Here is a 55776-nt window from a genome sequence, read left to right as displayed (position 1 = left end):
CTCTTGGCCGAAAGCATCACTGACACCTCTCTGCAGGGTTGCGCAGAAAACGAGTCAAATGGGATGTCAGGAGCGCGGCAACCGATGTGTCGGACAAATCCGCCAAACGACGGATGACGAGGGAGGCCCGGGCGCGTAACCGAGGAGGCCCCGACCGCGTAACCAAGGGGGCTCCGACGCGTTGTTCCCCGTGACGGCCGTGGCGGGGAAGACCCCCCGAGCCCCCACCACGGCCGCAGAACTCTCCCCCGCCCCGTTACGCCGCGCGTTACGCGAGCCCGGCCCGCTCCAGCGCCTCGAAGCCGGCCCGGAGCGAGGCGATCCGGTCGTCCAGCGTGAAGCCGGCGGGGGCCAGCGTGAGCGTGGTGACCCCGGCCGCGGCGTACGCCTTCATGCGGTCGGCGATGCGGTCGACGGAGCCCAGCAGGGTGGTCTGGTCGATCAGGGCGTGCGGGATGGCGGCGGCCGCGCCCTCCTTGTCGCCGGACAGGTACTTGTCCTGGATCTCGGCGGCTTCCTTCTCATAGCCCATGCGCTGGGCGAGCTGGTTGTAGAAGTTCTGCTTGCGGCTGCCCATACCGCCGACGTACAGCGCGGTGTACGGACGGAACATGTCGGCCAGCGCGGCCACGTCCTTGTCCTCGCCGACGGCGAGCGGCAGCGTCGGGCAGACGTCGAAGCCCTCCATCGTCTTCCCGGCCTTCTCACGGCCCGCGCGCAGGTGCTTGATCGCGGTGTCCTCGAGGTGGTCCGCGGAGGGGAAGATCAGCAGCGCGCCGTCGGCGATCTCGCCGGTCTGCTCCAGGTTCTTGGGGCCGATCGCGGCGATGTACAGCGGGATGTGCTCACGCTCGGGGTGCACGGTCAGCTTGAGCGGCTTGCCCGGGCCACCGGGCAGCGGCAGCGTCCAGTGGTCGCCCTCGTACGAGAGGCGCTCGCGCGTCATCGCCTTCCGTACGATCTCCACGTACTCGCGCGTGCGCGCCAGCGGCTTGTCGAACTTGACGCCGTACCAGCCCTCGGAGACCTGCGGGCCGGAGACGCCGAGGCCGAGGCGGAAGCGGCCGCCCGACAGCGAGTCGAGCGTGGCGGCCGTCATCGCGGTCATCGCTGGCTGGCGGGCCGGGATCTGGAAGATGGCCGAGCCGACGTCGATGCGCTCGGTCTGGGCGGCGACCCAGGTGAGCACGGTGGCCGCGTCGGACCCGTAGGCCTCGGCGGCCCAGCAGACGGCGTATCCGAGCCGGTCGGCCTCCTGGGCGACGGCGAGATTGTCCGCGTCCATTCCGGCACCCCAGTAGCCGAGGTTGATCCCGAGCTGCATGGCCGATTCCCCTTACCGATCAGTAACGTCCCTTGTGCCGGAGACCCTAGCGCGCTGGTGGGCGCGGCGGCAGGGACGGGTTGGGCCCTGGCGTCGGATTCCCGTCGTCCGCCCGAACCTCGTTGTCCACAGGGCCCCCACGCGGTGAGTTCTGGCCAGTAATCTCGGCGTCCATGGAGCAGAGGCATCTCGGCCGTACCGGCCTGCGTGTGTCCCGGATCGGACTCGGCACCCTCACCTGGGGGCGGGACACCGACGAGCATGACGCCGCGGACCTCTTGAAGGTGTTCTGGGAAGCGGGCGGAACCCTCGTCGACACCGCGGACGTGTACGGGGACGGGGAGGCCGAGTATCTGCTCGGACGCCTCATAGAAGGGCTCGTGCCGCGCCGGGACCTGGTCATTTCGACGAAGGCGGGGAGCGTGCCCGACCCGGAGCGCCGCTTCGACGGCTCGCGCGGCCATCTGCTGTCCGCCCTCGACGCCTCCCTCGCGCGCCTCGGCACGGACTACGTGGACCTGTGGCACGTCCACGCGTACGACCCCGGCACGCCCCTGGACGAGACCCTCCAGGCGCTCGACCTGGCTGTCAGCAGCGGACGCGCGCGCTACGCGGGCGTGTCCAACTTCTGCGGCTGGCAGCTCGCCAAGGCCGCGACCTGGCAGCTCGCCGCACCCGGGACACGGACGCGGCTGGCCAGTACGCAGATGGAGTACTCCCTCCTCCAGCGCGGCGTCGAACGGGAGGTACTGCCGGCCGCCCTCGACCTGGGCGTCGGCCTGCTGCCCTCCTCACCGCTCGGCCGGGGCGTGCTCACGGGCAAGTACCGCGGTGGGACACCGGTCGACTCCCGGGGCGGCTCGGAGCACCTCGCGCCCTTCGTCGCGCCGTACCTGGACGACACGGCGAGCGGCATCGTGGACGCGGTGACGACCGCGGCGGACGGTCTCGCCGTGACACCGCTCCAGGTGGCTCTCGCCTGGGTCCGGGACCGGCCCGGCGTCGCCGCCCCCATCGTCGGCGCGCGCAACGCGCAGCAGCTCACGGCCGCGTTGTCAGTGGAGACCCTTAGTCTTCCTGACGAGATCTGCCGGGCGCTCGACGATGTGTCGGCACCGGTGCACCACTATCCCGATCACGACTGGAGCACGCTGTGACCACGGAGCCCGAGACCACGGACGACGCGGAGCCGGGGACGCCGGGCGCGGACACGGCCGACGGCGCCCCAAAGACCGCGGGCGAGGGCGCTTCCGAGGGCGCCGCGGCCGAGGGCACTGAAGCGCAAGCCTCCGAAGGGGCCGCCCAGTTGTCCGAGGCCGAGGCCGAGCTGGCGGCCCAGGCTCTGGAGCGGGAGCGCATCGAGCGGCGGAAGGCCGAGAAGCAGGGGCCGATCGAGGCCGGGGCCAAGCTGAGCGGGAAGGCCGCCGATCTGCTCGCCGCGGTGCGGGCTGTGGAGAGCGGCGAGAAGCCCGTGGCTTCCGCCTTCCGCGAGCCCGAGCCCGCGCCGCGCAGGGCCGCGCAGGAGCCCGTGCGGCGGCCGCAGCCCGTGGCCGCCCCGGCCGCCGCCCCCTCGGCGCCGGCCGTCACGGCGGAGACCGTCGACGGCGTACGGGCCGTACTGACCGAGGGCGGCGCGCCCGACACGCTCGCGCCACAGGTCGTCGCCGCCCTGGGCGAGGGCGCCGACGAGCAACTGCGCGAGGATCCCTGGCAGTTGCTGCGCGTCCCCGGGGTGCGGCCGGAGCAGGCCGACGGGTTCGCCCGCGCGCTGCTGGGTGCGGAGTGCGGCCCCGACGACGAGCGACGCGGGCGCGCCGTCACCGTCTGGCTCCTCGAGCAGGCGGCCCTCGCCGGACACACCGCCCTCGACGCCCCGGCGCTCACCGCCGCGCTCTCCCAGCGCTCGGTGCCGGACCCGGACGCGGCCGTCCAGGGCACCCTCGCGGAGGGCGAGGCCCTGGTCTTCCAGGACGCGCTCGACACGGCGGCCCCCGCCCAGGAGGAGGGGGCCGAAGAGGGCGAGGAGCGCCCGGTCCGCGTCCTGGTGGGCCTGGAGCGGTATGCCCTGGCCGAGGAGAGCCTCGCCGACGGACTGGCCCGGGTGATGAACTCCGTGCCGAAGGAGGACGGTTCGGCCGCCGACTGGGAGCAGGCCGCGGCGTCGGCCACCCGCTCCGCCGCGGAGCTGATCCGCGCAGTCGCGAGCCATGGCCTGGTCCTGCACACCGGCGGGGACGCGTCCCAGGCCGAAGCGGCGGCGCTGCTGTACGCCGCGCGCGGTCTCGGCCTGCGCGGCTGGGCCGCCACACACACGCCGGGCGGCCGCGACCGCTTCACGGCCCAGCTCGCCCACCACGACCTGCCGGGCGGCCCCGAGGACGGCGTCGGCACCGGTGTCACCACCGTCGCGGGGCTCCTGTCCGGCGCCGAGGGCCCGGGCCGGGACGCGGACGGCGCCTTCGAGCTCGACCTCCTCGTCGTCCTCGACGCGCCACAGCTCGACGTCGAGACGGCGGCGATGCTCGCCGAGTCACTGCCGGACGGCGCGCGACTGGTGCTGAGCGGGGACCCAGGGGTGCTGTGGTCGGCGGGTCCGGGGAGGGTCTTCGCGGACCTGATCGCCGCCCGCGTGTGCCCGCAGGTGGCCTCGCGGACGCCGGACCCCGGGCCCATCGGCGAGCTGGTCTCCGGGGTCGGGATCGGTGAGCTGAACCAGGTCGAGGCGCCCGGCAAGGAGGTCGTGATCGTCCCGGTGCGCGACGCCGGCGAAGCGGTGCACCGGACCGTGCAGCTCGTCGCGGACTCGGTGCCGCGCGCGATCGGCATCCCGGCCGAGCAGACGCAGGTGATCACGCCGGGGCACGGCGGGGCGGTCGGCACGCGCGCGCTGAACACCGCGCTCAAGGAGCGGCTGAACCCCGGGCCCGGGCGCTTCGGCGGCTTCGACCCGGGCGACCGGATCGCGTACTCCCCCGCGCCGGGACGGTCGGTGCCGGGGCGCGTGGTGAAGGCCGACGCCGACGGGCTGCACCTGGAGTGCGCGGGGCTACCCGTCGTCGTGCCCAAGGAGCGGGTGGAGCAGGCCGTGCGGCACGGTTGGGCGCTCACGGCGCACCAGGCGGTGGGGATGCGCTGGCCCGCCGCGGTCGTGGTGCTCCCTGGCGATGCCGCGCAGTCGCTGACCAGGCCGTGGGTGTACACGGCCTTCGGCCGCGCCGAGCGGCACCTGTCCGTCGTCCATGGGGTGGAGCAGGCCCTGCCGCGGGCGGTGGCGGAGGTCCCGCAGAAGCCGCGCACGACGCGCCTGCCGGCCCTGCTCAAGGCCCAGGCACCGGCGGCCGGCTGACCCGGCTGACCTCCCGGAGCCGGAGTGCACCACCGCATGGGTGGGCACCCGGCACCGTGGGCAACCGGGGGGTGCGCAGTTCGGCGCTTACGAGGTGCCTCCCCCAAGCTCTTCGAGCAAGGGGGTACCCCCAGTGCCCACCCGTATCCGCCTGGGGGTCCCCCACGCCGTTAAGGCAGTGGGGGAGGCACGATTGCCCACAGCCACGACAGCGGGTGGGCCGCCGCCCCCAGCAGCACGCAGCTGAGACAGCGGCTGGGCTGTCGCCGGTGGTGGCGGACCGCAGGTGTGGCGGCTGAGATCAGCGGTCGGCGTCCGAGGGTTCCAGGTCGCCGTCGGGGTCGAGGTCGTCCTCCAGGTCGTCGTCCGACTCCTCGTCGAAGACCGCGCTGACGTCGAAGCGGCAGACCACCCGTTGCGGATCGATCGAATCGAACGGGGCCTCCAGCCATTCGCCGGGTTCGGCGGGTTCGTCCGCGGCGGTCACCCAGAGCGTGGAGTCGCCCTCCTCCAGGCCGAACTCCTTGTGCCGGGAGGCGATCTCGTCCGGTTCGAACTCGCCGAACAGGACACCGAGCGCCCCGTGGACCGTGCCGGAAGCCGCGTCGAAGCCCGCGCCGGCGGTGGCGCCGTCCTCCTCCACGGCCTCCACCCGCTGGGCCTGCGCCAGCAGCCGCTGCGGCTCCACCACCGCGTAGTCCCGGCGGATCAGCACGCTCAGCGCGTGCGGCTCCTCGGGGCCCGTGTACGGCAGCATGTCCTCCGTGCCGGGGATGTCGAAGGGGGTGACCTCGTCGTAGCGGTCGAAGAGCAGTTCGTCGTACTCCTCGGCCGCCGCGGCCAGCTCGTTGAACGCCTCGTAGACGGCCGGATCGTCCTCGCCCGACCTGCGCTCGACCGCGGCCAGGTGGCGGTCGAGCGCGGTCTTGATCGCCTCGGCGGCGGCGCGTACCTCGGCAGCGGTGGGCTGCACAGCATCAGACATAGTGCAGACGCTATCCGTACAGGGCCTCTGCCCGCACAATAGATGCGATGCCGGAATACGAATTTGTCGACGTGTACGTACCGCGCGGGGTCTCCCGCAAGGAAACGACACGCCTGCTGACGGACCATGCCGAGTACGGACACTGGGAGTTGGACCGCCTGAGCCTGCTGCGCGACGGCAGCCGCAAGGTGCGGTTGCGCCGGCGGATCATCCGCCAGGTGCGTGCCACGTGGTGAGACAGGGCGCATGAACGGAGCGGGCCCCGCGTCGACGGGGCCCGCTCCGTTTTCTCAGGTTCGTGCGTTACGCCGAGGCGCGCGCCTTGCGGTACAGCACCGCACCGGCCAGCAGCGCACCCGCGCCCACCGGCAGCACGCTGCCGATCGGCAGGTCGCTGCCGGTGTGGGCGAGCTGCGCGGCGGCTCGGGGCTGGGCGACGGAGCTGTCGCCCTGCCGGCTGACGCGCAGGGAGCCATCCGGCGTCCGCCCGCGCGCGGCGGGCGGAGTGTCCGGCGTGACGGAGTGGACCGGCGTGGCCGGCTGGTGCGGGATCCTGGGCTGACCCGTCTGCCCGGGCGGCGTCGTCACACGCCCGTCACCAGGAGGAACCGTCACGCGCCCGTCGCCGGGAGGTGTCGTCACGGTCCCGCCACCGGGAGGCGTCGTCACCGTCCCGCCACCGGGAGGAACCGTCACGGTCCCGCCACCGGGAGGTGTCGTGACGGTCCCGCCACCGGGCGGAACCGTCACGGTCCCGCCACCGGGAGGCGTCGTCACGGTCCCGCCACCGGGCGGAACCGTCACGCGCCCGTCGCCGGGCGGCTGGGTTTGGCGGCCGCTCGCCGAACCGCCACCGTTGGCGCAGTCGTTGCCCATCGCGGGGTTGCCGATGCCGATGACGTTGACGCTGTTGCCGCACGCGTTGACCGGCACGTCGATCGGCACCTGCACCGTGTTGCCGGAGCCGACGCCGGGCGAGCCGCTGGTGCGTCCGTCAGCCCGCGCGCCGCCGGAGCCGCCCGAGGAGCTGCTACCTCCCTGGTTGGCGCACTTGTTGCCCATAGCCGGGTTGAGGGCCCCGACGACGTTCACCGTGTTGCCGCAGACGTTCACCGGAACGTGCAACGGCACCTGCACCGTGTTGCCGGACAGTACGCCGGGTGAGTTCGAAGCGGAGCCGCTCGCCCCCGAGTCGGCGTGGGCGTAGCCGCCCGCGGCGGCGATCACGCCGGTCGCCGCCGCCACGGTCATCAGACCCTTGCGGGTACCTTGTCGCATTGCTGATTGTCCCTGCCTTCGATCCAGCACTGAAATTCGTGCTCTGAATTCGTTGCGAAAAGACCGGTCGGCCCCGGAACGCATGGCGCGCGCTCCGGAGCCGATGAGTTAACGCCCCTCAGGGGGTAGACGTCACTGGTTAACGCAAGTGTTGCCGAAGGCGGGGTTCAGCAGCCCGATCACGGAGACCGTGTTGCCGCAGACGTTCACCGGGATGTGCACGGGAACCTGGATGACGTTGCCGGAAGCGACGCCCGGGGAGTGCACGGCAGCACCCTGGGCACCCGAGTCGGCGACGGCCAGGCCCGCACCCGCGAGAACCAGACCACCAGTGGCAGCCGCAGCAGCGACGACCTTCTTGATCATTATTCCTCCTTGTTGGCAAATGCGATCCCAAGTAGCGGATCGCATCACCTGTAACGAGGAGGGAGTAATGGAGCTACGAGCTTATGGTCGGATTCACTCTTCTCAGTGCACTCCGCACGCGCGGTCGATTACTGGAGTTTCGTTTCACTGGACCAATTCAGGACGCGTCGATGAAACGGTCGAGCACCCGTACGCCGAACTGCAGCGCATCCACCGGAACCCGCTCGTCGACACCGTGGAACATGCCCGCGAAGTCCAGCTCCGGCGGCAGCTTCAGCGGGGCGAAGCCGAAGCAGCGGATGCCGAGGTCGGCGAAGGACTTGGCGTCGGTGCCGGCCGAGAGCATGTACGGAACGGCGCGCGCGATCGGGTCCTCGGCGGACAGCGCGGTCTGCATGGCGTCGACGAGGGCGCCGTCGAAGCTGGTCTCCAGTGCCTTGTCCGCGTGCACGTCCTCACGCTTCACGCGCGGGCCGAGAATCCGGTCCAGGTCGGCGAGGAACTCCTCCTCGTAGCCCGGCAGATAACGGCCGTCGACGTGCGCGGTGGCCTGCCCGGGAATCACGTTGACCTTGTAGCCGGCGCCCAGCTGGGTCGGGTTGGCGGTGTTCTGCAGCGAGGCGCCGATGAGCTTGGCGATACCGCCGAGCTTGGCGAGCGTCTCATCCATGTTCTCCGGGTCGAGCTCGGTGCCGAGCGCGTCGCCGAGTTCGTCGAGGAAGTGCCGCAGCGTCTTGGTCACGCGCACCGGGAACGTGTGCCGGCCGAGCCGCCCGACGGCCTCGGACAGCTCGGTGATCGCGTTGTCCTTGTGGATCATCGAACCGTGACCGGCGGTGCCGTCCACGGTCAGCTTCATCCAGTGCATGCCCTTCTGGGCGGTCTCGACGAGATACAGCCGCAGCTTCTCGTTGACCGTGAAGGAGAACCCGCCGACCTCGCCGATCGCCTCGGTGACGCCCTCGAAGAGGTCCGGGTGGTTGTCGACCAGGTGCCGCGCCCCCCACGTACCACCCGCCTCCTCGTCCGCGAGGAAGGCGAGCACGATGTCGCGGGGCGGCTTGCGCCCGCTGCGCAGCCGGTCGCGGACGACCGCCAGGGTCATGGCGTCCATGTCCTTCATGTCGACCGCGCCGCGGCCCCACACCATCCCGTCCGCGATCTCTCCGGAGAAGGGGTGGTGGGTCCAGTCCGCCGCGTTGGCCGGTACGACGTCGGTGTGGCCGTGGATGAGCAGCGCGGGCCGCGAGGGGTCCTCGCCCTCGATACGGGCCACCGTGGAGGCGCGCCCCTTGTGCGACTCGAAGATCCGCGGTTCGAGCCCCACCTCGGCGAGCTTCTCGGCCACGTACTCCGCGGCCTTGCGTTCGCCCGGTCCGGAGTGGTCCCCGTAGTTGCTGGTGTCGATCTGGATCAGCTCGCGACAGAGGTCCACGACCTCGTCCTCGCCAGAGACGCTCCTGGCCGTGTTCGACTCGCTCACGCTGATTCCTCCCACTGTCGCTGCTGGTGGTCCCCCTCATCCTCCCTCCGACCCCTGCTCCGCCCCAAGGCCGGACCCGGCCCGTCACACGCCGTTCACGCGGGAACAGGGCGTGATCAGGAGCCCTGGAAAGCCTGGTAATGTTTCCTCTGTCGCCGCGGGGGAAACCCCGCACGACAGACACCTTGTCCGGGTGGCGGAATGGCAGACGCGCTAGCTTGAGGTGCTAGTGCCCTTTATCGGGCGTGGGGGTTCAAGTCCCCCCTCGGACACGTGAGATGAGCGAGGGCCGCGACCAACAGGTCGCGGCCCTCGCTCGTTGTGTTCGCCGTGTTACGGACAGATGTGGGGCAGATCTCGTCAGGATGACGGACCCCCACGTCAGAGCTCCGGAACGAGAGGTTCCGGTGACCCCATAGGGCGTCTCCACATGGCTGACGACCAGGTCCGCGGCTAGCGTCGTACTAAAATTTCACGCTTGTTCGGAGCTGGACCGGAAGATCCCCAGGCATACCTGCGGGCCCGCCAGCGCCCCGGAGACTCCGGGAACAACACGTGAGGACCCGATGGCAGCCCTCGAGCAAGGCCCCGCACTCGCGCTGTTCGACGAGGAGGTGCGCGCGGAGTTCGGCGACCCGGCGCGCTTCTCCGCCGCCTCTGCCGCCTCGCCCCGCACGCTCGTCGACATCCTCGACGCCTCCGTCCGGGCCCACCCCGACGAGCCCGCACTGGACGACGGGCACCGCTGCCTCACCTACCGTGCGCTGGCCGTCGAGGTCGAGGCGCTGCGGCGACGGCTCGCGGACGCCGGGGTCGGACTCGGCGACCGGGTCGGCGTCCGGGTCCCCTCCGGCACCAACGACCTGTACGTCGCGATCCTCGCCGTACTGGCCGCCGGTGCCGCCTATGTGCCGGTGGACGCCGAGGACCCGGACGAGCGGGCCGAGCTGGTGTTCGGGGAGGCGGAGGTACGCGCGGTCATCGGGGCCGGGCACGAGCTGTCCGTCAACGGCAGGTCCGAGGCTCCCGCCGCGCGGCCCGGCGTCGAGCACGACGCCTGGATCATCTTCACCTCCGGCTCCACGGGCAAGCCCAAGGGCGTGGCCGTCAGTCACCGCAGTGCCGCCGCGTTCGTGGACGCCGAGGCCGGGCTGTTCCTGAACGAGGACCCGATCGCCCCGGGTGACCGGGTCATGGCGGGCCTCTCCGTCGCCTTCGACGCCTCCTGCGAGGAGATGTGGCTGGCCTGGCGGTACGGCGCCTGTCTGGTGCCCGTGCCGCGCTCCCAGGTCCGCAGCGGTGCGGACCTCGGGCCCTGGCTGGTCGAGCAGGAGATCACCGTCGTCTCCACCGTGCCCACGCTGGCCGCCCTGTGGGAGCCCGAGACGCTCAACGAGGTCCGGCTGCTGATCTTCGGCGGCGAGGCCTGCCCGCCCGAGCTGGCGCAGCGGCTCGTCACGGAGGGGCGCGAGGTCTGGAACACCTACGGGCCGACCGAGGCGACCGTCGTCGCCTGCGCCTCGCTCATGACCGGCGAGGAGCCGATCCGGATCGGGCTGCCGCTGAACGGCTGGGAGCTGGCCGTCGTCGACGAGGCCGGGGAACCGGTACCGATGGGCGGCAGCGGGCAGCTGGTGATCGGCGGGGTCGGGCTCGCCCGGTACCTCGACGCCGAGAAGGACGCGGAGAAGTACGCGCCGCTGGAGTCCCTGGGCTGGGAGCGGGCGTATCGCAGCGGTGACCTCGTCAAGGCGGAGCCCGAGGGGCTGATCTTCCTGGGGCGGGCCGACGAGCAGATCAAGCTCGGCGGTCGCCGCATCGAGCTCGGTGAGGTGGACGCGGCCCTGCAGGCGCTGCCCGGCGTGGCAGGGGCTGCCGCCGCCGTGCGCACCGCCCGCAGCGGCAACCAGCTCCTCGTCGGCTATGTGGTCACCCAGGACGGCTGGGACCATGCCACCGCCGTCGAGAAGCTGCGTGCCGAGCTGCCCGCCGCCCTGGTCCCGCTGCTGGCACCGGTGGACGACCTGCCGACCCGGACGTCCGGCAAGGTCGACCGCAACGCGCTGCCCTGGCCGCTGGAGGGCCTGGAGACCGGCGGCGCGAAGGAACAGCTCTACGGCACCGAGGCCTGGCTTGCCGAGCAGTGGAGCGAGGTGCTCGGCATCCCCGTCTCCGGCGCCTCCGACGACTTCTTCGCGATCGGCGGCAGCAGCCTGGCCGCCGCCCAGCTCACGACGAAGCTGCGCACCCGTTACCCCAGCGCCGCCGTGGTCGACATCTACCAGCGGCCCGTCCTGCGCAAGCTGGCCCGCCACCTGGAGGAGTCCGCGCAGGGCGACGGCGCGGCACGTGAGATCTCCCCTGTCCCGCTTCGGGCCAAGGCCCTGCAGCTCCTGCTGCTGATCCCGTTGTTCACGCTGCTCGGGCTGCGCTGGACCGTGGCGCTCGCCGCGCTCGGCAACGTACTGCACTGGTTCGGGCCGTATCCCTGGGCGCCGAGCACGTCGTGGTGGCTCGTCGCCGCCGGTGCGCTCGTCTTCTTCAGCCCGCCGGGGCGGCTCGCGATCGCGGCGGGCGGGGCACGGCTGCTGCTGCGGGGCGTGAAGCCCGGCCGGTACCCGCGCGGCGGAAGCGTCCATCTGCGGTTGTGGACGGCCGAGCGGATCGCCGAGTTCAGCGGTGCGACCTCGCTCACCGGGTCCTGGCTGGAGCGGTACGCCCGTGCCCTGGGCGCCAAGGTCGGCGCGGACGTGGACCTGCACTCGCTGCCGCCGGTGACCGGCATGCTCAAGCTGGGCCGGGGCGCGGCCGTCGAGTCCGAGGTGGACCTGTCGGGGCACTGGCTGGACGGTGACCGGCTGGAGATCGGTCCGGTGAAGGTGGGCGCCGGTGCGGTGGTCGGCACGCGCAGCATGCTGTTCCCTGGTGCGCGGGTCGGCAAGCGGTCCGAGGTGGCCCCGGGTTCCGCCGTGGCCGGGCAGATTCCGACCGGGCAGCGCTGGGCCGGAGCGCCCGCGGTCAAGCTCGGCAAGGCGAAGCGCGCGTGGCCCAAGGAGCGGCCGCAGCGCGGCACGTACTGGCGGGCGATGTACGGGGCGACCGGGTTCGCGCTGACCGCGCTGCCCGTCCTCGCGGGCCTCGCCGCCCTCCTGGTGGCCCATGGGTTCGTGAGCGCGGACGCCGGGCTCGGCGCGGCCCTGCGCGGTGCCGCGCTCGCCCTGGTGCCGGCCACGCTCACCTTCGGTCTCGCGTACGCGCTGCTGCTCCTGATCGCCGTACGCCTGCTGAGCCTGGGGCTGCGCGAGGGCACGCACCCGACCCACAGCCGTATCGGCTGGCAGGCCTGGACGGTCACCCAGCTGATGGACCGCTCCCGCGAGACGCTGTTTCCGCTGTACGCCGGGCTGATCACCCCGGTGTGGCTGCGGCTGCTCGGCATGAAGATCGGGCGGGGCGCCGAGGTCTCCACCGTCCTCGCGCTGCCCAGCCTCACCACCGTCGGTGAGGGCGCCTTCCTGGCGGACGACACGCTGACCGCGCCGTACGAGCTCGGTGGTGGCTGGATGCGGATCGGGCGGGCCGAGATCGGCCGCCGGGCGTTCCTCGGCAACTCCGGGATGACCGCGCCGGGCCGCAGCGTGCCGGACGGCGGTCTGGTCGGGGTGCTGTCGGCGACGCCGAAGAAGGCGAAGAAGGGCAGCTCGTATCTGGGGCTGCCGCCGGTGAAGCTGCCGCGTGCGACGCAGGACGGCGACCAGAGCCGTACCTACGACCCGCCCGCGCACCTGCTGTGGGCGCGGGGTCTGGTGGAGCTGTGCCGGATCGTGCCGGTGTTCTGCTCGGCGGCGCTGGCCGTGCTGACCGTGGCGGCGCTGAGCGCGCTGGGGGCGTGGGCCTGGGCGCTGTCCGGGGTCGTGCTGCTCGCCGTGGGCGTGGTGGCGTGCCTCGTCTCGATCGTGGCGAAGTGGCTGCTCGTGGGCCGGCACCGGAGCGGTGAGCACCCGCTGTGGAGCGGCTTCGTGTGGCGCAACGAGCTGGCCGACACGTTCGTCGAGGTCGTCGCCGTGCCGTGGCTGGCCGGATCCGTGCCCGGTACGCCGCTGATGACGGCGTGGCTGCGCGGCCTCGGTGCCCGGATCGGCAGGGGCACCTGGGTCGAGAGTTACTGGCTGCCCGAGACCGACCTGGTCACGCTGGAGGACGCGACGACGGTGAACCGGGGCTGTGTGCTGCAGACCCACCTCTTCCACGACCGGATCTTGCGGACGGATACTGTGGTTCTCCGTGAGGGCGCCACCCTGGGCCCGGGCGGAATCGTCCTGCCCGGCAGCACCGTCGGGGCCCGCTCCACTTTGGGTCCCGCGTCGCTGGTGATGGCGGCGGAGTCCGTTCCCGACGACACCCGCTGGCTGGGCAACCCGATCGAGGCATGGCGTTCATAGAAGTCGTGACCGGATCGGATACGAAGGGCGGTACAGCGGCACGTCGTACGAGCACAGGGCAGGGAGCAGTCGCAGCGGTGAGCGTTCAGCAGACAGTGGGATCGGACCCGTACTTCCCGGCCAACGGTGATCCCCGCTACCGGGTGCATCGGTACGAGCTCGCGCTGGACTACCGCCCCGGCCCGAACCGGCTCTCCGGCACCGCGCGGCTCAACGCGATAGCGGGCCGTGCTCCGCTCACCGAGTTCCAGCTGAACCTGGCCGACTTCCGGATCGGCCGGGTCCGCGTCGACGGCAAGGCGCCGCACTATACGCACCGCGGCGGCAGGCTGCGCATCCGCCCGGCGAAGCCGATCCGGGTGGGCGCCGCCTTCACCATCGAGGTGCACTGGTCGGGCAATCCCAAGCCGGTCAACAGCCCCTGGGGCGGGCTCGGTTGGGAGGAGCTGGAGGACGGGGCGCTGGTCGCGAGCCAGCCGATCGGGGCGCCTTCGTGGTACCCGTGCAACGACCGCCCGGCCGACAAGGCCTCGTACCAGATCTCGATCACGACCCCCTCGGCGTACTCCGTGGTGGCGGGCGGACGGCTGCTGACCCGTACGACCAAAGCCTCGACGACCACCTGGGTGTACGAGCAGTCGGCGCCGACCTCCAGCTATCTGGTCGGGCTGTCGATCGGGAAGTACCAGACGGTGCTGCTCGGCGACCCGGGGCTCGGCGGCGTACCGCAGACCGGGCATGTCCCGGTGCAGCTACTGACGGAGTTCTCCCGGGACTTCGCGCGGCAGCCCGCGATGATGACACTGTTCGAGGATCTCTTCGGGCCGTATCCGTTCGGCGAGTACGCGGTGGTCGTGACGGAGGAGGAGCTCGATGTCCCCGTCGAGGCACAGGGGTTGTCGCTGTTCGGCGCCAACCACGTGGACGGGGCGCGGGGTTCGGAGCGGCTGGTCGCGCATGAGCTGGCGCATCAGTGGTTCGGCAACAGCGTGTCCATCGCGGACTGGCGGCACATCTGGCTGAACGAGGGCTTCGCGAAGTACGCGGAGTGGCTGTGGTCGGAGCGCTCCGGCGGCCGTACCGCGCAGTGGCTGGCCGCCGCCGCGCACCGGAAGCTGTCCGCGCTGCCGCAGGACCTGGTCCTGGCCGACCCGGGCCGCAAGCTGATGTTCGACGACCGGCTCTACGAGCGCGGCGGGCTCACCCTGCACGCGCTGCGCTGCGCGATGGGCGACGGCGCCTTCTTCCGCATGCTGCGCGGCTGGGCCACCCTGCACCGCAGCGGAGCGGTCACCACGGCGACCTTCACCTCGCACGTCTCGCGCTATGCGGCGGAGCCCCTGGACGACGTGTTCGCGGCGTGGCTGTACGAGACCGCCCTGCCACCGCTGCCGACGCTGGAAGCCCCGGTTCCGGCGCGGCCCACGTACCCGCCGACCAACGCCGATTCCGCATAGGCACAATGGCCGTCATGACCAGTCGTTCCTGCCCCTGCGGACTGCCCGAGCCGTACGCGAAGTGCTGCGGGCGCTTCCACCGCGGTGAGGCCGCGGCGCCGACCGCCGAGGCGCTGATGCGGTCGCGGTACTGCGCCTTCGTGAAGGAGGACGAGGCGTATCTGCGGCGGACCTGGCATCCGCGGACGCGGCCCGCGCGGCTCGACTTCGACCCGGGGATGCGGTGGACCGGCCTGGAGATCCTCGATACGAGTCAGGGCTCGGCGTTCCACTCCGTGGGAACCGTGACCTTCCGGGCCTCCTACTGGGGCGGCTCGCTGCACGAGCGCAGCCGCTTCGAGCGGGTCGACGGGGCGTGGGTGTACGTGGACGGGGACTTCCTGGAGTAGGACCCCCTAGGGTGCCGACCTCCTAGGGTGCCAGGATGTCCAGCTCCTGGAGCGCGCCGACCGTGATCTCGCGGGTGAGCTCCTCCGCGCGGGCCGCGTTGCCCTCCCGTACGGCCTCCGCGACCTGGACATGCAGGGTGACGGCGGCGGGATCAGGATCCTCGAACATGACTTCGTGGTGGGTACGGCCCGCCAGGACCTCCGCGACGACGTCCCCGAGACGGGCGAACATCTCGTTGCCCGACGCGTTGAGGATCACCCGGTGGAAGGCGACGTCGTGGACGAGATATGCCTCCAGTTGATGGCCACGTGAGGTGGCGACCATGCCGAGGGCGCACTCGGTGAGCTCGGCGCACTGCTCGGCGGTGGCGTGCTTGGCGGCGAGGCCCGCGGCGACCGGTTCGATCGCGGAGCGCAGCACGGTCAGCGAACGCAGCTGGTGGGGGCGGTCGGCGCCGGCCAGCCGCCAGCGGATGACCTGAGGGTCGTACACGTTCCACTCGGCCTTGGGGCGGACCGTCACGCCGACGCGGCGGCGGGACTCGACGAGGTGCATGGATTCGAGCACCCGGACCGCCTCGCGCATCACGGAGCGTGACACCTCGAAGCGCTGGGCGAGTTCGTCCGTCCGCAGCACGCTGCCCGGCGGGTACTCACCCGCCGTGATCGCCGGCCCGAGGGCTTCCAGTACATCTCCGTGCAGCCCCCGGCCCCGTGTGGTCATGGGGTCAGCGTACGAGGCCGCGGTCGCGAACAAAAAGTCAGACTTATATGTCACAGACTCTTGAATTCGTCGTACCTAATGCGTTTCAGTGTCGTCGACATCAGATGTAGATGAAGACAGCGAGAGCACGATGCAGCTGACGCGTACCCCCCATGTCGTCGTGGTCATGGGCGTGGCAGGAACCGGCAAGACCACCATCGGTCCCCTGCTCGCGGCCCGGCTCGGCGTCCCGTACGCCGAGGGCGACGACTTCCACCCGCAGGCCAACATCGCCAAGATGACGGCCGGCACACCGCTGACCGACGAGGACCGGTGGCCGTGGCTGGACGCCATCGGCCGCTGGGCTCACGAACGGGCCGGACTCGGTGGAGTGGTCAGCAGCTCGGCGCTCAAGCGCGGCTACCGGGACCGGCTGCGGGCGGCGGCCCCCGGAGTCGTCTTCGTCCACCTCACCGGTGATCGGGGGCTCATCGAGGACCGGATGTCGCACCGCCAGGGGCATTTCATGCCAACGGCACTCCTGGACTCCCAGTTCGCCACCCTGCAGCCGCTGGAGGCGGACGAGGCGGGTGCCGCCGTGGACGTGTCCGGCGAACCGGAAGAGATCACCGAGCGGGCCGTGGCCGCGCTCCAGGCGCTCGCCCAGCCCTCGCAGTAACCCAAGTCCCCCCTTGTAGTGCCCCTTTGTAGTCCCCCTTCGAAATCCCCGTTCGAAGTCCCCCTTCGTACCTCTCTCAAGCAAGGGAACCACCGTGACCAGACTCAGCGTGGAGATGCTGGCAGCGGACACCGTCGAGCCGATCACCTCGGCGGGCCATGCTCAGCTGGGCATCGCCGTGCTGGCGGGCATCGCCGTCATCGTCCTGCTCATCACCAAGTTCAAGCTGCACGCCTTTCTCGCCCTGACCATCGGCTCGCTCGCCCTCGGCGCGTTCGCCGGGGCCCCGCTCGACAAGACCATCGTCAGCTTCACCACCGGGCTCGGCTCGACCGTCGCCGGCGTGGGTGTCCTGATCGCGCTGGGCGCGATCCTCGGCAAGCTGCTCGCCGACTCCGGCGGCGCCGACCAGATCGTCGACACGATCCTCGCCAAGGCGGGCGGGCGCGCCATGCCGTGGGCGATGGTGCTGATCGCCTCCGTGATCGGTCTGCCGCTGTTCTTCGAGGTCGGCATCGTGCTGCTGATCCCGGTGGTGCTGATGGTCGCCAAGCGCGGCAACTACTCCCTGATGCGCATCGGCATCCCGGCGCTGGCCGGTCTGTCCGTGATGCACGGCCTGATCCCGCCGCACCCCGGCCCGCTGGTCGCCATCGACGCGGTCAAGGCCAACCTCGGCCTCACGCTCGCGCTCGGTGTCCTCGTCGCCATACCGACGGTGATCGTCGCCGGTCCGCTGTTCTCGCGGTACGCGGCCCGCTGGGTGGACGTCCCGGCCCCCGACCGCATGATCCCGACCCGCGCCTCCGAGGACCTGGCGAAGCGCCCCGGCTTCGGCGCCACCCTCGCGACCATGCTGCTGCCGGTCGTGCTGATGCTGGCCAAGGCGCTGGTGGACATCATCGTCGACGACCCGACGAACATGACTCAGCGCGTCTTCGACATCGTCGGCGCGCCGCTGATCGCGCTGCTCGCGGCCGTGATCGTCGGTATGTTCACGCTGGGCCGGGCGGCCGGGTTCACCAAGGAGCGCCTCTCGACGACCGTCGAGAAGTCCCTCGCCCCGATCGCGGGCATCCTGCTGATCGTCGGCGCGGGCGGCGGCTTCAAGCAGACGCTGATCGACTCCGGTGTGGGTCAGATGATCCTGGACATCTCCAAGGACTGGTCGATCCCCGCGCTGCTGCTCGCCTGGCTGATCGCGGTGGCCATCCGGCTCGCGACCGGTTCGGCGACCGTCGCCACCATCTCGGCGGCCGGTCTCGTCGCACCCCTCGCGGCCGACATGTCGACCGCCCACACCTCCCTGCTCGTCCTGGCGATCGGCGCGGGCTCGCTCTTCTTCAGCCATGTCAACGACGCCGGCTTCTGGCTGGTCAAGGAGTACTTCGGCCTGAACGTCGGCCAGACCATCAAGACCTGGTCCGTCATGGAGACGATCATCTCGGTGGTGGCAGGCGCACTGGTCCTGCTGCTCTCGCTCGTGATCTAGGGGTACGGGAATGAGTCACCCTCTCTTCGACATCAGCGGCCGTACGGCCCTGGTCACCGGCTCCAGCCGCGGCATCGGTCTCGCGCTGGCCCGGGGACTGGCGGAGGCCGGCTGCACGGTGGTCCTCAACGGGCGCGACGCCGAACGGCTCACCAAGGCCGCCTCGGAACTGCCCGGTGATGTGCACACCGCGGTGTTCGACGTCACTGACGGCCCGTCAGTGGCCGCCGGGATAGCGGATGTCGAGGAGGGGGTGGGCCCGCTCGACATCCTCGTCAACAACGCGGGCATGCAGCTGCGCGCCCCGCTCCTGGAGTTCACGGACGCGGACTGGCACCGGATCCTGAACACCAACCTCACCAGCGCGTTCCTGGTGGGCCGCGAGGCGGCCCGTCGGATGACGGAGCGCGGCCACGGCAAGATCATCAACATCTGCTCCCTCCAGAGCGAGGTCGTCCGTCCGGGCATCGCCCCCTACGCGGCCACCAAGGGCGCGCTGAAGATGCTCACCAAGGGCATGTGCGCGGACTGGGGTCCGTACGGGGTGCAGGTCAACGGGCTCGGCCCCGGCTACATCGAGACCGAGCTGACCCAACCCCTGGTCGAGGACGAGGAGTTCAGCGCCTGGGTGCGGCGGCGCACCCCGGCCGGCCGCTGGGGCCGTACGGACGACCTGGTCGGCGGGGTGCTCTTCCTCGCCTCTCCCGCGGCGGACTTCGTCAGCGGGCAGGTGCTGTACGTCGACGGCGGCATGACGAGTGTGCTCTGAAGCTCTGAAGGGGACTTGGCGATGCTCGGTTGCGTGATCCACGGCCAGGGCGACCTGCGGGTCGACGAACTGCCCGCGCCCTCCCCCGGCCCGGGGCAGGCGCTCGTCGCCGTCCGGTACGGCGGGGTGTGCGGGTCCGACCTGCACTACTGGCGGCACGGCGGGGTCGGGGACTTCCGGCTGCGGGAGCCGATGGTGCTGGGCCACGAGGTCGTCGGGACGGTCGTCTCGTACGGTGACGGGGCATCAGCATCAGGTCCCGTGCCGGGTACGGCCGTTGCAGTACACCCGGCGACGCCGTGCGGGCTCTGTCCCGAATGCGTCGACGGCCGCCCGAACGTGTGCCGCGACACGCGGTACCTGGGCAGTGCGGCGCGTATGCCGCACGTCCAGGGCGGTTTCGCGGCCCAAGTCGTTGTCCCGGCCGGGCAGTTGCGGGCCCTGCCCGCGGGCCTGGACCTCAAGCGGGCCGCGCTCGCCGAGCCGCTGTCCGTCGCGCTGCACGCGGTACGACGGGCCGGGGCCGTGGCGGGCCGGCATGTCCTGGTGACGGGGGCCGGGCCCATCGGCTGCCTCGTGGTGGCCGCCGCGAAAGCCGCGGGTGCCGCGCGGGTCACGGTCACGGATCTGCTGCCGCGGGCGCTGTCGTACGCCGCTTCTGCGGGCGCGGATGCGGTCGTACGGGCCGACGATCCCGCCGATCCGTCGTGGCCCGCGGAGGTCGACGTCGCCATCGAGGCGTCCGGTGTCGCCGCGGGCCTCGACACCTGCCTGCGGCTCGTGCGGCGCGGTGGGGTCGTCGTGCAGCTCGGCATGCTGCCGCCCGGGCAGAGCCCGTTCGCGGGGAACCTGGTGGTGAGCCGGGAGATCGAGTTGCGGGGGGCGTTTCGCTTCGACGGGGAGTTCGACGATGCGATCGCTCTGCTCGCGGTGGAGCCGGGCTTCGACGCACTGGTGAGTGCGGTGGTCCCGCTCGGGGAGGCGGAGTCGGCGTTCGCCTTGGCGGCGGACCGCAGCCGGTCCTGCAAGGTGTTGCTGGACTTCGGGGCGTAGGGGTGGGTTTTTTCGCCCCCTCCGCCCCTACCCGTCCCGTACCTGGGGGGCTCCGCCCCCCAGACCCCCCGTATCGCGCTTCGCGCTCGTCCTCAAACGCCGGACGGGCTAAAACTCTCCAGCCCCGTCCGGCAGGCAGGGGCGGAGGGGACGGGCTACGGGCGCCAGAGTGGATGCTCTCGCTCCGCCCACTCCCTGGTCACCGATCCCGTGCGCAGCCCCTGGCGGGCCTCCGGATCGGCCAGGGCCATGCCGATGTGCCCCGCGAGGACGATACCGATCGTGAGCGCCAGCCAGTCGTGGACGAACGTCGCGCTGGTGCGCCACATCAGTGGGGTGAGGTGGGTGAACCACATCAGCAGCCCCGTGCCCAGCATCACCAGCGAGGCCCCGGCGATCCAGGAGGCGTAGATCTTCTGTCCGGCGTTGAACTTGCCCGCCGGACGGGACTCCCGGCGCTTGTCGCGCCGCAGCGCCGCCCGCAGCCACACCCGGTCGTGCGCCCCGAAGCGGTTCAGAAAGCCCAGGTCGGCGCGGAACGCGCGGGAGGCAAGGCCCGCCAGGACCGGCACGGGGAGCATCAGCCCCGCCCACTCGTGGATCCGTACGACGAGTTCACGGCGCCCGACGAGCTCGGCGAACTCGGGGATGTACAGGCACGCGGCGGTCGCCACGCACACGCCCATGAGCAGGGCGGTCACGCGGTGCACCCAGTGCTCGGCGCGGGTGAAGCGGCGTACGCGGGAGGAGCGCGGAGACACCGCCGGGGTGTCGTCAACTCGTGGGTGCATCGTCACGTCCGTTCGAGCGGCCGACCCACGCGTCCACGTCGTAGCCCCGGTTCTCCCAGTACCCGGGACGGACGTCCTCGGTGACGGTGATGCCGGAGAGCCACTTGGCGGACTTGTAGAAGTACATGGGGGCCACGTAGAGGCGGACGGGACCGCCGTGGTTGTGGCCGAGGGGCTTGTCCTGCATGCGCAGGGCGACCAGGACGTCGGAGCGCCGGGCCTGCCGCAGCGTGAGGCTCTCCGTGTACGTCCCGTCGAAGCAGGTGAACCGGATCGCCCCGGCCGAGGGGCGCACTCCCGCGGCGTCCAGCAACCGGGACAGTCGTACGCCCTCGAAGGGGGTGCCCGGTACTCGCCAGCCCGTGACGCACTGGACGTCGTGCACGAGGCGGGTCTGGGGCAGGGCCCGCAGGTCGGCGAGGGTGTAGCTCCTGGGGTGGTCGACCAGGCCGTCGACGGTGAGGCGGTAGGTCGTCTCGTCCTTGTGCGGGACGGACGACGCCACCGAGTAGTAGCGGAAACCGCCGCCGTTGGGCAGCAGGCCGGTCAGGCCGGTGGGGTCCTTCTGGGACGCGCCGGCGAGGAAGGATTCGAGGCCGCGCTGGAGCGGTGGCGCGGCGATCACGCCTAGGGCGCCGAGTCCGAGCGTGCCGAGCAGGACACGGCGGCCGATCGGCGCGCCACGCTCCTCCGGTCGCTCCGGACTCCGCTCGTCGGATCGCTCCGGTTCGCGCTCCTCGGGCTGTTCAGGCTTCACACACTGATTCGAGCACCCGCGACCCCCAAAAGGCCAGCGGCGGCGGGTGCCCGTCAGCGTTCCGTAATCACTTCTCACGTGCCGTTCAGCAAGCGTGCTCCGGGCGGGCCGCTTCAGGAGGCGGACTCGGCCGCCTTGTCCAGCTGGAACGCCTCGTTGCCGAGCCCGATCCGGGCGTGCGCCGCGGGCTTGCGGGAGCGCAGCACCAGGCCCTGGATCACGCCGACGACCAGGGCGGCCCCGATGATGGCGGGCAGCAGCCAGCTCAGCGAGGAGTCCGGTCCCGCCCCGACCAGGACGTCGAAGTCCTTGACCGTGTAGACCGCGATGACGAGCAGGGCGACGCCCGAGACCGCGGAGGTGGCGAGGCGCCAGGCCTGGGCCCGCGCGGCGCCGCGGCGGGCGAAGAAGACGATGACGGAGAGCGAGGCGGCCGCCATCAGCACGATGACGCCGAGCGCGCCGATGTTGCCGCCCCAGGTGAACAGGTGCAGCACGGGTGCGGTCGGGTCACCGGTCGGCTTGTCGTCGGCGACCGCGAAGGCGATCACACACACCAGGGACACGGTGGTCTGCAGCAGCGAACCGGTGCCTGGGGCGCCGCTCGTGCCGGCCGTACGCCCGAACGACGCGGGCAGCAGTCCCTCGCGGCCCATGGCGAAGGCGTACCGCGCGACGACGTTGTGGAAGCTGAGCATCGCCGCGAACATGCCGGTCACGAACAGGACGTGCAGGACGTCGGTGAAGGTGCCGCCGAGCCGTGACTCGGTGAGGAAGAAGAGCAGGCCCGCGCTCTGCTTCTGGGAGGCGCCGACGATCCCCGAGGGGCCGGTGGCCACGGTCAGCGCCCAGCAGCTGAGCGCGAAGAAGACGGCGACACCGCCGACGGCGAGGAACATCACGCGCGGCACCAGGATGTGCGGGCGGCTGGTCTCCTCGGCGTACACGGGGGCCTGTTCGAAGCCGAGGAAGGCCGCGATGCAGAAGCACAGCGCGGTGCCGACACCGGCGCCGGTGAGGGTGTCCGGGTTGAAGGCGTGCAGCGACAGGCCCTCCTTCGCCGGGTCGGCGACCGCGGCGATGTCGAAGATGACGACGAGGACCACCTCGATGACCAGCAGTACGCCGAGCACGCGCGCGTTGACGTCGATCTTCAGCCAGCCGAGCGCGCCGACGAGGAGCACGGCCACCAACGCCGGTATCCACCAGGCGACTTCGAGCTCCAGGTAGGTGGAGAACAGCCCCGACACCTCGAAGCCGAAGATGCCGTAGATGCCGACCTGGAGCGCGTTGTACGCGACGAGCGCGACCAGCGCCGCGCCCGCGCCCGCGGTGCCGCCGAGGCCGCGCGAGATGTACGCGTAGAACGCACCCGCGTTGTGGACGTGCCGGCTCATCTCGGCGTACCCGACGCTGAAGAGCACGAGGACGACGCCGAGGATGACGAAGAGCAGCGGCTGCCCGACGATACCCATCACCGCGAATGTGGTGGGCATGACACCCGCGACCACCATGAGCGGGGCGGTCGCCGCGAGGACGGACAGCAGCAGACCCCCCGTGCCCAGCCGGTCGGCGCGCAGGGCGCGCTCCTGTCCCTTGAAGGTGCTGATGGCGCCGCCGTCGGCGGCCGGTCTGCCCGTGCTCGACGTACTCGAAGTGCTCGAACTGCCCGTCGTCATCGCGGGGTCGTCCTTTCGGATGTTCGGATCTCGGGGGCGGTCAGGGGTGGGTCGCGCGTGGGTCGTTCACACCGTGCCGAGCGCGCTGTCGCGTGCGGCACGGAAGGCTTTGTACGGGTCGCGGTCCGGGTACGACCACGGCGCCGGGGTGGCGTGCCCCGCGATGCGGTGGAACAGAGCGGCGGCCTCGGCGCCCCGGCCCTCGCAGTACTTGGCGTGGGCAAGGAAGTTGAGGTCGACGAAGCGGCGCGGGTGGTCGTCGTGCTCCCATTCCAGCCACCAGTCGAAGGCGGCCTTCATCACCTGGCGGGCCCGGCGGCCGACCCAGTGCCCGGAGGCCACGGGATCGGCGGGTTCGCTGCCGGCGGTGGCGAGCACGCGGTAGCGCTCGGCGTGCGCGACGACCGGGAGGATGGCGAGCGGCGAGTCGGCGGGGGCCTGTTCAGCGGCCCAGTTGGCGAAGTCGTACACCTCGTGCAGCGGGTCCTGGCCCGCCTCGGCGCGGCGCTCGGCGAGCCGGGCGAGCATCAGGTGGTGGGCGTGGTGGTGATCGGGGTAGCGGTGGCGCACCTCGTCGAAGAGCTGGACCACGTCGCCCTCGGTGCCGAGGGAGCGCTCCAGGACCAGCAGGCCGAGCCAGGGGGTGGGGTCGGCGGGCGCGAGTGCCGCGGCGGCGTGGCAGGCCTCGCGGGCGCGCTCCGGGCGCTCCTTGCCCTTCAGGGCGCGCTGGACGGTGGCGCAGCCGAGGAGTACGGCGGCGTCGGCGGACTCCGGTTCGGCGAGCTGCCAGTCGCGGGCCCAGGCGAGCGCGGCGGGCTCCTGCGCAAGGACGGTGACGCGATGACCACGCCGATCCCAGTCGTCGCCGGTCGCGGCGAGCAGCGCGCGCACCGCGGTCCACCGCCCCTGGTTCAACGAAGCGCGCGCGGCGACGAGTTCGGCGTCGCCGAGCGCGGCGTCGAAGGCCTGGGCCGCGCGCTTGCGACCGCGGCCGAGGGGAGGCGGGGGTGGTGACACCGCGGGTCGTCCTCACAGGCGCGGTTTGTCAGGGGGTGATCACGCACAGCAAACCCGCAGCCAAGGGTTCAAGTCAAGGGCCGACCGATTCGCTACACGTGTCAACTGCCCTTGTGAGCTGCGGAGTTGAGCCCCTCGCGAACCGCCGTACCCGGTGAGCTCACCGCCTCGTCGAGCTCACCGCTCCTCGACCTCAACGCCCCCAAGCTCAACGCCCCTCGAGCTCAAGGGGCGGTGAGCTCGCCGGCGGTCAGTCCACCGCCTTGGCCGCCGCCCGGCCTGCCGTACGCCCGGAGAACAGGCAGCCGCCCAGGAACGTACCTTCGAGGGACCGGTAACCGTGCACCCCGCCACCGCCGAACCCGGCGGCCTCTCCGGCGGCGTACACGCCCTCCAGCGGGTCGCCGCCCTCGGTGAGCACACGCGAGGAGAGATCGGTCTCCAGGCCGCCGAGGGTCTTGCGGGTGAGGATGTTGAGGCGGACGGCGATCAGCGGGCCCGCCTTGGGGTCGAGGATGCGGTGCGGGGACGCGGTACGGATCAGCTTGTCGCCGAGGAACTTGCGGGCGCCGCGAATCGCCGTCACCTGAAGGTCCTTGGTGAACGGGTTGGCGATCTCCCGGTCACGCGCGACGATCACGCGGCGCAGCTCCGCCTCGTCGATGAGCGGCTCCTTGGTGAGCGCGTTCATACCGCGGACGAGCGCGCCGAGGTCCTTCTCGACGACGAAGTCCACGCCGTTGTCCATGAACGCCTTGACCGGCCCGGGCACTTCGGCGCGCGCCCGCCCGATGACGTCCTTGACGGACTTGCCCGTGAGGTCGGGGTTCTGTTCCGAGCCCGAGAGCGCGAACTCCTTGCCGATGATCTTCTGGTCGAGCACGAACCAGGTGTAGTCGTACCCGGTCTTCATGATGTGTTCGAGCGTGCCGAGCGTGTCGAAACCGGGGAACAGCGGGACCGGCAGGCGGTTGCCGCGTGCGTCGAGCCAGAGGGAGGAGGGGCCCGGCAGGATGCGGATGCCGTGGTTCTCCCAGATGGGGTTCCAGTTCTGGATGCCCTCGGTGTAGTGCCACATGCGGTCGCGGTTGATGAGGTGGGCGCCCGCCTCCTCGGCGATCGCGAGCATCTTGCCGTCCACATGCGCGGGTACGCCGGAGATCATCCGCTCGGGCGGAGTGCCCAGCCGCTCGGGCCAGTTGGCGCGTACGAGGTCGTGGTTGCCGCCGATGCCGCCCGATGTGACGATCACCGCCTGGGCCTTGAGCTCGAAGGCGCCGGCGACCGTGCGGCCGCTGGCCTGGCCGCGCTCGATGCCGGACGGCTCCAGGATCTCGCCGGTGACCGTGTCGACGGCGCCCGCGCTGCGCGACAGGCCGGTGACGCGGTGGCGGAACTTCAGCTGGACGAGGCCACGGGCGACCCCTGCTCGTACGCGCCGCTCGAAGGGTGCGACCAGACCCGGCCCGGTCCCCCAGGTGATGTGGAAGCGCGGCACCGAGTTCCCGTGCCCGTTGGCGTCGTAGCCGCCGCGCTCGGCCCAGCCCACCACCGGGAAGAAGCGCACGCCCTGCCGGTGCAGCCAGGAACGCTTCTCGCCGGCCGCGAAGTCGACGTACGCCTCGGCCCATTGACGCGGCCAGTGGTCCTCGGGCCGGTCGAAGGCGGCCGTACCCATCCAGTCCTGGAGGGCGAGCGCGTGGCTGTCCTTGATGCGCAGGCGGCGCTGCTCGGGCGAGTCGACGAAGAAGAGTCCGCCGAAGGACCAGTGCGCCTGGCCGCCGATGGACTGCTCCGGCTCCTGGTCGAGGAGGATCACCTTGCGGCCCGCGTCGACGAGCTCCGCGGTCGCCGCGAGCCCCGCGAGGCCCGCTCCGATCACGATCACATCTGCGTCGTAGGCCATGGGCCCGTCCTCTCGCATTCCGACTGGTCGGATCGGCGTCGTCATGAGGGGTACTCATGAAGTCCCCCACGAGGTCACCCAAGAGATCCCCCGTGAGGGTCGTCATGAGGGTCGCCATGAGGTGTTTGTCACGAACCGATCGGCATCGTCGCTGGTTGGTGAGACATTAGTGGTGGTTGACCGCGCTGGTCGGCCACAGCGTGTTACTGATCGGTCAGATCCTTCGGCAAGAAGAGTGACCGAGTCAACTGCCTGGTTCCGGGGACTCCGGGGGCAGTCCCCGACCCATGGCACTACAGTCGGCGGAACGCAACCGTGGCCCGCACTGACTCCTGATGTATTGAGGTACCCAGCGTGTCGGTTCTCGTTCTGATCCTCGCCGTGAGCGCGGCCTGTTGTCTTGGCTTCGGCTTCGTGCTCCAGCAGAACGCCGCCTCACATGCGCCGCTGAGCGACTTCCTCTCCCCCCGTCTGCTGCTCGACCTGATCCGGGTCCCCCGGTGGCTCGGCGGCATCGGGCTCATGGTGTGCGGCATGGTCCTGGGCGCGATCGCCCTGGGCAAGGGCGAGGTCTCGCTGGTGGAACCGCTCCTCGCGACAAACCTGCTCTTCGCCCTCGCGCTCTCCCGCCACCAGACCAAACAGCCGCTGGGGCGGCAGGGCTGGGCCGGGCTCGCGCTGCTCGCGGGCGGCGTCTCCGCGTTCATCGTGGCCGGCCAGCCGCAGGGCGGCGACGCCGTCGCCAGCCCCCTCCGACACTGGCTGATCATCGGAATCATGGTCGGCCTCGCGCTGCTGCTCACCACCTATGCCAAGCGGTCACGGCTGAGCGGCGGGCCCGTGCTGCTCTCGCTGGCCGCGGGGCTGCTGTACGGCGTCCAGGACGCGCTCACCCGGGTCAGCGGGCAGCGGTTCGGCGCCGGTGGCTGGAGCGAGCTGCTCACCGGCTGGCAGCCGTACGGGGTGCTGGTGCTCGGGGTGACGGGTCTGGTCCTGGTCCAGAGCGCCTTCGAGACCGCACCGCTGCGGATGTCGCTGCCCGCGCTCACCGCGGCCCAGCCGCTGGCCGGGATCGTCTGCGGGGTGGGCTTCCTCGGGGACCAGCTCCGTACGGACGCGGCAGCGCTCGCCTGGCAGGCGGCGGGGCTCGCGGGCGTGGTGGTCGGGATCGTGCTGCTCGGGATGCATCCGGCGATGCCGGCGGGGACCGCGGTGGCGGAGCGGTCGCGGGATCTCCAGTCGCATTGAGGACGACGGTCCGGGTGGCGGGGACGGTGCCGCTCGCGCGGGGCTTGGGGTTGCGTGGATCGGTCTCGGCGCTGCCGCGTGGATGGGGCTCGGGACTGCAGCGTGGATCGGGCTCGGCACTGCTTGGATGGGGGCATGAGTGTGCATGGGGACGGAGGCATGAGTGTGGATGCGGGCATGAGTGCCGCTGACGAGATCCTCGACATCGTGGACGAGAACGACCAGGTCATCGGGCAGTCTCCGCGAGGGGAGGCGTATGCGCGGGGGCTGCGCCACCGGTGCGTGTTCATTCAGGCCCGGGACGCCGAGGGCCGTGTCTTCGTCCATCGCCGGACGCCCACCAAGCTGGTCTTTCCCTCCCTCTACGACATGTTCGTCGGCGGAGTCGTCGGGGCGGGGGAGTCCTACGACGACGCGGCGCTGCGCGAGGCCGAGGAGGAGCTCGGCGTCTCCGGGCTGCCGCGGCCTGTCCCCCTCTTCAAGTTCCTCTACGACGACGGTGCCGGTCAGAGCTGGTGGTCGGCGGTGTACGAGGTCCGCTGCGAGCTGCCGGTGAATCCTCAGGTGGAGGAGGTCGCCTGGCACGACTTCCTCCCGGAGGAGGAGGTGGAACGGCGCCTGACGGAGTGGGCCTGGGTGCCGGACGGCTTGGCCGCGTACGAGCGCCTCAGGGACTACCGTGCGGTGGACTGAACGCACGGGGTTTTCGCCCCCTCCGCCCCTACCCGTCCCGTACCTGGGGCTCCGCCCCAGACCCCGCTCCTCAAACGCCGGAGGGGCTGATTCTTAGCCTCCGGCGTTCGAGGACGAGCGCCTCAGCGCGATACGGGTCCCGCGCCGGCGTCGGATGCCCGTCTCCGGCGCGGCGCAGCGCCCCGGTAGGGTCCTGGGCGTGATCGAACTCGTGCGGAATGTCCGGTTGTGGTTTGCGCCGCAGGCGATTCGGGAGGAGGGCAGTACGCCCGACTACCGGTTCTCGTTGGCGAACGAGCGGACCTTTCTGGCATGGCTGCGCACCGCCCTCGCCCTCATCGGCGGCGGCTTCGCCGTGGACCAGTTCCTGCCGGACCTCCGATGGGGCTGGCGAGTCGGCCTCGCCCTGGCCCTGCTCGGAGCGGGCGTGCTCTGCTCGCTGCGCGCCGTCAACCACTGGATCCGGTGCGAGCGAGCCATGCGACGAGGCGAAGACCTGCCGGTGTCGCGCTTTCCGGCCGTGCTGAGCATCGCCGTCGCGGTCGTCGCCATCGCGATGGTCCTCGTCGTACTCGTCGGCTGGGCAGGATGACCGCGCCTGCCGGGGAACGCGACCCCGGCCTCCAGCCGGAACGCACGCGGCTCGCGTGGCGCCGTACGACCCTCTCCAGCACGGTCGCCGCCGTGCTCGCCGCGAAGACCGCCCTGCACGGCGGCCCCTCGGTGGCCGGCCTCCTGGCCTGCGCCCTGTGCTGCGCGCTGTGGCTGGGTTTCCTGGCGGTCGCCCATCGCCGTATCCACGTACTCGCGGTGTCCGGCCCGGACGGCCCGCCGGCACTCACCTCCCGGCATGCGACGGCGGCGACCCTGTGCACGGTGGCGCTGGCCGTATGCGCGGCGACGCTCGTGTTCTGAGAGCCCCAGCAGCCGAACAGAACAGCTCAGCGGGCCGCGCAGGGCAGGGCTCCTGGGCTCCTGGGCTCCTGGGCTCCTGGGCTGCGAACCGTTCTACCGGCTCAGTCCGTCCAGTCCACCGTCACCACGATCTTCCCCCGCGTATGCCCCTCCGCGCTCAGCCGATGTGCCTCCGCCGCCCGCTCCAGCGGAAACGTCTCGGAGACATGGACCGAGACGACGCCCTGCGCGGCGAGGTCGGACAGGGTCTGGAGGTCGTCCGGGTCCGGGCGTACGAAGTAGTAGCGGCCACCGAAGCCGACCACGTCGGGGTCGGCGATGGAGCCCAGCCTGCCCTCGGGTGCCAGCAGGTCGGCGGACGTCCTCATCGTGTCGCCGCCGATCGTGTCGAAGGCCGCGTCGACGCCCTCCGGCGCGAGAGCCCGTACGCGCTCGGCGAGACCCTCGCCGTAGCTGACGGGCTCGCCGCCCAGGGACCGTACGAAATCGTGGTGGGGTTCGCTCGCCGTGCCGATCGCCCGGGCGCCCAGGTGGCGGGCGAGCTGGACGGCGATCGATCCGACGCCGCCCGCGGCCGCGTGGACGAGAACGGTGTCGCCCTCCTTCACGTCGAGGACCTTGGTGAGCATCTGGTACGCGGTGAGCCCGACCAGCGGCAGGCCCGCCGCCTCCTCGAAGGAGAGGTTCAGGGGCTTGCGGGCGAGAGTGCGGACGGGAGCCGCGACATACTCGGCGCAGGTACCGCGCGAGAGGAAGTCCTCGCGGGCGTAGGCGATGACCTCGTCGCCGACCGCGAACTCGGTGACGGCCGCGCCGGGTTGGACGACCACACCGGAGACGTCCCAGCCGGGGATCACCGGGAAGACGGGGTCCAGGATCCCGTCGAGGTACCCTTCGCGGCACTTCCAGTCGACGGGGTTGACCGACGCCGCGCGCACCTTCACCAGGACAGTGTCGGGCCCGACCTTGGGGTCCCGGACGTCTCCGTACTCCAGGACGTCGGGCCCGCCGTACCGGCTGTAGCTGATCGCCTTCATGCCCTCGACCCTCCGGGGTACTCGGACGCCACGCAAGCCGGAATAGCCGGAATTACTACACTTTGTGGCGCTAGCCTGAGCCGTCCTTCCACGCCACTTCCGAAGGTGAGCACCATGACCCTCCTTCACCAGGAGCACCCCACCCACGAGCACACCCACGGCCCGGACTGCGGTCACGCCCAGGTGCGGCACGGGGACCACGTCGACTACGCGCACGACGGCCATCTGCACCGCGAACACGCGGGCCACTGGGACGAGTGCGAGCCGAGCGGTCACACCGCGCACGAGGGGCACGGCCACCAGCACGGCACGGACTGCGGGCACCCCGCCGTGGCGCATGGCGACCACCTGGACTATCTCCACGACGGCCACCGGCACGCCCAGCACGACGGGCACTGGGACGACCACTAGGGCCTGTCCGGCGGACCGGCCACTGAAGCGGCCCGCCGCCCGGCGTCTCCCCCGGATCCCTTGCCTCGCGGAGGCTCCGCCTCCACGGATTCCTGGCCTCCGGAGGGAGACGCCGATCACGTTTCGCGCACCCGCTGGACGACATACCGACTGGTCGGCATCATGGTCACGTCCCGTCTTTTCCGTGTGCGTAGGAGCAATGATGAGCCCAGACCACCCGCCAGGTCTCGATCTCGACCAGTTGCGCGGCCTGCTCGACCGCGAGCGGCCCGGACTGGTGAACGGCCCCCTGACCGGCCGGCTGATCGAGGGCGGACGGTCGAACCTCACGTACGCGGTCACGGACGGCTCCGCGAAGTGGGTCGTACGCCGGCCTCCGCTGGGCCATGTGCTGGCCACCGCGCACGACATGAAGCGTGAGCACCGGGTGATCAGCGCGCTGTACCCGACGGCCGTGCCGGTGCCCCGCCCAGTGCTGCTGTGCGAGGACGAGTCGGTGCTCGGCGCGCCGTTCTACGTGATGGAGTTCGTGGAGGGCACCCCGTACCGCACCGCCGAGCAGCTCGCCCCGCTCGGACCGGAGCGCACCCGCGACGCGGTGCTCGGGCTCGTGGACACGCTGGTCGAGCTGCACTCGGTGGACCCCGCCGAGGTGGGCCTCGCGGACTTCGGCCGGCCCGAGGGCTTCCTCGACCGGCAGCTGCGCCGCTGGGGCAAGCAGCTGGACGCCTCCAGGAACCGTGAGCTGGCCGGGATCGACGAGTTGCACGCGGCGCTGGGACGCGAACTGCCCCACTCCCCCGCCCCCGCCGTCGTGCACGGCGACTACCGGCTCGACAATGTGCTGATCGGCCCCGACGACCGGATCAAGGCCATCCTGGACTGGGAGATGTCCACGCTCGGCGATCCGCTCACCGACCTGGGGCTGCTGGTGATGTACAGCGCGCCGCTCGATCTGCCCAACTCCCCCATCAGCACCACCGCTTCGGCCGCCGGGCACCCGGCCTCGGCCGAGATCGTCGAGCGGTACGCCGCGCGCTCGGGGCGCGACGTGTCCGCCGTCTCCTGGTACACGGCGTTCGCCTGGTTCAAGCTCGCCGTGATCCTGGAGGGCATCCACTACCGCTACACGCTCGGCCAGACGGTCGGCGCGGGCTTCGACCGCATCGGTGAACTGGTCCCCTTCTTCATCGAGCACGGCCTGACCACCCTTCAGGAAGGCTGATCCGCCATGGACTTCGCATTCGACGCGCGCACCGAAGAGCTGCGCCAGAAGCTGCTCGCCTTCATGGACGAGTACGTCTATCCGGCGGAGGCCGTCGCGGAGGAGCAGCGCGCGCGGCTGGCCTCGCCGTGGGACACGCCTGCCGTGGTCGGGGAGTTGAAGGCAGAGGCACGCAGGCAGGGCCTGTGGAACCTCTTCCTCCCCGACTCCGAGTACGGGGCCGGGCTCACCAACCTCCAGTATGCGCCGCTCGCCGAAATCACCGGCCGCAGCCCGCACTTGGCGCCGACCGCGCTGAACTGCGCCGCGCCGGACACCGGGAACATGGAGGTGCTCGCGCAGTTCGGCGACGAGCAGCAGAAGAAGCAGTGGCTGGAGCCGCTGCTCGCCGGTGAGATCCGCTCGGCGTTCGCGATGACCGAGCCCGAGGTGGCCTCCTCCGACGCCACGAACATCACCACGCACATCGAACGGGACGGCGACGAGTACGTCATCACCGGCCGCAAGTGGTACATCTCCGGGGCGATGAACCCGGACTGCAAGATCTTCATCGTGATGGGCAAGACGGACCCGGAGGGGCCCGACATCCGTCGCCAGCAGTCGATGGTGCTCGTCCCGCGCGACACGCCGGGTGTGGAAGTCAGGCGCGCCATGCAGGTGTACGGGTACGAGGACCACTCCCACGGCGGGCACGCGGAGGTCGTCTTCGACCACGCCCGGGTGCCCGTGAGCAACCTCGTCGGTGAGGAGGGCGGCGGTTTCGCCATCGCCCAGGCGCGGCTCGGGCCCGGGCGGATCCACCACTGCATGCGGCTGATCGGCATGGCCGAGCGGGCGATCGAGCTGATGTGCAGGCGGGCGGTCTCGCGTACCGCGTTCGGCAAGCCGCTCGCCCAGCAGGGCGTCGTCCAGAACTGGATCGCCGACGCGCGTGTCGCCGTCGAGCAGCTGCGTCTCCTGGTCCTGAAGACCGCCTGGATGATGGACACCGTCGGCAACCAGGGCGCCCACACCGAGATCCAGGCCATCAAGATCGCCACCCCGCGCACGGTCGTCGACATCCTCGACAAGGCCGTCCAGCTGCACGGAGCGGGTGGTGTCAGTCAGGACTTCCCGCTCGCCGAACTCTGGGCGAGCGCCCGAACCCTGAAGCTCGCGGACGGCCCGGACGAGGTCCACCAGCGGTCGCTGGCGCGACGGGAGATCAAGAAGTACGTGTGACCCGCCGGGGGGTGGGGGTCTTTTCTTCGCCCCCGCCGCCCCTACCCGTCCCGTACCTGGGGCTCCGCCCCAGACCCCGCTCCTCAAACGCCGGAGGGGCTGAATCTTTCGCAGGCCGGGGCTGAATATCTTTCAGCCCGTCCGGCGTTTGAGGACGAGCGCGAAGCGCGATATGGGGGGTCTGGGGGGCGGAGCCCCCCCCAGGGACGGGACGGGCAGGGGCGGAGGGGGCGAAACAAACCACCCCCGGCTACGGTCGTAGCGCGCGCAGGAGCAAGTCCGCCAAGTGGTCCGCGACCTGCTGCGGGGTGAGCGGGCCGTCGGGGCGGTACCACGTGGACAGGTGGTGCACGGAGCCGAAGTGGTAGTCGACGACCAGGTCGGCGGGCGTGGCCGTGGAGAAGACGCCCTTCTTCTGGCCCTCTTCGATCAGCGCACGGAATCGCTCGTGGTAGCGGCGACGCTCGGCGCGCACCTGCTTGTGCTTCTCCGGGCTGAGGTGATGCATGGACCGGAAGAAGATCGACGCGTCGTCGAGGTTGTCGATCGTCGTGACGACCACGTCGGCCGCGGCACCCCGCAGCCGCTCCTCAACAGGCGCGTCGGCGTCCGCGAAGGCATCCAGCCGCTCCTGCTGAATGCGCAGCACGCGCGCGTACACCTCGTGCAGGAGGTCGTCCTTGGAGCCGAAGTAGTGGTACAGCGCCCCCTTGGTGACGCCCGCCGCCTCGACGATCTCCTGCACCGAGGTGCGGTCGTAGCCCTGCTCGGCGAAGAGCCGGGTGGCGGCGGCCAAGAGCCGCTGCGGGACGGGCGTACCGTCACCGTCCGTCGTCCTGGCCACTGCCGCCACCTGCCTTCCAAGCGTTGTTGTTCAACGTGTCGTTCAACGCGTCGTTTGACGTGTTGTTTAACGAATTCCCGTGCGCTCCAGTGCCTTCTGGTGCGCGCTAGTGCTCCTCATGGGGCCGGGAACGGAGTTCCCGACGGAGGATCTTCCCACTCGCCGTCTTCGGCAAGTCGGGCAGGATCTCCACCTGCCGCGGATATTTGTAGGCGGCCAGTCTCTCCTTGCAGTACGCGGCGAGCGCGTCGGGGTCCTCTTCGGCACCCGGCCGCAGGCTGATGTACGCCTTGACGGTCTCTCCGCGGTACCCGTCGGGTATCCCGACGACGGCCGCTTCCCGGACCGCGGGGTGCGTGTAGAGAACGTCCTCGACCTCGCGGGGCCACACCTTGAAACCGGACGCGTTGATCATGTCCTTCTTGCGGTCGACCACGTAGAGCCAGCCGTCGGAGTCCATGAAACCGATGTCGCCGGTACGCAGCTCGCCGTCCGGGAAGGTCTCGGCCGTCGCTTCGGGGCGCCGCCAGTAGCCGGGCACGACCTGCGGTCCGCGTACGAGGATCTCGCCCTGCTCCCCGAACGGCACCTCCTGGCCCTGGTCGGCGACGATGCGGACGACCGTGTCGGGGCCCGGTACGCCGACGGCCAGCGTCCCCGAGACCGGGTCGACGGGAGCCTCCCGTCCGGGCGGCACGGAGGCGCAGGGCGCGGTGCACTCGGTGAGCCCATAGCCGTTGCGGATGTAGGGACCGAAGCCGGTCCGGAACTTCTCCACCAGGGCGGGCGGCAGCGGCGCTCCGCCGGAGGAGATGATCACGAAGGAGGAGAAGTGGTCCGGCGTGACCGCCGGGTGCGCGGCCAGCGCCATGAACGCGGTCGACGGGCCCACGGTGTACACGGGCCGGTGCTCGGCGAACGCGTCGAGGACGACCCCCGCCTCGAAGCGGTACGCGAGGACCAGCGTGCCCGCGCTGTTGAGGCAGGCGGCGAGCTGGCAGACCATCCCCGTGATGTGGAACAGCGGCGCCAGCGCGAAGTAGACGGGCGCCTCGGGCAGCCCGAGACCCGTCCGCTGCCGCTCGGCGTTGTACATGATGTTGCCGTGCGTGTTGGTGGCCCCCTTGGGGGTGCCGCTCGTGCCCGAGGTGTAGCTGATCAGCGCGGTGTCGGAGGGGCCGAGGTCACGGCCCTCGGGGGCCTTGTGGCCCTGCCGCGCGACGGCCACGAGGTCATCGGTACCCTCCGCGACCGGCAGCCGCTCAAAACCCAGCACGCGCGCGTCGTTGCGAGTTTGGAGATCCAACTCACAGGCTGTCAGTACCACGCGTACGGGTGAGTCGGCGGCCGTCTCTCGCAGATACGACTCCCACGCGCGGTCCGAGCACACCAGGGCGCTCACGTCCGCGTCGTGGAGTACGTGCCCGACCTCGCCCGACTTGTACATCGGGTTGACGGGCACGACCGTCGCGCCCGCCTTCCAGGCACCGAGCAGGGCCAGCACGAACTGCGGGGAGTTCTGCAGCAGGATCGCGACCCGGTCGCCGCGCTCCAGGCCGCGGGCGGCGAGGTGCCCGGCGACGGAGTCGCTCAGCTCGTCCACCTCGCGGTAGCTCAGCCGCCCGTCGAAGTAGGCGAGCGCGATACGGTCCGGGGTGTGCGTCACGGCCTCGCGGAAGGCGTGCACCAGGGTGTCGGCGGGGCTGATGGGGGTGCGCTGGGCGTCGTTGAGCAGGGCCACCCAGGGCCGGTCGGCATAGGTCGTCACTGACCGGCCTCCCACTTCTGCTGGATGTGGTTCATGTTCGTCAGCCAGCGGTCGGGCTCGGCGGCCCGCACCTGGTAGTACCCGGCGACCTCGGGGTGCGGCAGGATCAGGAAACGGTCCTCCTCGATCCCCTTGAAGAGCGCGTCGGCGACGTCCTCCGGCTCGATGGCGGTCGGCTGGAGCACCAGGTCACCCGCGCTGCCGGTGGCGTCGAGCATGTCGGTGCGCACGCCCTGCGGACAGATCGCGTGGACCTTGAGACCCCGGTGGCGGTACGTCAGCGAGAGCCACTCGGCGAAGGCGTACGCGCCGTGCTTGGTGACGCTGTAGGGCGCGGCGCCGATCATGGTGAGCAGTCCGGCGGCCGAGACGGTGGAGACGAATCGGCCGCTGCCGCGCTCCAGCCAGGCCGGGAGCAGCTCGTGGGCTGCCCGGACGTGCGCCATCACGTTGACGTCCCAGGCGAGCGCCCAGACCTTCTCCTCGGCCGCTTCCGAGCCGCCGGAGGCGAGCCCCGCGTTGGCGCAGTAGATGTCGACCGTGCCGCCGAGGGCGTCGCGGGCCTCGGCCACGATCGCGGACGCGTCGCCCGGGACCGCGATGCCGCCGATCTCGTCGGCCACGGCCTTCGCCTTGTCGGCGTCGAGGTCATTGACGACGACCCGGGCACCCTCCGCGGCGAAACGGCGGGCCAGCGCGGCCCCGATGCCGCCTCCCGCTCCGGTGACGACCACTCCGGCATCCTGCACGGCTTCCACCATCGGTCTCCTTCGACGCGACGCGAATCGGCTCCCCTGCGCCGCCAGACTAACCAGTCGGTATGTAACGAGGGAAGGGGGACCACGCCCCCGTAAGGGGCGCGGGGCTGTGACCTATGCGGCTCCGCCGCGTGGGCGCGACAAGCCACGGACAACCCGCAGCTTACGAACTCCCCGGGGAGCGCTTAGCGTGCTTATGCCAACCTTCCGCGATCACGGAGGTCACACGATGCGCCTGTCGAGACGGACCCTGCTCGCAGCCGGCACAGCCGCGGCGGCCCTGACACCGGTTCCGAGCGCGGCGCCCAAGGGCGCCGGCAAGCCGCTCCGTACCGGCTTCGAGCGCCTGCGAGAAGACGGCTACGCCCAGCTCCGCGGCCGGCGGATCGGCATCGTCACCAACCCCACCGGCGTCACCCGCGACGTACGCCACATCGTCGACGTCATGCACGCCGACGACCACGTGAACCTGATCGCCGTCTTCGGCCCCGAGCACGGTTTCCGCGGCACCGCGCAGGCGGGCGGCTCCGAGGGCCGCTACGACGACCCGGCGACCGGACTGCCCGTCTACGACACATACCTGAAGAGCGGCCAACCGCTCGCGGACATCTTCACCGCCTCCGGCGTGGACACCGTCGTCTTCGACATCCAGGACGTGGGCGCGCGCTTCTACACGTACATCTGGACGCTGTACGACTGCATGGAGGCCGCCCAGCTCGCGGGCAAGCGCTTCGTGGTGCTCGACCGGCCGAACCCGGTGACCGGGCGGGCGGCCCAAGGGCCCGTCCTGCACAAGGAGTTCGCGACGTTCGTCGGGCGGCAGCCGATCGCGCAGGCGCACGGGATGACGGTGGCGGAGCTGGCCCGGCTGTTCAACGGGGAGTTCCTGACGGCGCCGGTGGCGCTGGACACCGTACTGATGTCGGGCTGGAAGCGCTCGGAGTTCTACGACGCCTCCGGCCTGCCCTGGGTGCCGCCGAGCCCGAACATGCCGACGGCCGACACCGCCCTGGTGTACTCGGGTACCTGTCTCTTCGAGGGGACGAACCTGTCGGAGGGTCGAGGCACGACCCGCCCGTTCGAGCTGCTCGGCGCGGAGGGCATCGACGGACGATGGGCACGTGAAGCCGGCCAACTGGACCTGCCCGGCGTGCACTTCAGGGAGGCGTACTTCGCCCCCACCTTCTCCAAGTTCCAGGGGAAGACCATCGGGGGCGTGCAGATCCATGTGCACGACCGGGCCGCGTACGACCCCGTACGCACCGGCGTCGCCCTCCTCGTGACCGCCAAGAAGGTCTGGAGCGGCTTCACTTGGCGCTCGGACAACTGGATCGACAAGCTCACGGGCTCGACGCTGGTGCGCACGATGATCGACGCCGGGGCGACTGCCGACGAGGTGGTGGCGGCCTGGCAGGACGAGCTGACGGCGTTCCGGCGGGTACGGAGGGAATACCTCCTCTACGGTTGAGTGACGGATGAGTCGTGACGTATGGCCAACCTTCGCCACCAGTAGGACGATGCGCCCAGATCGCATCACCCACGGGGGACGAGGGGGCTTGTCATGGCGGATCCGGCAGTGAGTGTTTCTCCCTACTGGGAGCTCACCTTCGACGCGGACGGGGACGTCGACGGCCGGGAGCGCGACCGGCTGCTCAAGGACGTACCGCAGCGCAAAGTCCGTGACCTGGTCGTCTTCGCGCACGGCTGGAACAACGACCGCTCGGGCGCCACCCGGCTCTACAGCCGCTTCTTCGAGCCCCTCCCGGAGCTCGCGCCGACCGCGCGCCTGGGATACGTGGGGGTGGTGTGGCCCTCGATGCGGTTCTCGGACGAGCCGATCCCGGACTTCCCGGCGTCGGTGGCCGCCGCCACTCCCCTACGACCGGTCCTCGACAAGAACACCCGGCACGCACTCCTGGAGGTGTTCCCGGGCCGCGCGACGGTGGTCGAGCAGATCGCGCGGCTGCTGGACCAACAGCCTGACGAGGGCGCCTCGTTGGAGGAGTTCGGACGCCTCGTACGGCTGCTCGTCGAGGTCCGGCCGCAGGGCCCGCAGACCTCCTTCGCCGCGGACACGCTGGCGGAGGGGGTGCCGGAGAGCGACCCCGAGATGCTCTTCGGGGACACGGCGACGGTCTGCGGCGAGTTCGCGCAGGCCCTCGCCGAGGCCGAGACTCCCGGCACCACGTCGTTCGCGCTGCCACGGCTGTGGGACGGCGCGCACGAACTGCTGCGCCAGGCCACGTACTACGCGATGAAACGGCGCGCCGGCACGGTCGGTGAGCGTGGGCTCGGGCGTGCGATCGGGCAACTCGCCGCGGCGGCGCCGGATGTGCGCGTGCATCTCGTCGGGCACAGCTTCGGCGGGCGTCTGGTCTCCTTCGCGCTGCGCGGACTGCCCAAGGGCGTGCGCACGGTGAAGTCGGTGACCCTGCTCCAAGGGGCCTTCTCGCACTACGCGTTCGCGGCGCGGCTGCCGCACGACCCGCGGGCGAGCGGTGTACTGGACGGCCAGCACAACCGCATCGACGGCCCGCTGGTGTGCTGCTACTCCCACTTCGACTCGGCGCTCGGCACGATCTATCCGCTGGCCTCCCGGATGGCGGGCGACTCCCGGTCGGTCGCGGCGGACTTCGACATCGGCCGCGCCCTGGGCGCCAAGTGGGGTGCGATGGGCCACGACGGGGTGCAGGCGGTGGCGGGTACGAAGACGTTCACGCTCGCCGACGCCCTGCGCACGCAGCTGCCCACCTCGGGGTGTGTGAACATCGACGCCGCCGCGGTGGTGAAGCGCGGCGGGCCCCCGTCCGGGGCCCACAGCGACATCTGCCACCGGGAACTGGCGCAGGTGGTGATGGCGGCGGGCCGCATTCGGTGACCCGCCGCCGCTCCACGTGCTTACCGGTGTGATGTGTACTCCACCACCTGCTGATAGGTCGGCCGGTTCTGCCAGCTGATCTTGCCGTGCTTGATGCCGCCGAGGGTGCGCTGGACGATCGAGTCGGCGCACCACTGGTCGCCCGCGGAGCACTGGTCGTCACCGGGGTAGACGGCGGACGCGGTCTTCCCGGCCGCCTCCTTGAGCGTGCTGATCAGGGTGTCCCGGCAGGCGCTGAGGCTGCCGCCGCCGCAGTACTTCTGCGGCAGACCGCCCTGCACCGACTCTCCGAGGACCGCCCGGATGTCCTTGTCGACATAGCTCCACCAGCCGTACTGGAAGGAGCTTCCGGCGTGCGCGCCGGTCGGGCCGTGCGCCGCCGACGGCGACTCGTCGATGGGGAGGTTGTTGCCGAACGCGGTGTACAGGTCGCTGCCGAGCCCGGGCTGGAACTCCGCCTTCACCAGCAGCGGCCACCAGGCGTCCAGGATGCGGATCGCGTCGGCGTTGGCGTAGGTGTGCGATCCGGACGAGGTCTCCGTGCGCCTGGCGCCCGCCGTCACCCACGCGGACAGCTTGCTGACGGCCGCCGCTGCCGTGGAGTCCGTGACCGTCGAGCTGTTGATGACCTTCAGCAGGTCCGGCAGCACGTCCTCGGCCCGCAGGTCGGCCAGGGCCGCGTCGGCCATGGCCTTCACCAGCGCGGTCCTGGTCACGCCGCCCGCCGCGACCAGCTTCTTGACCCGGTCCTCGAGCAGGTTGCCGCGGTGGACCGAGCCGTCACCCCAGGGGGCTGTCGTGTAGTCCTTGGCCTGCTTGTTGTTCCAGGAGATGTAGTAGTCCTGGTCGATGGAGTTGGGGTGGGCGGACGCCGCCGTGTAGTCGGCGGTGTTGGTCGCCGGGTTCCAGTTCTTCCACTCGTACGCGGACTGCGCCCACACCGGGAACTCGGCGTCGACACCGGTGGCACGCACCGGGTTGTCGCCGCTGTTGTAGTACGCGGTGTGCGAGGAGTCGGCGTAGAACCAGTTGAAGGTGTAGTTGATGTGCTGCACCGCGCTCTGGAAGGTCGCCGGGCTCTTGACGTAGTCCGGGTCGTTGAGCATCTGGAAGCCGATGATCGAGTCGGCCTCGTGCATGAAGGAGGAACGCAGGGTGGTGTACGCGACCTTCTTGCCGCCGACCGTCGCGCGGTACTCCACGGGGCCGTACTTGGTCCGGTAGACCTGCATCCGGTACGAGCCCGCCGCCGTGCCGTCGGCGGTGGTCGGCTTCCAGGAGTTGGTCTGCTCGACCTTGTCCATGGCCGTGCAGGTGCCGTGGTACAGGTAGTGGTAGTCGTCCTGGCACAGCTCGACGGCGTACGTGTCGATGATGTCCTGGCCGGAGGTCGTCGCGCTCCAGGAGTAGTCCTGGCCGCGGCCGAGTTCGACGTACATGCTCAAACCCGCGAAGGAGGCGCCGCGGGCGCTGATGCCCGGGCCCTGGATCTCCTGGAGCATCAGCAGCTGGGGCGCGAAATAGCCGGTCTGCGGGCCGAAGACGGCGATCGGGTGGCCGCTGGCGGTGTACTTGCCGCTCACCACGAGGGCGTTGGACATACCGCGCTTGGCCGAGGTGAGGGAGGTGGTGGCCGCCGTGGCCGAGGCGCTGGTGGCGCTGGAGGTGGCCGCGCTGCCGGTGCGGTCGTAGACCAGTTGCTCCTGGGTCACCGAACCGGCGTCGGGGAGCGCCTCGCCCTGCGGGCTGTCCGGCTTGCTCGCGTACGGGAAGCTCTCGCCGTTGTGGACGGTGAGGACCGCCTCCGGGTCGTTGCGCTCGCGGAAGGACTCCCAGACCTTGGTGCCCTCGGTCACGCCGTACTTGGACTGGGCGGCGAGGAGTGAGATGGCGTTGTTGACCTCGCCGCCGCCTCCGGAGCCGAAGAGCGCGCCGATGACGGAGGCCAGCGCGACCAGGTCGGTGATCTTGAAGCGCGCGATGGTACCGGCGTTGGTGATGGAGTCCTTCCAGCCGGTCAGGACGTACTCGCCGGGGAAGTAGCGGCCGCTGTCGGAGGCGTCGATGTAGGCGTTGATGCCGTCGAGGTAGGCATTGGCGTCGGCGAGGGCCTGCTGGCCGCGGGCGCCTGCGCTCGCGACCGCGTTGTCGATCTGGGCCTGCAGATCGGCCTCGGTGTAGGGCGCGTTGCGCCAGAACTCCTGCTCCAGGCCCTGGTTGGAGGCCGCGCCGCCCGCGAAGGAGGTCAGCTGGCCGCGTCCGACGTGCCGGAACACGTCCATCAGCCACAGCCGGTCCTGGGCGGCGGCGTACCCGGCGCCGTACTCGGTGCCGTAGCGGGTGGTACCGGTGATGTGCGGGACGCCCGTCTTCTTGTCGCGGACGATCGTGACGTCGCTGCGCGGCTTCGTGGTCGAGGCGACCTGATCCGAAGCGACCCCGAAGGACGCGTCGTTGAAGAAGGTGTTGATCTTGGTATCGGTGAGCGTGGAGTAGCCCGAGGCCAGGTTGCCGTAGGGGGCGAGCTGGTCCTCGGCGTGGTCCGGCTGGGTGCCGAAGGCCTGGTTGAGGAGGATCTGGGCGAGGGTCGCGTTGCCGTTCTCGCCGGGCGGGAGGATGTCGGAACACTGGCCGCCGCAATAGTCGTTCGCTGCAGCCGCCGACGATGCTGCCGAGGTGTCGGCGGCCGCCGCCTGGGAAAGCGGCGACAAAAGACCGGCCATGAGCACGCATATGGATGCCGCGCCCAGGAACTTGGGGAATCTGCGGGGAGTTCTCAGTCTGTCGAGGATGGTGCGTGGGGTGCGCCGTGGCATGGCAGCTCCTCCCGACGGGGGTGGGCCGGACGTTACCGCCGGTATCCCCGAGATTGAAGATGAACATGCGTCAGTTTTTGGGATTCATCGACGCCGGACAGCGCCATCGACAGGCGGCTGACAGCGGCGGGAGGTAGGCCGGGAGCAACTCGGCGGGTGGCTTATGGAGGTCATCGAAAAATGGATGGAGCCGAATCGCTTGTCGATACGTCTATTCGGCGACGTCCGTACGACGACGCCGAAGTGACCGAAGTACAGGTGCAGGTGTGACGGAGGTGCAGGGCGATGGCCGGTTTCCGGAGTCTGGCGAGACAGGTGCGAGATCCGAGGTGCGATCTGGCACTGCGGCGGTACTCACTGCGCAAGTGCCTTGAGCGGTTCGCCCCTTACGGGCACCGGGCGACCTGGGACCACCTGTGCTCCCGGGCCGGGTTCGGTCCCGAGGACCGGTCCCCCGATCCAGCGCGGCTCGTGGCCGCACTGGACGAGTTGGAGGAGGCCCGCTCCGTCTGGCTCGCCTACGAGGTCGAGTTCGCGCAGCGTCGCAAGAAGGAGAAGCACGACGGGCTGCGCAGGCCGGGCAGTGTCGACGACTGGCACCGGCTGACCTGGGGCGGCTTCGGGGTCGCGTGGTGCGACGACCCGCTGATCCACCCCCATGAACCCCTGGCCGAGGTGCTGCGCCGGCTGATCGCCGCGCTGGAGCGCGAGCCGGGCTCGGTCTGCCCGGTGTGCGCCGGGGAGCGCCTGATATGGAAGTACGACCTGGCGCACGAACCGTCGTCGGGTCCGGTCTGCACGAGTTGCGGGATTGTGGTGCCGCGGCCTGTTCTGACGCCTGAGGCACTGGCGGGGGCCAGGCAGGGACGGCTCCTGGTATCTGCGTGAGCGCCCGGTTGAGCGGCTGGTTGAGCGCCCGGTTGAGCGGCTGGGAACTGCGGGTGAGTCGTCGGCTGCGGGTCTTTCGTGGCTGGGCGCGCTCACCCGGCGGAGCCGGACAATGTCACAGCCCCGCGCCCCCAGCGGGCGCTTCACGCACCGGGGTTGTCAGTGGTGGCTGGCACTATCGGGAGCATGGTGCAGGTCTGTGTGAACGGAGCCCGGGGAGCCGGTGACGGCGCCGCCGTGCCCATGTCGCCGGGAGCGATGGCCGAGTCCGCTGCTCGGGCCGTCGCGGCCGGGGCCACGGACGTCCATGTCCACCCCAAGTCGCCCTGTGGACAGGACACGTTGTCGCCGAAGGCGGTCGCGGCGACGCTCGAAGCGATACGGGCGCAGGTGGGCGTTCCGGTCGGCGTGACCACGGGCGCCTGGGCCGAGCAGGACCCCGCGGCCCGAGTCGAGCGCGTCCGCTCCTGGAGCGTCCTGCCCGACCACGCCTCGGTCAACTGGCATGAGCCGGGCGCCGAGGAGGTGGCGGCGGCGCTCCTCGACCGCGGGATCGGTGTGGAGGCGGGCATCTGGTCCGGCACGGAGGGCGCCGCGCGGTTCGCCGCGTCGCCTCTTGGTCCGCGGGTGCTGCGCGTTCTGGCCGAGGTGATGGACACCTCCCCGCAGACGGCGGAGGAGTCGGCCCGCACCCTCCTCACCGACCTCGGCACGGCCCACGGGCGCCCCGTCCTGTTGCACGGCGTGGAGGCCGGCGCCTGGCCGGTGCTGCGACTCGCCGGACGGCTGGGGCTCGCCACGCGGATCGGCCTGGAGGACACCTTGGTCCTGCCGGACGGGGCGTGGGCGATGTCCAACGGTCAGTTGGTGGCGGAGGGGTTGGTTCAGTACAGGGCGGCCCAGCGCCTGTCGTAGTGAGTTCGGTCCCTCAGGGCTCTGCGGCACTGTGCCCGGTGTCGCCGCGGGCCGAAGATCCCGAAGGTACCAGCCGCAAATCCGCTCGCTCCAGTGCTTTCCCCTCCGGACAGTTGGGGGCGATGAAACCCGGCTGAGGAACCCGAGGAGTCCCGAACATGTCGACGCTGCGTGTCACCGCCGAAGTGCTGACCATCCATGAGCATCCGAACGCCGACGCGCTCGAACTGGCCCAGGTGGGCCTGTACCGGGCCGTTGTCGCCAAGGGCGCCTACCGCACCGGCGAGCGCGCCGTCTACATCCCCGAGCAGTCCGTGCTCCCGGCCGAGCTGATCGAGGAGCTGGGGCTCACCGGGCGGCTGGCGGGCAGCAAGTCGGACCGGGTCAAGGCCGTACGGCTGCGCGGTGAGCTGTCGCAGGGGATCGTGTGCCGCCCGAAGGCACTGGCGGACGTCGACCTGTCGAGGGCCGCCGAGGAGGGAACGGACTTCGCCGAGGCGCTCGGCATCGTCAAATGGGTGCCGCCGATCCCGCCCACGATGGACGGCGACGTCGAGTCCGCGCCCGATCTGCTGCCCTGGGTCGACATCGAGAACATCCAGCGGTACCCGGACATCTTCACGCCGGGCGAGCCCGTGGTCCTCACCGAGAAACTGCACGGCTCGGCCTGCCTGCTGACGTACCTCGCGGACGAGGGCCGCGTGCACATCTCGTCGAAGGGCTTCGGCGCCAAGTCCCTGGCACTGAAGGAGGACCCGCGCAATCTGTACTGGCGCGCCGTCCACGGCCACGGCGTCGCGGAAGCCGCGGCCCGGCTCGCCGAGCGGCTCGGTGCGCGCCGGGTCGGCATCTTCGGTGAGGTGTACGGGGCGGGCGTACAGGACCTGTCGTACGGCGCCGACGGCCGCCGCGAGTCGCTCGGCTACGCCGTGTTCGACGTGTCGGCGGAGATCGACGGCGAGGTCCGCTGGCTGGACCCGGCGGCGCTGCTGGACGGCGAACTCCCGCTGGTGCCACGGCTGTACGAGGGCCCGTACGGCATCGAGCGCGTCCTGGAGGTCGCCTCGGGCCGGGAGACCGTGTCCGGGCGCGAGCTGCATCTGCGTGAGGGCGTCGTGATCCGCCCGGCAACCGAGCGGTACAGCCCGGTGACGGGCGGCCGTGCGATAGCGAAGGCGGTCAGCGCGGCCTATCTGACGCGGAAGGGTGGCACGGAGTACGAGTAAACCGCCGGGGGCGGGGGTGGCGGTATCCGGGTGCGGGGCCGGTGGTATCCGGACGCGGGGCGGTAGGAGTCGGGCACAGGGCCGTAGCGCTCGGGCGCGCGGCGATGGGAGGTCGGCGCAGGGCCGGAGGGCTCGGGCACAGGGCCGTAGCACTCGGGCGCGCGGCGATAGGAGTCAGGCGCGCGGCCGGAGGGCTCGGGCGCTGGGCCGGAGGGCTCGGGCGCGCGGCGATAGGAGTCAGGCGCGCGGCCGGAGGGCTCGGGTGCTGGGCCGGAGGGCTCGGGCGCGCGGCCGGGGGGCTGGGCGCTGGGCCGGAGGGCTCAGGCGCAGGGCCGTAGCACTCGGGCGCGCGGCGGTAGGAGTCGGGCGCAGGGCCGCAGGGTCGGGCCCGGGGCGGTGGGGAGCCGCACTCAGCGGCAGTCCCCCGCCGTCTGCTGCTCCGGCTCCGGCTGCCGCTCCTTCTCCTGCGGTTTCCGCTGGGCGGCGGTGCGTTCGACCATGAGCCGGGAGCCGGTCAGGCGCTCGCCGAAGACGTCGTCCGGGTTGGAGAGCACGCAGTTCTCCAGGGACAGACAGCCGCAGCCGATGCAGTCGGTGAGGTGGTCGCGCAGCCGGCTCAGCTGCTTGATGCGCTCGTCGAGCTCGGAGCGCCAGGCCTCCGAGAGCCGGGCCCAGTCCTCCCGCGTCGGGGTGCGCTCCTCCGGGAGTTCGGCGAGGGCCTCGCGGATGGTGGCGAGCGGGATGCCGACGCGCTGGGCGGCGCGCACGAAGGCGACGCGGCGCAGCGCGTCGCGGTGGTAGCGGCGTTGGTTTCCCGTGGTGCGGCGGCTGCTGATCAGGCCCTTGGACTCGTAGAAGTGCAGGGCGGAGACGGCGGCGCCGCTGCGGGCCGACAGCTGGCCGACCGTGAGTTCGTGGATCTTCTCGGGAATCTGGGGCACCCCTCGAACCTTACCCACCTCGTCACGCACGCGGTGCGTTGACAGGAGCCCCTCGCCCGACCATGCTAAGCAGTTGCTTAGACATAGCGACGCGGGAGGCCAGGGACATGGCAGAGCCGAGGATCTTCACGTCCGCCGACGAACTGAAGGCGGCGGTGGGCGAGCAGTTGGGTCACAGTGACTGGCTGGAGATCGACCAGAAGCGGATCGACCTGTTCGCGGACGCGACGGGCGACCACCAGTGGATCCACGTGGACCCGGAGAAGGCGGCGGCGGGGCCCTTCGGGACGACCATCGCGCACGGGTATCTGACGTTGTCGCTGCTGCCCGCGCTGGTGCCGCAGGTGATGCGGGTCGAGGGCATGAAGATGGGCGTCAACTACGGCTCGAACAAGGTGCGTTTCCCCGCGCCGGTGCCGGTGGGGTCGCGACTGCGCGCGACTGCGGTCCTCACGGAGGTCACCGAGGCCGGGGGCGGAGTCCAGGTCACGGCCGCGGTGACCGTTGAGCGCGAGGGTGGGGACAAGCCGGTGTGCGTGGCGGAGTCGGTCTCTCGCTACTACTTCTGAGGGTCGTGACGAAAGCCGCGGGTCGTCTGCCGGCTGCGGGCCGCCTGCGGCTGGTCGCGCCCACGCGGCGAAGCCGCACAAGGTCACAGCCCCGCGCCCCTTTCGGGGCGCGGCAGTGCGCCGGCGCCTACTCCTTGACCCCCACCATCCGCAGCACGAGGTCGGCATAGAGGGCGCCGACCTCATCGGGCGTCCTCGGGCCGTTGACGTTGAACCAGCGGGCCACGTCGATGCAAAGGGAGAGGATGGCGAGCGTGGTGCCGGGAATGTCCGGGACATCGAAGTCGCCCGCGGCCACGCCGTCCTCGATGATGCCGCGCACCTCGGCGTCGACCTGGCGGCGCAGGGCGATGATCTCGGCGCGGGCGTCCGGGCCGAGCGAGTCCAGCTCGTACTGCACAACCCGTGCGGTGGTGCGCCCGCCTGCATGCCAGCGGACGAAGGAGCTCACGGCGTCGGCGAGCCGCTCGGTCGCACTGCCTTCGCCCTGGGCGGCCGTCCGCAGGATGTCGAGGGCCTTTTCGTGGCCGATTCTGCTGATCCGGTGAAGCAGCTCTTCCTTGGTCTTGTAGTGGATGTACAGCGCGGCCGGGCTCATGCCCGCGCGGCCGGCGATGTCCCGGGTCGTCGTCGCGTGGTATCCGCGCTCGGCGAAGGCCTCCACGGCGGCGACGAGCAGCCGCCGGGCCGCGTCCGGGGTGACCTCGGCCCACGGCTGCATCTCGCCGCCGGCCGTCTCCTCCGCCGTACTCATCGCGTGTTCGCCCCTTCCCATGGCAGGGAGAACACCATACCCCCGAACCTGAGCGGGCGCTTAGTGTGCCCGCTCAGCGCGCTGCGTCCTGCCGGTCCCGGATCACCTTGGCCAGCGTGAAGGACGAGGTCACCAAGTAGAGGACGGCGACGCCCAGGAAGGAGCGCACCCAGGCGTCGGCCTCCAGTTTGAAGATGCCGATGGCGGTCGCGACGATGGCGACGGAGAACGAGGCGACCGCCTGGCCGTAGAAGGCCGCGGTGGACTGCTGCTTGGCCGGGGTCCCATTCATGTTCATGTTCATGCGGACCAGGGTCTGACGATGTGGCCGCGACCACATCCGCTCGGATACTCAGCCCGTGTACTCAGAAGTCAGCAGGCCGAGAGCGCGGTTCAGAAGGCGGTTCAGAAGGCCGACACTCCTGTCAGCGCACGCCCGATGACCAGCTTCTGGATCTGGCTGGTGCCCTCGTAGAGGGTCATGACGCGGGCGTCGCGCAGCAGCTTGCCCGCCGGGTATTCGTCGATGTAGCCATAGCCGCCGAAGACCTGGAGCGCGTTGTTCGCGGCGCGCACGGCGGCCTCGGAGGCGAAGAGCTTGGCCTTCGAGGACTCGGTGGTGAACGGCAGCCCGCGGTCGATGAGATCGGCGACCCGCCAGGTCAGCAGGCGTGCCGCGTCCACGTCGACGGCTATGTCGCTGATCAGCTCCTGCACGAGCTGGTGGTGGGCGATGGTCCTGCCGAACTGCTCGCGCTCGGTCGCGTACGTCACCGCCGCGTCCAGCGCCGCCTGGGCGATCCCGACGCAGCCCGCGGCCACGGACATCCGCCCCTTGGCGAGCGCGGACATGGCGACGGCGAACCCCTTGCCCTCGGGCGCCATCAGGGCGCTCGCGGGCACGCGCACGTCCTCCAGGACCAGTTCGGCTGTGGCCTGTCCGCGCAGGCCCAGCTTGCCGTGGATGGCGCGGCGGGTCAGGCCGGGGGTGTCCGTCGGCACGAGGAAGGCGGAGATGCCCTTGTGGCCCGGGGCATCGGTCGACCGGGCGAAGAGGAGTACGACGTCGGCCCAGGTGCCGTTCGTGATGAACATCTTGGTGCCGTTGATGACGTAGTCGTCGCCGTCGCGCACGGCCTTCGTCGACAGATGGCCGGCGTCCGAGCCGGTGCCGGGTTCGGTGAGGCCGAAGCAGCCGACGTACTCGCCGGAGGTCAGCCCCGGCAGCCACCGCCGCTTCTGCTCCTCGCTCCCCCAGTGCGCGATCGACTTGGCGACCAGGCCCAGCGAGACGGAGACGATTCCGCGTACGGAGGAGTCGCCGCGGCCCAGTTCCTCCGTGACGAGGCAGTACGCGAGGTGGTCGCCGCCGCTGCCGCCGTAGTCCTCGTCGATGGTGAGCCCGAGGAAGCCGACCTCGCCGAGCTTCTTGACCATGGACCGGTCGACGTCCTCCGCGCGGTCCCACTCGATGACATGGGGGGCGATCTCGCGGTCCACGAAGTCCTTGGCGAGCTGCCGGACGGCGGTCTGCTCCTCGCTGAGCTCCAGGTTCATACCGAGTCACCCCACAGATAGACGGACAGCGGACCGAGAAGCAGCGGATCCGGATGTAACGGACCTGGACGTGGCGGGCTTCGACGCCCCACACCGAAGGCGCCACACCGAAGGCCGTACACCGAGGGCCGTACACCGAGGGCCGTACATGGAAAGCCGTACATTTAAATTAGCACTGCTAGTTTCAATGTGCAGCCCTACTATGTGCGCCATGGCCCGACCGCGCAAGCCCCTGCTCAGCACCGACCGCATCGTCGAGACGGCACGTGCACTGGTGGACGCCGAGGGCCTGGCGGCCGTCTCGACGCGTCGGCTCGCCGCCGAGCTGGGGGTGAGCGGGCCGTCCCTCTACAACCACTTCCGCACCAAGGACCAGATCCTGGAGGCGGTCGCGGACTCGGTGAGTGCGCAGGTCGATCTGTCGATGTTCGAGGGCGGCCGTGAGTGGCGTACCGCCCTGCACGACTGGGCCGTCTCCTACCGGGCGGCCCTGCGCGACCACCCGAACATCGTCCCCGTCCTCGCCCGCGGGCCCGGGCGCCGGCCTGCCGGGCTGCGGCTCGCCGACGCGGTGTTCGGGGCCATGGTCGATGCGGGGTGGCCGCCGGCTCAGGCCACGTCGATCGGGGCGCTGATGCGGTACTTCATCATGGGGTCCGCGCTCGGCTCGTTCGCCGGGGGCTTCGTGGACGACGCGGACGCGTACGATCCCGCCGACTATCCCCACCTCGGGCAGGCTCATCTCCTTGCCGAGCAGCAGGAGAAGATCGACGAGCGGGCGTTCGAGACGGGGCTCAGTGCGTTGTTGGACGGGCTGGCGGTGCAATACGAGCGGGTGGCTCGGGGGGACTAGAGGGTTTTCGCCCCCTCCGCCCCTACCCGTCCCGTACCTGAGGGGCTCCGCCCCCCAGACCCCCCGTATAGCGCTTCGCGCTCGTCCTCAAACGCCGGACGCGCTAAAACCTTCCAGCCCCTCCGGCGTTTGAGGAGCGGGGTCTGGGGCGGAGCCCCAGGTCGGGACGGGTAGGGGCGGAGGGGGCGAGAAACCCACCCACCCCCGCCCCACCATCTTTCGGTCCGTGCCGAAGTGTTCGTGTCGCATGCTGGGGGCATGACGAGGCCGAAGGATCCGGTGGGACCGGGGCTCGCGGCGCTGGCCGGGCTGATGGCGGACGAGACGCGCGCAGGGTTCCTGCTGGCGCTGCTCGACGGGCGCGCCTGGACCGCCGGTGAGCTGGCGCGCTACGCCGGAGTCGCACCGTCGACCGCCAGCGAACACCTGGACAAGCTCGTGACCGGCGGCCTGCTCACCGAGGAACGACAGGGCCGGCACCGCTACGTACGCCTGGCCGACCCCCGCGTCGCCCAGCTCGTCGAGGACCTCGCCGCCCACGTCCGGCCGAATGCGGCCGAACGCCCGCGCACCCTGCGGGAGTCCAGCGCGGGATCGGCGATGGCGCGCGGCCGCACCTGTTACGACCACCTCGCCGGCCGGCTCGGCATCACGCTCACCGACGCCCTGACCGGCCGCGGACTGCTCCGCCAGGACACCGGGTTCGCGCTCACGGATGCCGGACTCCGGTGGTTCGACACCACGGGAATCAGCCTCGACCGCACCGGCCGCCGCCCCCTCACCCGCGCCTGCCTCGACTGGACCGAGCGCCGCCCCCATCTCGCGGGGACCGCCGGCGCGGCGCTCTGCCGGCACGCCCTGGACGCCCACTGGTGCGTACGCATCGGCTCGGAACGCGCGGTCAAGGTCACCCCCGAAGGCGAACGCGCCTTCGGGGAGCTCCTCGGCATCGAAGCGACAGCGCTCCGCTGACCACACCCTCCCGGTCCGAAGTCCAAGCCCCACCGCCGCGTCCGAAAGCCGCCAGCCCCACCCCCGCACCCCCACCTAGCCTCAGGAGCATGATGAACACGCCCCGTCCCGCGCCGCCCACCCGTCGCTCGGAACTGCTGGCCGCCGGCGCGGCGACCGTCACCGTCGTGCTGTGGGCCTCGGCCTTTGTGTCGATCCGGAGCGCGGGGGCCGCGTACTCGCCGGGTGCGCTGGCGCTGGGGCGGCTGCTGGCGGGAGCCGTGGCACTCGGGGCCGTCTGCCTGGTGCGCAGGGAGGGGTGGCCGCCGCGCGCGGCATGGCGCGGGATCGCCATATCGGGGCTGCTGTGGTTCGGCTGCTACATGGTCGTCCTCAACTGGGGCGAGCAGCAGGTGGATGCCGGCACGGCGGCGCTGGTGGTGAACATCGGTCCGATCCTCATCGCTCTGCTCGGCTCCCGTCTGCTCGGTGACGCGATGCCGCCGCGGCTGCTGGCGGGCATGGCGGTGTCGTTCGCCGGCGCGGTCGCCGTGGGGCTGTCGATGTCCGGGGAGGGCGGTTCCTCGGTCCTCGGGGTCGTGCTGTGTCTGCTGGCCGCCGTGGGCTACGCGGCCGGGGTCGTCGCGCAGAAGCCGGCGCTCGGCCGGGCGAGCGCGCTCCAGGTCACGACGTTCGGCTGCCTGGTCGGGGCCGTCGCATGTCTGCCCTTCACCGGGCAGCTCGTCCGGGAGGCGGCCGACGCGCCCGCCTCGGCGACCCTCAACATGGTCTACCTGGGCGTCTTCCCGACCGCGCTGGCGTTCACGACCTAGGCATACGCCCTCGCCCGTACGACCGCGAGCCGCATGGGCGCGACGACGTACGCGGTGCCCGCCCTGGTGGTGCTGATGTCGTGGCTGTTCCTCGACGAGGTCCCGGGGCTGCTCACCCTGGCGGGCGGGGCGCTGTGTCTGGCGGGTGTGGCGGTGTCCCGTTCCCGTCCGCGCACCGGGAAGGCCACGGTCCCGGCGCGCACGACGGAGCGCACGACGGAACCGCGGCCCGAGCCCGAGCCGGAACAGGCCTGATCCAGGGCTCCCTGACACCAGCCGGGTCAGCTCTCGCCCGACGCCGCCCTGTTCGCGAGGATCCTGATCGAGACGAGGGCGATCACCGCGAGCCCGATGATGTACGCGGATACGGCCATCGACGTGCCCGTCGCCTCGAGGAGCAGCACCATGACGAAGGGTGCGAGTCCGCCGCCGAACACGGCCGCGATCTGGTAGCCGAGCGAGGCGCCCGTGTACCGCATCTCGGGCGTGAACAGCTCGGCGAACAGGGCGGCTTGAGGCCCGTACATGATGCTGAGGAAGCAGCTCGCGACGAAGGTGCCGACGGCCAGCCACACCAGCGAACCGGTGTCGATCAGCAGGAACAGCGGCACGGCCCACAGCGCGATGCCGACCGCTCCGAGCGCGTAGATCCTGATGCGCCCGATACGGTCGGAGAGCGCGGCCGACGCGGGGATCAGCACCAGCTGAGTGAGGCTGACGCAGAGTGAGACGGTGAGCACCGCGCCGCGTTTCATGTCGAGTTCGCGGGTGGTGTAGTCGAGGACGCCCGTGATGAGGATGTAGAAGGTCGCGGTGTTCACGGCGAAGGAACCGCCCGCGAGGAACACCGTGCCGAGGTGCCCGCGCAGGATCGTGCGCAACGGAGAGCTCTTGGATCCCTTCTCCTCGGCCGTCAACGCCGCTTCCGCTGCCCGGAATTCGGGGGTCTCCTCGACGCGGGTGTGGATGTACCAGGCGAGCACGAGCACGAACAGGCCGACCAGGAACGGCAGCCGCCAGCCCCACGCCGCGAACGCGCTCTCACTGGTGGTCGCCCCGGCGACGAGGAAGACCGTGTTGGCCGTCACCACGCCGATGGGGACGCCGAGTTGGACGAAGCTGCCGTACACGCCCCGCTTGCCCTCGGGGGCGTACTCGGTGGCGAGCAGCATGGCGCCGCCCCATTGCGCGCCGACGGCGATGCCCTGTACGACGCGCAGGGCGACGAGCAGGATCGGGGCGGCGATGCCGATGGTGTCGTACGTGGGGAGCAGGCCGATGCCCGTGGTGGCCAGGCCCATCAGGGTCAGGGCGAGCACCAGCATGGGTTTGCGGCCGCGCTTGTCGCCGAGCTGCCCCGCGATGACTCCGCCGAGCGGACGGGCCAGGAAGCCGACGGCGAAGGTCGCGAAGGAGGCGAGGACGCCCGCGGACGAGCTGCCCGCCGGGAAGTAGAGGTCGCCGAGCACCAGGGCGGCGGCGATGCCGAAGACGAAGTAGTCGTACCACTCGACGGCCGAGGCGAGCGCGGCCGCGGTGGCCACCTTGCGTCGGTTCCGTACAGCGGGGGAAGTGGCGGACCGAGGGGGAGCGGATGGTGCGGAAGGTGCCGTGTCCATGCGTGCACACTCCGGTGGGTGCGGGGACGGAACTGGGGGGTGGCCGCGGTTCCGGGGAACATACTGACCGGACGGTACGGGGGTCAACGGGTTGTGCAGCAGCAGTTTTTACCTGCACATGGCAACCATGGACGGCCGTGCGCATGCCGAAGACCCCGGCCGCCTCGGCGGCCGGGGTGCCGGACAGAACCGGACAGACCCGGATTAGAAGACAACCAGGGCGCGGCCGCCCTTGCCCGCGATCATGTTGTCGAAGGCCGCCGGGATGCCCTCGAGGGCGATCCGGTCGGTGACCAGAGCGCCGAGGTCGAGGCGGCCGGCGCGGATGTGCTCCGCCAGCACCGGCAGATCACGCGCCGGGTCGGAGTTGCCGTACACGCAGCCCGAGAGCGTCCTGCCCCAGTGGAAGATCTCCAGCGCGTTGAAGGTGACCTGCTGGTCCTTGCCGCCGATGCCGACGACCGTGGTGCGGCCGCCGCGCCGGGTGGAGTCCCAGGCGGTGCGGATGGTCACGGCGCGGCCCACGCACTCGACGGCCACGTCGACACCTTGTTTACCGGTGAGGGCGCGGATCTCGCGCGCGGTGGTGTCGGAGGCGACGACGTAGTCCGTCGCGCCCGCCTCGCGTGCGAGCGACTCCTTCTCCGGCGAGACGTCGACCGCGACGATCTTCGAGGCGCCCGCGATCCGGGCGGCCTGGAGGGCAGCCAGCCCTACCCCGCCGACCCCGAACACCGCGACCGTCTCGCCCTGTCGGACCTTGGCGGAGTGGTGGACGGCGCCATATCCGGTGAGGACGGCGCAGCCGAGCAGGGCCGCGTCGGTGAGGGGGACGCCGTCCGGTACGGGCAGGACGCATCCGGCGGCCACGACGGTCTCCTCGGCGAACGCGGCGACGTTCAGGCCGGGGTGGAGGTCACTCCCGTCGGAGGCGCGTCGCGCGTACACGTCGCCCGCTCCGGTCAGCGCGTTGGCGCACAGCCAGACCTCGCCGAGCGAGCAGGCGTGGCAACTGCCGCAGGACGGCGCCCAGTTGAGGACGACGCCGTCGCCGGGCGCGACATGGGTGACGCCTTCGCCGACGGAGACGACGGTGCCGGCGCCCTCATGGCCGAGGACGGCGGGGACGGGCACCCGCATGGTGCCGTCGGACAGGGAGAGGTCGGAGTGGCAGACCCCGGCGGCGGCGATCCGGACGCGGACCTGGCCGGGGCCGGGTTCGGGGAGGTCGATCTCGGCGATCTCCAACGGAGCGCCCACGGCGGGAAGTACGGCAGCGCGAACCATGTGCGTGCTCCTGGGCCTAGAACTGGAGGGACTTGGTCTGGAGGTACTCGGAGAGCCCGTGCGAGCCCAGCTCACGGCCCACCCCCGACTGCTTGTAACCCCCGAACGGGGCAAGGGGGTTGAAGCGTCCGCCATTGATGTCGACCTGACCGGTGTCGAGCCGCCGCGCGAAGGCGACCGCCTCGGCCTCGTCGCCCGCCCACACCGCGCCCGCGAGCCCGTACACCGTGCCGTTGGCGATCCGGAGGGCGTCCTCCTCGTCCTCGTACCGGATGATCGACAACACCGGTCCGAAGATCTCCTCCTGAGCGATCGTCATGTCGGGTGTGACGTCCGCGAAGACGGTCGGGCTGACGAAGTACCCCTGCTCGCACGGCGATTCGGGGCCGCCCGCGACGAGCCGGGCGCCCTCCGCGACGCCCTTGTCGATGTAACTCCGCACCCTCGCCTGCTGCTTGGCGTTGACGACCGGGCCGATGCGGTCGCCGTACTTCGCCGCGGCGGCCGCGGCCAGCTCGACCGCCTGGTCGTACTGCGCGGTGTGCACCAGCATGCGCGTCCAGGCGCTGCACGTCTGGCCGGAGTTGGACATCACGTTGGCGACGCCGACGTTGACGGCCTTGGCGAGGTCGGCGCTCGGCAGGATGACGTTGGCGGACTTGCCGCCGAGTTCGAGGGCGACCCGCTTGACCGCGGCGCCGGCGGTCGCGCCGATCCGCTTGCCGACGGCCGTGGAGCCGGTGAAGGAGACGAGGTCCACGTCGGGGTGTTCGGCCAGGGCCTGCCCGGCGACCGGGCCGAGGCCGGTGACGAGGTTGAAGACACCGGCCGGGACGCCCGCATCGGCCACGGCCTCGGCGAAGAGCTGGGCGGTGAGCGGGGTGTCCTCGGCGGGCTTCAGCACCACCGTGCAGCCCGCGGCGAGCGCGGGGGCGACCTTGGCGACGATCTGGTGCAGCGGGTAGTTCCAGGGCGTGATCGCGCCGACGACGCCGACGGGCTCCTGGTAGACGGTCGAGTTCCCGACCTTCTCCTCGAAGGCGTACGTCGCCGCCAGTTCGGCGTACGAGCCCGCGACCGCGATCGGCACGCCCGCATGCACCGTCTGCGAGAACGCCAGCGGTGAGCCGAGCTCGGCGGTGACGGTCTCGGCGATCTCGTCCTTGCGGGCGACGAGGACGTCACGCAGGGCGGCGAGCTTCACGGCGCGCTCGGCGGGCGGGGTCGCCGCCCAGCCCGGGAAGGCGGCACGTGCGGCCCGTACGGCGGCGTCGACGTCCTCGGCGGTGCCCGCCGGGACCCGGCCGATCACCTGCTCGTCGACCGGGTTCACGACCTCGATCGTGTCCCTGCCGGCGGCGGGGCGCCAGGCGCCGTCGATGTACATGCCGTCGTGTGCCTTCATCGTGTTCCTCCCGGGCGGGGCCGCGTCGTCCGTGCCCTAAACTAGCGATGATAGTTTTTGGGCGCCAGGGGATCCGGCAGCCAGAAGGAACCGGCCCCCAGGGCATCCTCGGCCCCCAGGAGTCAGAAGTCGACCCGCGCCCGGTCGTCCACCCTGGCCACGGCCTCCTGAGCGAAGGCCTTCTCGTGGGTGTTCCTGATCTGCTCGATCTCTTTGTCGCTCGCGGCGCCCAGCCGGGCGCGGGTGCT

Annotated in this window: 49 protein-coding genes, 1 tRNA gene and 2 pseudogenes (2 of these 52 only partly in view); 27 read left to right on the top strand and 25 right to left on the bottom strand. The window is 71.1% G+C overall.

Features of this window, described 5'->3' with window-relative positions:
- Positions 1–17 carry the 5' portion of a ferritin-like domain-containing protein gene (locus ACFY0T_RS13405; RefSeq protein ID WP_388868548.1) on the bottom strand. It extends 772 nt beyond the left edge of the window, so only the first 17 of its 789 coding nucleotides appear in the window; it begins with the start codon at positions 15–17; the stop codon falls past the left edge of the window.
- Between the two features lie 251 nt (positions 18–268).
- Positions 269–1324 (bottom strand): LLM class F420-dependent oxidoreductase, encoded by a 1056-nt coding sequence (locus ACFY0T_RS13400; RefSeq protein ID WP_388868543.1) that lies wholly within the window; start codon positions 1322–1324, stop codon positions 269–271.
- Between the two features lie 173 nt (positions 1325–1497).
- On the opposite strand from ACFY0T_RS13400, the gene ACFY0T_RS13395 reads away from it, so the two are divergent.
- Together ACFY0T_RS13395 and ACFY0T_RS13390 are read left to right on the top strand one after the other, a co-directional pair.
- A complete protein-coding gene (locus tag ACFY0T_RS13395) occupies positions 1498–2481 on the top strand; it encodes an aldo/keto reductase (protein ID WP_388868540.1) in 984 nt (327 codons plus the stop codon).
- A complete protein-coding gene (locus ACFY0T_RS13390) occupies positions 2478–4670 on the top strand; it encodes a helix-hairpin-helix domain-containing protein (RefSeq protein WP_388868538.1) in 2193 nt (730 codons plus the stop codon). The genes ACFY0T_RS13395 and ACFY0T_RS13390 overlap by 4 nt, the downstream gene beginning before the upstream one ends.
- A 301-nt stretch (positions 4671–4971) precedes the next feature.
- Here ACFY0T_RS13390 and ACFY0T_RS13385 read toward each other — a convergent pair whose 3' ends face one another.
- Positions 4972–5655: a hypothetical protein gene (locus tag ACFY0T_RS13385; RefSeq protein WP_388868535.1), complete on the bottom strand. Its 684-nt coding sequence runs from the start codon at positions 5653–5655 to the stop codon at positions 4972–4974.
- 47 nt (positions 5656–5702) lie between these two features.
- Between ACFY0T_RS13385 and ACFY0T_RS13380 the strand changes: the two genes are divergently transcribed.
- The gene (locus ACFY0T_RS13380) at positions 5703–5891 is read left to right on the top strand and encodes a DUF5703 family protein (protein ID WP_028801646.1); all 189 of its coding nucleotides are present in this window, start codon (positions 5703–5705) and stop codon (positions 5889–5891) included.
- A gap of 67 nt (positions 5892–5958) precedes the next feature.
- Here ACFY0T_RS13380 and ACFY0T_RS13375 read toward each other — a convergent pair whose 3' ends face one another.
- The 3 genes from ACFY0T_RS13375 to ACFY0T_RS13365 form a co-directional block, all read right to left on the bottom strand.
- Positions 5959–6933, bottom strand: coding sequence for a chaplin family protein (locus ACFY0T_RS13375; RefSeq protein WP_388868532.1), 975 nt, complete (start codon positions 6931–6933; stop codon positions 5959–5961).
- A 132-nt stretch (positions 6934–7065) separates the two neighbouring features.
- Positions 7066–7299: a chaplin ChpH gene (gene chpH / locus ACFY0T_RS13370; RefSeq protein ID WP_388868529.1), complete on the bottom strand. Its 234-nt coding sequence runs from the start codon at positions 7297–7299 to the stop codon at positions 7066–7068.
- Positions 7300–7456: 157 nt separating this feature from the next.
- A complete protein-coding gene (locus ACFY0T_RS13365; RefSeq protein ID WP_388868527.1) occupies positions 7457–8782 on the bottom strand; it encodes a M20/M25/M40 family metallo-hydrolase in 1326 nt (441 codons plus the stop codon).
- 187 nt (positions 8783–8969) lie between these two features.
- On the opposite strand from ACFY0T_RS13365, the gene ACFY0T_RS13360 reads away from it, so the two are divergent.
- The 4 genes from ACFY0T_RS13360 to ACFY0T_RS13345 all read left to right on the top strand — a co-directional run bounded on the left by ACFY0T_RS13360 (position 8970) and on the right by ACFY0T_RS13345 (position 15070).
- A tRNA-Leu gene (locus ACFY0T_RS13360) sits at positions 8970–9054 on the top strand.
- A 294-nt stretch (positions 9055–9348) separates the two neighbouring features.
- Complete coding sequence (locus ACFY0T_RS13355; protein ID WP_388868524.1) at positions 9349–13224, top strand: Pls/PosA family non-ribosomal peptide synthetase; 3876 nt, start codon at positions 9349–9351, stop codon at positions 13222–13224.
- A gap of 77 nt (positions 13225–13301) precedes the next feature.
- Positions 13302–14681, top strand: a complete 1380-nt coding sequence (locus tag ACFY0T_RS13350) for a M1 family metallopeptidase (protein WP_388868521.1) — start codon at positions 13302–13304, stop codon at positions 14679–14681.
- Positions 14682–14695: 14 nt separating this feature from the next.
- Positions 14696–15070: a YchJ family protein gene (locus ACFY0T_RS13345; RefSeq protein WP_388868518.1), complete on the top strand. Its 375-nt coding sequence runs from the start codon at positions 14696–14698 to the stop codon at positions 15068–15070.
- A 22-nt stretch (positions 15071–15092) separates the two neighbouring features.
- On the opposite strand, the gene ACFY0T_RS13340 is transcribed toward ACFY0T_RS13345, so the two are convergent.
- On the bottom strand, positions 15093–15794 hold the full coding sequence (locus tag ACFY0T_RS13340) for a FadR/GntR family transcriptional regulator (protein ID WP_388868516.1): 702 nt from the start codon (positions 15792–15794) through the stop codon (positions 15093–15095).
- Positions 15795–15924: 130 nt separating this feature from the next.
- On the opposite strand from ACFY0T_RS13340, the gene ACFY0T_RS13335 reads away from it, so the two are divergent.
- The 4 genes from ACFY0T_RS13335 (at position 15925) to ACFY0T_RS13320 (ending at position 19766) form a co-directional block, all read left to right on the top strand.
- Positions 15925–16452 (top strand): gluconokinase, encoded by a 528-nt coding sequence (locus ACFY0T_RS13335; RefSeq protein WP_388868514.1) that lies wholly within the window; start codon positions 15925–15927, stop codon positions 16450–16452.
- A 94-nt stretch (positions 16453–16546) separates the two neighbouring features.
- The gene (locus tag ACFY0T_RS13330) at positions 16547–17944 is read left to right on the top strand and encodes a GntP family permease (protein ID WP_388868512.1); all 1398 of its coding nucleotides are present in this window, start codon (positions 16547–16549) and stop codon (positions 17942–17944) included.
- 10 nt (positions 17945–17954) lie between these two features.
- The gene (locus tag ACFY0T_RS13325) at positions 17955–18713 is read left to right on the top strand and encodes an SDR family oxidoreductase (protein ID WP_388868509.1); all 759 of its coding nucleotides are present in this window, start codon (positions 17955–17957) and stop codon (positions 18711–18713) included.
- A 21-nt stretch (positions 18714–18734) separates the two neighbouring features.
- On the top strand, positions 18735–19766 hold the full coding sequence (locus tag ACFY0T_RS13320; protein ID WP_388868507.1) for an L-idonate 5-dehydrogenase: 1032 nt from the start codon (positions 18735–18737) through the stop codon (positions 19764–19766).
- A gap of 155 nt (positions 19767–19921) precedes the next feature.
- Here ACFY0T_RS13320 and ACFY0T_RS13315 read toward each other — a convergent pair whose 3' ends face one another.
- The 5 genes from ACFY0T_RS13315 to ACFY0T_RS13295 form a co-directional block, all read right to left on the bottom strand.
- Complete coding sequence (locus tag ACFY0T_RS13315) at positions 19922–20557, bottom strand: cytochrome b/b6 domain-containing protein (RefSeq protein ID WP_388868504.1); 636 nt, start codon at positions 20555–20557, stop codon at positions 19922–19924.
- On the bottom strand, positions 20541–21314 hold the full coding sequence (locus ACFY0T_RS13310) for a molybdopterin-dependent oxidoreductase (RefSeq protein WP_388868501.1): 774 nt from the start codon (positions 21312–21314) through the stop codon (positions 20541–20543). The genes ACFY0T_RS13315 and ACFY0T_RS13310 overlap by 17 nt, the downstream gene beginning before the upstream one ends.
- A 113-nt stretch (positions 21315–21427) precedes the next feature.
- A complete protein-coding gene (locus ACFY0T_RS13305; protein ID WP_388868499.1) occupies positions 21428–22993 on the bottom strand; it encodes an APC family permease in 1566 nt (521 codons plus the stop codon).
- A gap of 66 nt (positions 22994–23059) precedes the next feature.
- Entirely contained in the window at positions 23060–24010 is a 951-nt protein-coding gene (locus tag ACFY0T_RS13300; RefSeq protein ID WP_388868496.1) for a hypothetical protein, read from the bottom strand.
- A gap of 250 nt (positions 24011–24260) precedes the next feature.
- The gene (locus tag ACFY0T_RS13295) at positions 24261–25916 is read right to left on the bottom strand and encodes an FAD-binding dehydrogenase (protein ID WP_388868493.1); all 1656 of its coding nucleotides are present in this window, start codon (positions 25914–25916) and stop codon (positions 24261–24263) included.
- Between the two features lie 354 nt (positions 25917–26270).
- Between ACFY0T_RS13295 and ACFY0T_RS13290 the strand changes: the two genes are divergently transcribed.
- The 4 genes from ACFY0T_RS13290 (at position 26271) to ACFY0T_RS13275 (ending at position 28772) form a co-directional block, all read left to right on the top strand.
- A complete protein-coding gene (locus ACFY0T_RS13290; protein ID WP_388868490.1) occupies positions 26271–27164 on the top strand; it encodes a DMT family transporter in 894 nt (297 codons plus the stop codon).
- Positions 27165–27341: 177 nt separating this feature from the next.
- Complete coding sequence (locus tag ACFY0T_RS13285; RefSeq protein WP_388868487.1) at positions 27342–27857, top strand: NUDIX hydrolase; 516 nt, start codon at positions 27342–27344, stop codon at positions 27855–27857.
- Positions 27858–28056: 199 nt separating this feature from the next.
- Positions 28057–28449, top strand: a complete 393-nt coding sequence (locus ACFY0T_RS13280) for a YidH family protein (RefSeq protein ID WP_388868484.1) — start codon at positions 28057–28059, stop codon at positions 28447–28449.
- Positions 28446–28772 carry a DUF202 domain-containing protein gene (locus ACFY0T_RS13275; protein ID WP_388868481.1) on the top strand — a complete coding sequence of 109 codons (327 nt, stop codon included), beginning with the start codon at positions 28446–28448 and terminating at the stop codon, positions 28770–28772. Before ACFY0T_RS13280 ends, ACFY0T_RS13275 begins: the two co-directional genes overlap by 4 nt.
- A gap of 101 nt (positions 28773–28873) precedes the next feature.
- Here the strand turns inward: ACFY0T_RS13275 and ACFY0T_RS13270 are convergent, their stop codons facing one another.
- Positions 28874–29809, bottom strand: coding sequence for an NADP-dependent oxidoreductase (locus tag ACFY0T_RS13270; RefSeq protein ID WP_388868478.1), 936 nt, complete (start codon positions 29807–29809; stop codon positions 28874–28876).
- Positions 29810–29923: 114 nt separating this feature from the next.
- Between ACFY0T_RS13270 and ACFY0T_RS13265 the strand changes: the two genes are divergently transcribed.
- From ACFY0T_RS13265 to ACFY0T_RS13255, 3 genes are all read left to right on the top strand, one after another.
- Positions 29924–30220 (top strand): hypothetical protein, encoded by a 297-nt coding sequence (locus ACFY0T_RS13265; RefSeq protein WP_388868475.1) that lies wholly within the window; start codon positions 29924–29926, stop codon positions 30218–30220.
- 202 nt (positions 30221–30422) lie between these two features.
- Complete coding sequence (locus ACFY0T_RS13260) at positions 30423–31445, top strand: phosphotransferase family protein (RefSeq protein ID WP_388869376.1); 1023 nt, start codon at positions 30423–30425, stop codon at positions 31443–31445.
- Between the two features lie 6 nt (positions 31446–31451).
- Positions 31452–32666 carry an acyl-CoA dehydrogenase family protein gene (locus ACFY0T_RS13255; RefSeq protein WP_388868472.1) on the top strand — a complete coding sequence of 405 codons (1215 nt, stop codon included), beginning with the start codon at positions 31452–31454 and terminating at the stop codon, positions 32664–32666.
- Between the two features lie 250 nt (positions 32667–32916).
- Here the strand turns inward: ACFY0T_RS13255 and ACFY0T_RS13250 are convergent, their stop codons facing one another.
- From ACFY0T_RS13250 to ACFY0T_RS13240, 3 genes are all read right to left on the bottom strand, one after another.
- Positions 32917–33510, bottom strand: coding sequence for a TetR/AcrR family transcriptional regulator (locus ACFY0T_RS13250; protein ID WP_388868469.1), 594 nt, complete (start codon positions 33508–33510; stop codon positions 32917–32919).
- 106 nt (positions 33511–33616) lie between these two features.
- Positions 33617–35278 (bottom strand): class I adenylate-forming enzyme family protein, encoded by a 1662-nt coding sequence (locus ACFY0T_RS13245; RefSeq protein WP_388868466.1) that lies wholly within the window; start codon positions 35276–35278, stop codon positions 33617–33619.
- Complete coding sequence (locus tag ACFY0T_RS13240) at positions 35275–36039, bottom strand: SDR family oxidoreductase (RefSeq protein ID WP_388868464.1); 765 nt, start codon at positions 36037–36039, stop codon at positions 35275–35277. Before ACFY0T_RS13240 ends, ACFY0T_RS13245 begins: the two co-directional genes overlap by 4 nt.
- 226 nt (positions 36040–36265) lie before the next feature.
- Between ACFY0T_RS13240 and ACFY0T_RS13235 the strand changes: the two genes are divergently transcribed.
- Positions 36266–37504, top strand: coding sequence for an exo-beta-N-acetylmuramidase NamZ domain-containing protein (locus ACFY0T_RS13235; RefSeq protein ID WP_388868462.1), 1239 nt, complete (start codon positions 36266–36268; stop codon positions 37502–37504).
- A 93-nt stretch (positions 37505–37597) separates the two neighbouring features.
- The gene (locus ACFY0T_RS13230) at positions 37598–38914 is read left to right on the top strand and encodes a serine-threonine protein kinase (protein ID WP_388868460.1); all 1317 of its coding nucleotides are present in this window, start codon (positions 37598–37600) and stop codon (positions 38912–38914) included.
- 20 nt (positions 38915–38934) lie between these two features.
- Here the strand turns inward: ACFY0T_RS13230 and ACFY0T_RS13225 are convergent, their stop codons facing one another.
- Positions 38935–41730 (bottom strand): penicillin acylase family protein, encoded by a 2796-nt coding sequence (locus ACFY0T_RS13225; RefSeq protein ID WP_388868457.1) that lies wholly within the window; start codon positions 41728–41730, stop codon positions 38935–38937.
- A 285-nt stretch (positions 41731–42015) separates the two neighbouring features.
- Here ACFY0T_RS13225 and ACFY0T_RS13220 point away from each other — a divergent pair, with 285 nt between their 5' ends.
- The 3 genes from ACFY0T_RS13220 (at position 42016) to ACFY0T_RS13210 (ending at position 44759) form a co-directional block, all read left to right on the top strand.
- Positions 42016–42618 carry a hypothetical protein gene (locus tag ACFY0T_RS13220; protein WP_388868454.1) on the top strand — a complete coding sequence of 201 codons (603 nt, stop codon included), beginning with the start codon at positions 42016–42018 and terminating at the stop codon, positions 42616–42618.
- Between the two features lie 186 nt (positions 42619–42804).
- A complete protein-coding gene (locus ACFY0T_RS13215; RefSeq protein WP_388868452.1) occupies positions 42805–43533 on the top strand; it encodes a 3-keto-5-aminohexanoate cleavage protein in 729 nt (242 codons plus the stop codon).
- Between the two features lie 158 nt (positions 43534–43691).
- On the top strand, positions 43692–44759 hold the full coding sequence (locus tag ACFY0T_RS13210) for an RNA ligase (ATP) (RefSeq protein WP_388868449.1): 1068 nt from the start codon (positions 43692–43694) through the stop codon (positions 44757–44759).
- Positions 44760–45169: 410 nt separating this feature from the next.
- Here the strand turns inward: ACFY0T_RS13210 and soxR are convergent, their stop codons facing one another.
- Positions 45170–45700 (bottom strand): redox-sensitive transcriptional activator SoxR, encoded by a 531-nt coding sequence (soxR, locus tag ACFY0T_RS13205; protein WP_388868446.1) that lies wholly within the window; start codon positions 45698–45700, stop codon positions 45170–45172.
- Between the two features lie 107 nt (positions 45701–45807).
- On the opposite strand from soxR, the gene ACFY0T_RS13200 reads away from it, so the two are divergent.
- On the top strand, positions 45808–46269 hold the full coding sequence (locus tag ACFY0T_RS13200; RefSeq protein WP_369245463.1) for a MaoC family dehydratase: 462 nt from the start codon (positions 45808–45810) through the stop codon (positions 46267–46269).
- A 127-nt stretch (positions 46270–46396) separates the two neighbouring features.
- Here the strand turns inward: ACFY0T_RS13200 and ACFY0T_RS13195 are convergent, their stop codons facing one another.
- The 3 genes and pseudogenes from ACFY0T_RS13195 to ACFY0T_RS13185 form a co-directional block, all read right to left on the bottom strand.
- Positions 46397–47023, bottom strand: coding sequence for a TetR/AcrR family transcriptional regulator (locus tag ACFY0T_RS13195; protein WP_388868443.1), 627 nt, complete (start codon positions 47021–47023; stop codon positions 46397–46399).
- A 76-nt stretch (positions 47024–47099) separates the two neighbouring features.
- A pseudogene (locus ACFY0T_RS13190) lies at positions 47100–47315 on the bottom strand (YiaA/YiaB family inner membrane protein); the annotation flags it as partial.
- A 113-nt stretch (positions 47316–47428) separates the two neighbouring features.
- Positions 47429–48580 carry an acyl-CoA dehydrogenase family protein gene (locus tag ACFY0T_RS13185; RefSeq protein WP_388868440.1) on the bottom strand — a complete coding sequence of 384 codons (1152 nt, stop codon included), beginning with the start codon at positions 48578–48580 and terminating at the stop codon, positions 47429–47431.
- Positions 48581–48791: 211 nt separating this feature from the next.
- Between ACFY0T_RS13185 and ACFY0T_RS13180 the strand changes: the two genes are divergently transcribed.
- The 3 genes and pseudogenes from ACFY0T_RS13180 (at position 48792) to ACFY0T_RS13170 (ending at position 51472) form a co-directional block, all read left to right on the top strand.
- Entirely contained in the window at positions 48792–49433 is a 642-nt protein-coding gene (locus ACFY0T_RS13180) for a TetR/AcrR family transcriptional regulator (RefSeq protein ID WP_388868436.1), read from the top strand.
- 258 nt (positions 49434–49691) lie between these two features.
- Positions 49692–50405 (top strand): ArsR/SmtB family transcription factor, encoded by a 714-nt coding sequence (locus tag ACFY0T_RS13175; RefSeq protein ID WP_388868433.1) that lies wholly within the window; start codon positions 49692–49694, stop codon positions 50403–50405.
- An 89-nt stretch (positions 50406–50494) separates the two neighbouring features.
- Positions 50495–51472, top strand: a pseudogene (locus ACFY0T_RS13170) (DMT family transporter).
- 26 nt (positions 51473–51498) lie between these two features.
- Here ACFY0T_RS13170 and ACFY0T_RS13165 read toward each other — a convergent pair.
- From ACFY0T_RS13165 to ACFY0T_RS13150, 4 genes are all read right to left on the bottom strand, one after another.
- Positions 51499–52836: an MFS transporter gene (locus tag ACFY0T_RS13165; protein WP_388868430.1), complete on the bottom strand. Its 1338-nt coding sequence runs from the start codon at positions 52834–52836 to the stop codon at positions 51499–51501.
- 204 nt (positions 52837–53040) lie between these two features.
- Positions 53041–54123: a Zn-dependent alcohol dehydrogenase gene (locus ACFY0T_RS13160; RefSeq protein ID WP_388868428.1), complete on the bottom strand. Its 1083-nt coding sequence runs from the start codon at positions 54121–54123 to the stop codon at positions 53041–53043.
- 16 nt (positions 54124–54139) lie between these two features.
- Positions 54140–55528, bottom strand: a complete 1389-nt coding sequence (locus tag ACFY0T_RS13155) for an aldehyde dehydrogenase family protein (RefSeq protein ID WP_388868425.1) — start codon at positions 55526–55528, stop codon at positions 54140–54142.
- A 122-nt stretch (positions 55529–55650) separates the two neighbouring features.
- On the bottom strand, positions 55651–55776 hold the 3' portion of the coding sequence (locus ACFY0T_RS13150; protein ID WP_388868422.1) for a DUF3574 domain-containing protein. The gene runs 15 nt beyond the window's last position; 126 of the gene's 141 nt are visible here — the last part of the coding sequence; the start codon falls outside the window, past its right edge; it ends in the stop codon at positions 55651–55653.

Source organism: Streptomyces sp. NPDC001530 (genome assembly GCF_042894545.1).
Taxonomy (GTDB): Bacteria; Actinomycetota; Actinomycetes; order Streptomycetales; family Streptomycetaceae; genus Streptomyces.
Note: the sequence above shows the minus strand (reverse complement) of the source record. Positions and strands in the feature narration are given on the sequence as shown.

What these genes read in the sequence shown, in the direction of transcription:
- ACFY0T_RS13175 (WP_388868433.1), top strand. Translation starts at nt 49,692, where the DNA reads ATGACGAGGCCGAAGGATCCGGTGGGACCGGGGCTCGCGGCGCTGGCC.
- chpH (WP_388868529.1), bottom strand. Translation starts at nt 7,299, where the DNA reads ATGATCAAGAAGGTCGTCGCTGCTGCGGCTGCCACTGGTGGTCTGGTT.
- ACFY0T_RS13380 (WP_028801646.1), top strand. Translation starts at nt 5,703, where the DNA reads ATGCCGGAATACGAATTTGTCGACGTGTACGTACCGCGCGGGGTCTCC.
- ACFY0T_RS13195 (WP_388868443.1), bottom strand. Translation starts at nt 47,023, where the DNA reads ATGAGTACGGCGGAGGAGACGGCCGGCGGCGAGATGCAGCCGTGGGCC.
- ACFY0T_RS13180 (WP_388868436.1), top strand. Translation starts at nt 48,792, where the DNA reads ATGGCCCGACCGCGCAAGCCCCTGCTCAGCACCGACCGCATCGTCGAG.
- ACFY0T_RS13340 (WP_388868516.1), bottom strand. Translation starts at nt 15,794, where the DNA reads ATGACCACACGGGGCCGGGGGCTGCACGGAGATGTACTGGAAGCCCTC.
- ACFY0T_RS13165 (WP_388868430.1), bottom strand. Translation starts at nt 52,836, where the DNA reads ATGGACACGGCACCTTCCGCACCATCCGCTCCCCCTCGGTCCGCCACT.
- ACFY0T_RS13255 (WP_388868472.1), top strand. Translation starts at nt 31,452, where the DNA reads ATGGACTTCGCATTCGACGCGCGCACCGAAGAGCTGCGCCAGAAGCTG.
- ACFY0T_RS13210 (WP_388868449.1), top strand. Translation starts at nt 43,692, where the DNA reads ATGTCGACGCTGCGTGTCACCGCCGAAGTGCTGACCATCCATGAGCAT.
- ACFY0T_RS13220 (WP_388868454.1), top strand. Translation starts at nt 42,016, where the DNA reads ATGGCCGGTTTCCGGAGTCTGGCGAGACAGGTGCGAGATCCGAGGTGC.
- ACFY0T_RS13395 (WP_388868540.1), top strand. Translation starts at nt 1,498, where the DNA reads ATGGAGCAGAGGCATCTCGGCCGTACCGGCCTGCGTGTGTCCCGGATC.
- ACFY0T_RS13375 (WP_388868532.1), bottom strand. Translation starts at nt 6,933, where the DNA reads ATGCGACAAGGTACCCGCAAGGGTCTGATGACCGTGGCGGCGGCGACC.
- ACFY0T_RS13275 (WP_388868481.1), top strand. Translation starts at nt 28,446, where the DNA reads ATGACCGCGCCTGCCGGGGAACGCGACCCCGGCCTCCAGCCGGAACGC.
- ACFY0T_RS13400 (WP_388868543.1), bottom strand. Translation starts at nt 1,324, where the DNA reads ATGCAGCTCGGGATCAACCTCGGCTACTGGGGTGCCGGAATGGACGCG.
- ACFY0T_RS13295 (WP_388868493.1), bottom strand. Translation starts at nt 25,916, where the DNA reads ATGGCCTACGACGCAGATGTGATCGTGATCGGAGCGGGCCTCGCGGGG.
- ACFY0T_RS13235 (WP_388868462.1), top strand. Translation starts at nt 36,266, where the DNA reads ATGCGCCTGTCGAGACGGACCCTGCTCGCAGCCGGCACAGCCGCGGCG.
- ACFY0T_RS13345 (WP_388868518.1), top strand. Translation starts at nt 14,696, where the DNA reads ATGACCAGTCGTTCCTGCCCCTGCGGACTGCCCGAGCCGTACGCGAAG.
- ACFY0T_RS13320 (WP_388868507.1), top strand. Translation starts at nt 18,735, where the DNA reads ATGCTCGGTTGCGTGATCCACGGCCAGGGCGACCTGCGGGTCGACGAA.
- ACFY0T_RS13355 (WP_388868524.1), top strand. Translation starts at nt 9,349, where the DNA reads ATGGCAGCCCTCGAGCAAGGCCCCGCACTCGCGCTGTTCGACGAGGAG.
- ACFY0T_RS13260 (WP_388869376.1), top strand. Translation starts at nt 30,423, where the DNA reads ATGAGCCCAGACCACCCGCCAGGTCTCGATCTCGACCAGTTGCGCGGC.
- ACFY0T_RS13215 (WP_388868452.1), top strand. Translation starts at nt 42,805, where the DNA reads ATGGTGCAGGTCTGTGTGAACGGAGCCCGGGGAGCCGGTGACGGCGCC.
- ACFY0T_RS13385 (WP_388868535.1), bottom strand. Translation starts at nt 5,655, where the DNA reads ATGTCTGATGCTGTGCAGCCCACCGCTGCCGAGGTACGCGCCGCCGCC.
- ACFY0T_RS13230 (WP_388868460.1), top strand. Translation starts at nt 37,598, where the DNA reads ATGGCGGATCCGGCAGTGAGTGTTTCTCCCTACTGGGAGCTCACCTTC.
- ACFY0T_RS13325 (WP_388868509.1), top strand. Translation starts at nt 17,955, where the DNA reads ATGAGTCACCCTCTCTTCGACATCAGCGGCCGTACGGCCCTGGTCACC.
- ACFY0T_RS13285 (WP_388868487.1), top strand. Translation starts at nt 27,342, where the DNA reads ATGAGTGCCGCTGACGAGATCCTCGACATCGTGGACGAGAACGACCAG.
- ACFY0T_RS13155 (WP_388868425.1), bottom strand. Translation starts at nt 55,528, where the DNA reads ATGAAGGCACACGACGGCATGTACATCGACGGCGCCTGGCGCCCCGCC.
- ACFY0T_RS13315 (WP_388868504.1), bottom strand. Translation starts at nt 20,557, where the DNA reads ATGCACCCACGAGTTGACGACACCCCGGCGGTGTCTCCGCGCTCCTCC.
- ACFY0T_RS13305 (WP_388868499.1), bottom strand. Translation starts at nt 22,993, where the DNA reads ATGACGACGGGCAGTTCGAGCACTTCGAGTACGTCGAGCACGGGCAGA.
- ACFY0T_RS13240 (WP_388868464.1), bottom strand. Translation starts at nt 36,039, where the DNA reads ATGGTGGAAGCCGTGCAGGATGCCGGAGTGGTCGTCACCGGAGCGGGA.
- ACFY0T_RS13185 (WP_388868440.1), bottom strand. Translation starts at nt 48,580, where the DNA reads ATGAACCTGGAGCTCAGCGAGGAGCAGACCGCCGTCCGGCAGCTCGCC.
- ACFY0T_RS13160 (WP_388868428.1), bottom strand. Translation starts at nt 54,123, where the DNA reads ATGGTTCGCGCTGCCGTACTTCCCGCCGTGGGCGCTCCGTTGGAGATC.
- ACFY0T_RS13270 (WP_388868478.1), bottom strand. Translation starts at nt 29,809, where the DNA reads ATGAAGGCGATCAGCTACAGCCGGTACGGCGGGCCCGACGTCCTGGAG.
- ACFY0T_RS13225 (WP_388868457.1), bottom strand. Translation starts at nt 41,730, where the DNA reads ATGCCACGGCGCACCCCACGCACCATCCTCGACAGACTGAGAACTCCC.
- ACFY0T_RS13265 (WP_388868475.1), top strand. Translation starts at nt 29,924, where the DNA reads ATGACCCTCCTTCACCAGGAGCACCCCACCCACGAGCACACCCACGGC.
- ACFY0T_RS13200 (WP_369245463.1), top strand. Translation starts at nt 45,808, where the DNA reads ATGGCAGAGCCGAGGATCTTCACGTCCGCCGACGAACTGAAGGCGGCG.
- ACFY0T_RS13335 (WP_388868514.1), top strand. Translation starts at nt 15,925, where the DNA reads ATGCAGCTGACGCGTACCCCCCATGTCGTCGTGGTCATGGGCGTGGCA.